At 57.7% G+C, this 56,524-nt stretch carries 56 protein-coding genes and 4 pseudogenes (1 of these 60 cut by a window edge); 41 read left to right on the plus strand and 19 right to left on the minus strand.

Going from position 1 to position 56,524, the window contains the following annotated elements; genetic code table 11:
• The 17 genes and pseudogenes from AS136_RS24180 to AS136_RS24250 all read left to right on the plus strand — a co-directional run.
• Positions 1-284, plus strand: a pseudogene (locus tag AS136_RS24180) (type VI secretion system contractile sheath large subunit); the annotation flags it as partial.
• Positions 285-293: 9 nt separating this feature from the next.
• Positions 294-1,637: a type VI secretion system baseplate subunit TssK gene (tssK, locus tag AS136_RS24185; RefSeq protein ID WP_162823413.1), complete on the plus strand. Its 1,344-nt coding sequence runs from the start codon at positions 294-296 to the stop codon at positions 1,635-1,637.
• Entirely contained in the window at positions 1,634-2,323 is a 690-nt protein-coding gene (gene tssL / locus AS136_RS24190; RefSeq protein ID WP_040968421.1) for a type VI secretion system protein TssL, short form, read from the plus strand. The genes tssK and tssL overlap by 4 nt, the downstream gene beginning before the upstream one ends.
• Entirely contained in the window at positions 2,320-4,023 is a 1,704-nt protein-coding gene (locus AS136_RS24195) for an OmpA family protein (RefSeq protein WP_063267051.1), read from the plus strand. The genes tssL and AS136_RS24195 overlap by 4 nt, the downstream gene beginning before the upstream one ends.
• Positions 4,024-4,027: 4 nt before the next feature.
• The gene (hcp, locus tag AS136_RS24200; protein ID WP_063267052.1) at positions 4,028-4,519 is read left to right on the plus strand and encodes a type VI secretion system effector Hcp; all 492 of its coding nucleotides are present in this window, start codon (positions 4,028-4,030) and stop codon (positions 4,517-4,519) included.
• A 265-nt stretch (positions 4,520-4,784) separates the two neighbouring features.
• Positions 4,785-7,439, plus strand: coding sequence for a type VI secretion system ATPase TssH (tssH, locus tag AS136_RS24205; RefSeq protein ID WP_063267053.1), 2,655 nt, complete (start codon positions 4,785-4,787; stop codon positions 7,437-7,439).
• Position 7,440: 1 nt separating this feature from the next.
• A complete protein-coding gene (locus AS136_RS24210; RefSeq protein ID WP_162823416.1) occupies positions 7,441-9,927 on the plus strand; it encodes a type VI secretion system Vgr family protein in 2,487 nt (828 codons plus the stop codon).
• A gap of 1 nt (position 9,928) precedes the next feature.
• Positions 9,929-10,978, plus strand: a complete 1,050-nt coding sequence (locus tag AS136_RS24215; protein WP_032735390.1) for a T6SS immunity protein Tli3 family protein — start codon at positions 9,929-9,931, stop codon at positions 10,976-10,978.
• A complete protein-coding gene (locus AS136_RS24220) occupies positions 10,968-12,902 on the plus strand; it encodes a T6SS effector phospholipase Tle3 domain-containing protein (RefSeq protein ID WP_032735391.1) in 1,935 nt (644 codons plus the stop codon). Before AS136_RS24215 ends, AS136_RS24220 begins: the two co-directional genes overlap by 11 nt.
• Positions 12,903-12,991: 89 nt before the next feature.
• Positions 12,992-13,255, plus strand: coding sequence for a PAAR domain-containing protein (locus AS136_RS27525; RefSeq protein WP_074158377.1), 264 nt, complete (start codon positions 12,992-12,994; stop codon positions 13,253-13,255).
• A complete protein-coding gene (locus AS136_RS27530; protein ID WP_071582734.1) occupies positions 13,255-14,694 on the plus strand; it encodes a hypothetical protein in 1,440 nt (479 codons plus the stop codon). The genes AS136_RS27525 and AS136_RS27530 overlap by 1 nt, the downstream gene beginning before the upstream one ends.
• Positions 14,691-18,086: an ImcF-related family protein gene (locus AS136_RS24225; protein ID WP_063267055.1), complete on the plus strand. Its 3,396-nt coding sequence runs from the start codon at positions 14,691-14,693 to the stop codon at positions 18,084-18,086. Before AS136_RS27530 ends, AS136_RS24225 begins: the two co-directional genes overlap by 4 nt.
• Complete coding sequence (tssA, locus tag AS136_RS24230; RefSeq protein WP_063267056.1) at positions 18,083-19,675, plus strand: type VI secretion system protein TssA; 1,593 nt, start codon at positions 18,083-18,085, stop codon at positions 19,673-19,675. The genes AS136_RS24225 and tssA overlap by 4 nt, the downstream gene beginning before the upstream one ends.
• 79 nt (positions 19,676-19,754) lie before the next feature.
• Positions 19,755-21,509, plus strand: coding sequence for a type VI secretion system baseplate subunit TssF (tssF, locus tag AS136_RS24235; protein ID WP_049165549.1), 1,755 nt, complete (start codon positions 19,755-19,757; stop codon positions 21,507-21,509).
• Complete coding sequence (tssG, locus tag AS136_RS24240) at positions 21,473-22,558, plus strand: type VI secretion system baseplate subunit TssG (protein ID WP_063267057.1); 1,086 nt, start codon at positions 21,473-21,475, stop codon at positions 22,556-22,558. Before tssF ends, tssG begins: the two co-directional genes overlap by 37 nt.
• A complete protein-coding gene (tssJ, locus tag AS136_RS24245) occupies positions 22,536-23,078 on the plus strand; it encodes a type VI secretion system lipoprotein TssJ (RefSeq protein WP_023322487.1) in 543 nt (180 codons plus the stop codon). The genes tssG and tssJ overlap by 23 nt, the downstream gene beginning before the upstream one ends.
• 125 nt (positions 23,079-23,203) lie before the next feature.
• Entirely contained in the window at positions 23,204-23,698 is a 495-nt protein-coding gene (locus tag AS136_RS24250; RefSeq protein ID WP_023322488.1) for a hypothetical protein, read from the plus strand.
• 66 nt (positions 23,699-23,764) lie between these two features.
• On the opposite strand, the gene bdcA is transcribed toward AS136_RS24250, so the two are convergent.
• Positions 23,765-24,478 (minus strand): SDR family oxidoreductase, encoded by a 714-nt coding sequence (bdcA, locus tag AS136_RS24255; RefSeq protein ID WP_008805173.1) that lies wholly within the window; start codon positions 24,476-24,478, stop codon positions 23,765-23,767.
• A 73-nt stretch (positions 24,479-24,551) separates the two neighbouring features.
• Between bdcA and AS136_RS24260 the strand changes: the two genes are divergently transcribed.
• Positions 24,552-25,145, plus strand: coding sequence for a TetR/AcrR family transcriptional regulator (locus tag AS136_RS24260; protein ID WP_023322489.1), 594 nt, complete (start codon positions 24,552-24,554; stop codon positions 25,143-25,145).
• A 4-nt stretch (positions 25,146-25,149) separates the two neighbouring features.
• Here the strand turns inward: AS136_RS24260 and AS136_RS24265 are convergent, their stop codons facing one another.
• Positions 25,150-25,905 (minus strand): SDR family NAD(P)-dependent oxidoreductase, encoded by a 756-nt coding sequence (locus AS136_RS24265; protein WP_023322490.1) that lies wholly within the window; start codon positions 25,903-25,905, stop codon positions 25,150-25,152.
• A 158-nt stretch (positions 25,906-26,063) separates the two neighbouring features.
• On the opposite strand from AS136_RS24265, the gene AS136_RS24270 reads away from it, so the two are divergent.
• Complete coding sequence (locus AS136_RS24270; protein ID WP_023322491.1) at positions 26,064-26,942, plus strand: AraC family transcriptional regulator; 879 nt, start codon at positions 26,064-26,066, stop codon at positions 26,940-26,942.
• Positions 26,943-26,992: 50 nt separating this feature from the next.
• Here the strand turns inward: AS136_RS24270 and AS136_RS24275 are convergent, their stop codons facing one another.
• A complete protein-coding gene (locus tag AS136_RS24275) occupies positions 26,993-27,199 on the minus strand; it encodes a YdgH/BhsA/McbA family protein (protein WP_004179576.1) in 207 nt (68 codons plus the stop codon).
• A 25-nt stretch (positions 27,200-27,224) separates the two neighbouring features.
• Positions 27,225-28,154, minus strand: a complete 930-nt coding sequence (locus tag AS136_RS24280; RefSeq protein WP_012541970.1) for an aromatic alcohol reductase — start codon at positions 28,152-28,154, stop codon at positions 27,225-27,227.
• 138 nt (positions 28,155-28,292) lie between these two features.
• Here AS136_RS24280 and AS136_RS24285 point away from each other — a divergent pair, with 138 nt between their 5' ends.
• Positions 28,293-29,198 carry a LysR family transcriptional regulator gene (locus AS136_RS24285; protein WP_023322492.1) on the plus strand — a complete coding sequence of 302 codons (906 nt, stop codon included), beginning with the start codon at positions 28,293-28,295 and terminating at the stop codon, positions 29,196-29,198.
• Positions 29,199-29,217: 19 nt separating this feature from the next.
• Here AS136_RS24285 and AS136_RS24290 read toward each other — a convergent pair whose 3' ends face one another.
• Positions 29,218-30,141 carry a LysR family transcriptional regulator gene (locus AS136_RS24290; RefSeq protein WP_023322493.1) on the minus strand — a complete coding sequence of 308 codons (924 nt, stop codon included), beginning with the start codon at positions 30,139-30,141 and terminating at the stop codon, positions 29,218-29,220.
• Between the two features lie 87 nt (positions 30,142-30,228).
• On the opposite strand from AS136_RS24290, the pseudogene AS136_RS24295 reads away from it, so the two are divergent.
• Positions 30,229-31,099 (plus strand): annotated as a pseudogene (locus AS136_RS24295) (MBL fold metallo-hydrolase).
• On the plus strand, positions 31,092-32,003 hold the full coding sequence (locus AS136_RS24300; protein WP_023322495.1) for an NmrA/HSCARG family protein: 912 nt from the start codon (positions 31,092-31,094) through the stop codon (positions 32,001-32,003). Before AS136_RS24295 ends, AS136_RS24300 begins: the two are co-directional and overlap by 8 nt.
• Positions 32,004-32,059: 56 nt before the next feature.
• On the opposite strand, the gene AS136_RS24305 is transcribed toward AS136_RS24300, so the two are convergent.
• Entirely contained in the window at positions 32,060-32,608 is a 549-nt protein-coding gene (locus AS136_RS24305) for a TetR/AcrR family transcriptional regulator (RefSeq protein ID WP_016160883.1), read from the minus strand.
• Between the two features lie 88 nt (positions 32,609-32,696).
• Between AS136_RS24305 and AS136_RS24310 the strand changes: the two genes are divergently transcribed.
• A complete protein-coding gene (locus AS136_RS24310) occupies positions 32,697-33,731 on the plus strand; it encodes an NADP-dependent oxidoreductase (RefSeq protein WP_023322496.1) in 1,035 nt (344 codons plus the stop codon).
• A 46-nt stretch (positions 33,732-33,777) separates the two neighbouring features.
• Here the strand turns inward: AS136_RS24310 and AS136_RS24315 are convergent, their stop codons facing one another.
• Complete coding sequence (locus tag AS136_RS24315; protein WP_012968383.1) at positions 33,778-34,953, minus strand: aminotransferase class I/II-fold pyridoxal phosphate-dependent enzyme; 1,176 nt, start codon at positions 34,951-34,953, stop codon at positions 33,778-33,780.
• Positions 34,954-35,173: 220 nt separating this feature from the next.
• On the opposite strand from AS136_RS24315, the gene AS136_RS24320 reads away from it, so the two are divergent.
• From AS136_RS24320 to AS136_RS24330, 3 genes are read left to right on the plus strand one after another with little or no spacing between them, the layout of a single operon-like run.
• A complete protein-coding gene (locus AS136_RS24320; protein ID WP_008805161.1) occupies positions 35,174-35,980 on the plus strand; it encodes a MetQ/NlpA family ABC transporter substrate-binding protein in 807 nt (268 codons plus the stop codon).
• A gap of 8 nt (positions 35,981-35,988) precedes the next feature.
• Entirely contained in the window at positions 35,989-37,002 is a 1,014-nt protein-coding gene (locus tag AS136_RS24325; protein WP_008805160.1) for a methionine ABC transporter ATP-binding protein, read from the plus strand.
• Positions 36,995-37,663, plus strand: coding sequence for a methionine ABC transporter permease (locus AS136_RS24330; protein WP_004892563.1), 669 nt, complete (start codon positions 36,995-36,997; stop codon positions 37,661-37,663). The genes AS136_RS24325 and AS136_RS24330 overlap by 8 nt, the downstream gene beginning before the upstream one ends.
• Positions 37,664-37,707: 44 nt before the next feature.
• On the opposite strand, the gene AS136_RS24335 is transcribed toward AS136_RS24330, so the two are convergent.
• The 3 genes from AS136_RS24335 to AS136_RS24345 form a co-directional block, all read right to left on the minus strand.
• A complete protein-coding gene (locus AS136_RS24335; protein WP_012968380.1) occupies positions 37,708-38,907 on the minus strand; it encodes an amino acid aminotransferase in 1,200 nt (399 codons plus the stop codon).
• A 38-nt stretch (positions 38,908-38,945) separates the two neighbouring features.
• Entirely contained in the window at positions 38,946-39,560 is a 615-nt protein-coding gene (locus AS136_RS24340; RefSeq protein WP_023322497.1) for a YitT family protein, read from the minus strand.
• Positions 39,561-39,810: 250 nt separating this feature from the next.
• Positions 39,811-40,290 (minus strand): Lrp/AsnC family transcriptional regulator, encoded by a 480-nt coding sequence (locus AS136_RS24345; protein WP_008805158.1) that lies wholly within the window; start codon positions 40,288-40,290, stop codon positions 39,811-39,813.
• Positions 40,291-40,623: 333 nt separating this feature from the next.
• Here AS136_RS24345 and AS136_RS24350 point away from each other — a divergent pair, with 333 nt between their 5' ends.
• Positions 40,624-42,000 carry an amino acid permease gene (locus AS136_RS24350; protein WP_023322499.1) on the plus strand — a complete coding sequence of 459 codons (1,377 nt, stop codon included), beginning with the start codon at positions 40,624-40,626 and terminating at the stop codon, positions 41,998-42,000.
• A 235-nt stretch (positions 42,001-42,235) separates the two neighbouring features.
• The gene (locus tag AS136_RS24355) at positions 42,236-42,985 is read left to right on the plus strand and encodes a hypothetical protein (protein ID WP_008805156.1); all 750 of its coding nucleotides are present in this window, start codon (positions 42,236-42,238) and stop codon (positions 42,983-42,985) included.
• 115 nt (positions 42,986-43,100) lie between these two features.
• On the opposite strand, the gene AS136_RS24360 is transcribed toward AS136_RS24355, so the two are convergent.
• The 3 genes from AS136_RS24360 to AS136_RS24370 form a co-directional block, all read right to left on the minus strand.
• Complete coding sequence (locus tag AS136_RS24360) at positions 43,101-43,295, minus strand: hypothetical protein (protein WP_008805155.1); 195 nt, start codon at positions 43,293-43,295, stop codon at positions 43,101-43,103.
• Positions 43,296-43,532: 237 nt separating this feature from the next.
• The gene (locus AS136_RS24365; RefSeq protein ID WP_023322500.1) at positions 43,533-44,651 is read right to left on the minus strand and encodes an oxidoreductase; all 1,119 of its coding nucleotides are present in this window, start codon (positions 44,649-44,651) and stop codon (positions 43,533-43,535) included.
• Complete coding sequence (locus tag AS136_RS24370) at positions 44,614-45,357, minus strand: DeoR/GlpR family DNA-binding transcription regulator (RefSeq protein WP_023322501.1); 744 nt, start codon at positions 45,355-45,357, stop codon at positions 44,614-44,616. The genes AS136_RS24365 and AS136_RS24370 overlap by 38 nt, the downstream gene beginning before the upstream one ends.
• A gap of 278 nt (positions 45,358-45,635) precedes the next feature.
• On the opposite strand from AS136_RS24370, the gene zntB reads away from it, so the two are divergent.
• The 3 genes from zntB (at position 45,636) to dbpA (ending at position 48,521) form a co-directional block, all read left to right on the plus strand.
• Positions 45,636-46,619: a zinc transporter ZntB gene (gene zntB / locus AS136_RS24375; RefSeq protein WP_008805152.1), complete on the plus strand. Its 984-nt coding sequence runs from the start codon at positions 45,636-45,638 to the stop codon at positions 46,617-46,619.
• Positions 46,620-46,935: 316 nt separating this feature from the next.
• Positions 46,936-47,130 (plus strand): proline-rich small protein YnaL, encoded by a 195-nt coding sequence (gene ynaL, locus AS136_RS29240; RefSeq protein WP_049245597.1) that lies wholly within the window; start codon positions 46,936-46,938, stop codon positions 47,128-47,130.
• A gap of 14 nt (positions 47,131-47,144) precedes the next feature.
• Positions 47,145-48,521 carry an ATP-dependent RNA helicase DbpA gene (gene dbpA / locus AS136_RS24380; RefSeq protein WP_032732890.1) on the plus strand — a complete coding sequence of 459 codons (1,377 nt, stop codon included), beginning with the start codon at positions 47,145-47,147 and terminating at the stop codon, positions 48,519-48,521.
• A gap of 45 nt (positions 48,522-48,566) precedes the next feature.
• Here dbpA and ttcA read toward each other — a convergent pair whose 3' ends face one another.
• The 5 genes from ttcA to AS136_RS24405 all read right to left on the minus strand — a co-directional run bounded on the left by ttcA (position 48,567) and on the right by AS136_RS24405 (position 51,622).
• Positions 48,567-49,502 (minus strand): tRNA 2-thiocytidine(32) synthetase TtcA, encoded by a 936-nt coding sequence (gene ttcA, locus AS136_RS24385; protein ID WP_004203988.1) that lies wholly within the window; start codon positions 49,500-49,502, stop codon positions 48,567-48,569.
• A gap of 48 nt (positions 49,503-49,550) precedes the next feature.
• Entirely contained in the window at positions 49,551-50,789 is a 1,239-nt protein-coding gene (locus AS136_RS24390) for a tyrosine-type recombinase/integrase (RefSeq protein ID WP_063267058.1), read from the minus strand.
• Positions 50,790-51,002, minus strand: a complete 213-nt coding sequence (gene xisR / locus AS136_RS24395) for an excisionase family protein (protein ID WP_004179593.1) — start codon at positions 51,000-51,002, stop codon at positions 50,790-50,792. It abuts the gene before it with no gap.
• 64 nt (positions 51,003-51,066) lie between these two features.
• Complete coding sequence (locus AS136_RS24400; protein WP_004179594.1) at positions 51,067-51,306, minus strand: DUF4060 family protein; 240 nt, start codon at positions 51,304-51,306, stop codon at positions 51,067-51,069.
• A 7-nt stretch (positions 51,307-51,313) separates the two neighbouring features.
• Positions 51,314-51,622, minus strand: coding sequence for a DUF7740 domain-containing protein (locus tag AS136_RS24405; protein WP_063267059.1), 309 nt, complete (start codon positions 51,620-51,622; stop codon positions 51,314-51,316).
• Between the two features lie 159 nt (positions 51,623-51,781).
• Here AS136_RS24405 and AS136_RS24410 point away from each other — a divergent pair.
• The 10 genes and pseudogenes from AS136_RS24410 to AS136_RS24455 form a co-directional block, all read left to right on the plus strand.
• A pseudogene (locus AS136_RS24410) lies at positions 51,782-52,258 on the plus strand (hypothetical protein); the annotation flags it as partial.
• 17 nt (positions 52,259-52,275) lie between these two features.
• Positions 52,276-53,163 carry a hypothetical protein gene (locus tag AS136_RS24415; RefSeq protein ID WP_179204757.1) on the plus strand — a complete coding sequence of 296 codons (888 nt, stop codon included), beginning with the start codon at positions 52,276-52,278 and terminating at the stop codon, positions 53,161-53,163.
• A gap of 2 nt (positions 53,164-53,165) precedes the next feature.
• Positions 53,166-53,915, plus strand: coding sequence for an ATP-binding protein (locus tag AS136_RS24420; protein ID WP_063267060.1), 750 nt, complete (start codon positions 53,166-53,168; stop codon positions 53,913-53,915).
• Between the two features lie 7 nt (positions 53,916-53,922).
• Positions 53,923-54,291: a DUF977 family protein gene (locus AS136_RS24425; protein WP_038807814.1), complete on the plus strand. Its 369-nt coding sequence runs from the start codon at positions 53,923-53,925 to the stop codon at positions 54,289-54,291.
• Complete coding sequence (locus tag AS136_RS24430; protein ID WP_038807812.1) at positions 54,288-54,491, plus strand: hypothetical protein; 204 nt, start codon at positions 54,288-54,290, stop codon at positions 54,489-54,491. The genes AS136_RS24425 and AS136_RS24430 overlap by 4 nt, the downstream gene beginning before the upstream one ends.
• On the plus strand, positions 54,484-54,720 hold the full coding sequence (locus AS136_RS24435) for a hypothetical protein (protein ID WP_063267061.1): 237 nt from the start codon (positions 54,484-54,486) through the stop codon (positions 54,718-54,720). Before AS136_RS24430 ends, AS136_RS24435 begins: the two co-directional genes overlap by 8 nt.
• Positions 54,717-54,953 (plus strand): hypothetical protein, encoded by a 237-nt coding sequence (locus AS136_RS24440; RefSeq protein WP_040206304.1) that lies wholly within the window; start codon positions 54,717-54,719, stop codon positions 54,951-54,953. Before AS136_RS24435 ends, AS136_RS24440 begins: the two co-directional genes overlap by 4 nt.
• A complete protein-coding gene (locus AS136_RS29135) occupies positions 54,946-55,545 on the plus strand; it encodes an ead/Ea22-like family protein (RefSeq protein ID WP_228140428.1) in 600 nt (199 codons plus the stop codon). The genes AS136_RS24440 and AS136_RS29135 overlap by 8 nt, the downstream gene beginning before the upstream one ends.
• The gene (locus AS136_RS24450) at positions 55,545-56,030 is read left to right on the plus strand and encodes an XF1762 family protein (RefSeq protein ID WP_063267062.1); all 486 of its coding nucleotides are present in this window, start codon (positions 55,545-55,547) and stop codon (positions 56,028-56,030) included. The genes AS136_RS29135 and AS136_RS24450 overlap by 1 nt, the downstream gene beginning before the upstream one ends.
• Positions 56,030-56,320, plus strand: a pseudogene (locus AS136_RS24455) (hypothetical protein). Before AS136_RS24450 ends, AS136_RS24455 begins: the two are co-directional and overlap by 1 nt.
• Before the next feature lie 19 nt (positions 56,321-56,339).
• Here the strand turns inward: AS136_RS24455 and AS136_RS24460 are convergent.
• Positions 56,340-56,524 carry the 3' end of a Kiwa anti-phage protein KwaB-like domain-containing protein gene (locus tag AS136_RS24460; RefSeq protein ID WP_063267063.1) on the minus strand. It continues 793 nt past the right edge of the window, so only the last 185 of its 978 coding nucleotides appear in the window; its start codon lies beyond the right edge, outside the window — the gene reads right to left on this strand; the stop codon is at positions 56,340-56,342.

Raw genomic sequence — 56,524 nt, forward strand, 5'->3', positions numbered from 1 at the left:
ACCTGAAGATGATCCAGCGCGAGAATATCGGCACCACCAAGGACCGGCGGCTGCTGGAGCTGGAGCTGAACACCTGGGTGCGGAGCCTGGTGACTGAAATGACCGACCCCGGCGACGAGCTGCAGGCCTCCCATCCGCTGCGCGATGCCAGCGTGGTGGTGGAAGATATTGAGGATAACCCGGGCTTCTTCCGCGTGAAGCTGTACGCGGTGCCGCACTTCCAGGTCGAGGGGATGGACGTCAATCTGTCGCTGGTTAGCCAGATGCCAAAGGCGAAGGCGTAGGTTCGGACGATGATGAAAACGGAACGTCCGTTGTGGGGCCGGGGCATTATGGTGTCGCCCCAGCATTTTCAACAGCAGGCTGCGTATGCAGCCTGGACTGCGGAAGTGATTGCCCGGATGGGGCTTAACCACCCCTGGGGAGTGATGGAGGCGACCTTCGAACCAGAGATGCTCAAACTGGGCCGCCTGCAGGCTCACAGGCTGCAGGTCCGGTTCCAGGATGGCACGATGATTGATACGGACAATGCCGATGCGCTGCCGTCCGCGCTGTCACTGGACGGCGCGTCCGGCGAGGCGGTGATCGTGCTGGCGCTGCCCCTGATGCAGGCGAATGGCGGCAACTGTCTGAAGCCGGAGGAGGTGGCCGAAAGGCCGGTGCGCTTCCGGCAGCGCTGGCGTGATGTCCGCAACCAGTTCGGGGATGATACCCGGCAGATTGCCGTCATGCAGCCGGAGCTGACCCTCCGCTTCGCCCACCAGGACAACAGCGATTACCTGACCTGTCCGCTTGTTCGCCTGCAGCGTGACTCGCAGGGGGTCTGGCTTATCGACGAGACGTTTCTCCCGCCGCTGCTGCAGATCCAGGGCAGCCGCTGGCTGGCGACGCAGCTTGAACAGCTGCTTACCCAGCTTCGGGCTCGTCTGACGCGCCTGATGGCCATGCGTCGCGAGAGTAATGAACGGATGGCTGATTTTGCCGTGGCCGATGTCTCTCTGTTCTGGTTGCTGAACGCGCTGAACAGCGCCGAGCCGGTGCTGGGGTACTTTCTGCGTGACCAACAGAGCCCGCCGGAACGCCTCTATCCGGAGCTGGCGCGCCTGGCTGGCAGCCTGTTGACCTTTTCGCTTACCCATCAGGCGAATGCCGTCCCGATCTATCAGCATGACCATCTGAACGCGGTTTTTCCGCCGCTGTTTGATTTACTGAGCGACCTGCTGGAGGCGAGCCTGCCGTCGCGGGTGGTGGCGATTGCGCTGGAGCATGATGCCCGGCTGCACTTCTGGCAGGCGCGCCTGCACGATGCCCGGCTGCGGGAAGGGGCTGATTACTATCTGTCGGTTCGTTCGTCGGTACCGGTCGCCCGACTGCAGGAGCAGTTTCCGCGACAGTGCAAAGTGGGCAGTCCGGATCATGTCAAAGCCATCGTCAACTCCTCGCGGACAGGGGTGCCCCTCACGCCATTGCGTCATGTGCCGGCGGCGATCCCGCTGCGTCTGGAAAATCAGTATTTCAGCCTCGATGTGTCCCACCCTCTGGCGACGGAAATGCTGCAGAGCGGCACCTGTATGTTTTACGTCCCGGGGATGCTCGGTGAGCCTGAACTTGAACTTTTTGCGGTACTACGAACGTGAATGAGCCTAAACGCGGTAACGCCGCGTCCATTGATATTGATGCGCTGCTGCAGAACACCTGGCTACAGGTTATCAGCCTGCGCCACGGCCCGCAGTTCCGCGATGAGGAAGGGTACACGCTATGGCAGCGCTGTATTGCTGATGTCGAGCGCGTGCAACATGAGCTGAAGGCGAGCGGGCTTGATGACGCCAGCTGTCAGCATATTCTCACCGCCCAGTGCGCGCTGCTCGATGAAGCCGTGAAAGGGCGCGGCGTGGAGGATGAGGCCTGCCTGCAGTGGTATGACATTCCGCTGCAGGGGCACTTCCTCGGCACCATGGATGCCGGTGATACGCTGTGCGATCGGATGCGTGATGTGCTGCGTGAACCGGCGCCCGACCTGGCCGTGGTCACCTGTTTTCAGCGGGTGATGCTGCTGGGTTTTGTTGGCAGCTTTCGCTCCCTCAACGATCCCGAGCGCCTGAAGCTGATCAACGCGCTCAGTGAGCATGTCCCACCTTTTCAATGCCCGTCAACCGCTCCCGTACTGGTAGAGAATCGCGCCGGACTGGGGATAAGCGGCTGGCTGGCCTCCTGGCCGGTACGTATTGGCCTGAGCGTGATGGTGGTACTCGTCCTGTGGTGGGGGCTGAACCACTGGCTCGATCACCTGCTGCTGACCCTGTTACCGGGGACGGTGAAATGAGCCCCGCGCAGCAGCGTGGGCTGGCGCTGTGGGCCAGTCTGCTGAGTGCGCTGGTGTGCCTGCTATTTTTGCCGGTTCCCCGCTGGGGGGCGTGGCTCATTCTGCTGGTCACGCTGGCCCTGATCATCGGGATCTGGCGCATCGCCAGTCGTCGTACCGGACGTAACGTCGCATCAACCCTGGCCCCTCTCCCGGAGGGCGCTTATCGCCAGCCGGTGGTCCTCGTTTGCGGCGATCTGCCGTTTGTCTGGTCGCAAAAGTCTCCGGTGCGGGTCGTCAAACAGGGCTGCTGGATCCGCGTGGAAAAGACGGAGGAGCTGCAACAGGTCGCGCGTCAGATATTGAGCCAGCGGCCGGAATGGGGGCCTCAGCTGTCGGTGCTGCTCTGCGTCTGCCCGCAGCGGCACGCACAAAGCGATGCGCTGACCAGCGCTCTGCTGGCCCTGCGCTGGCAACTCAGCCAGCTGCGCCAGCAGACGGGGTATGCCGTACCGCTGGCGCTGCAGGGGCAGGTGGGCAGCACGATGAGCCCCATCCTGCTCTGGCAGGCGGCGATGCCAGGTGAGGCGGTGAAAGTCTGGCAGCCCTCCTGCGCCCCCTGTTCCGTACCGGCCTGGGTAAGCGCCGGCGGGGCGGCTGCGCTGGAGCAGCAGGTGCTGATGAACAGCCTGATGGGCTGGTTTGAACAGCACGTCCATGCCGTGTTGACGGAAGAAAATACCGACCTGCCGCCTCTGACCCCAGCGGCCGTGCTGTGGGGGCTCGGGCCCTCGCTGCCTGGAAGTCTGGCGTCGTCGGCCTGGACGACGTGGTTATCCCGACATAGCGGCCTGTCGCGGGTAGCTGGCTGGCAGCCAGATGAGAGCGACACCGAGGACGCTTCAGCGTTGCCGGAATTCATCCTGCCGCAGTTACCGGCGGGACGGGGACTCACGCCACGAGGCAGGGCCTGGCGCGCGGCGCTTGCGATTTTCACCCTCGCCGCTGTCGCCGCGCTGCTCAGCAGTGGCTGGAACAATCGACAACTGCTGCAGCGCGTGGGCGTCGATATTGCCCGTTATGAGCGGATTGCGATGGATGATTATCGGCCAAAAGCCAGCGCTGTCAGGGTGCTGCGTGAAGATGCCGCGCTGCTGGATAGCTGGGCGCGTAACGGCGTCCCGCTGCGCCTGAGTCTGGGCTTGTATCGCGGGGAGCAGATTCGCCTGCCGTTGCTGGAGGCGATTCGCGGTTACGTGCCGCCTCCGCCACCCAGGCCGGTGCAGCGCGTCGCGCCGGACGTCATCCGCCTTGACAGCATGTCGCTATTCGATACCGGGAAATGGGTACTGAAGCCTGGTTCGACAAAGCGGCTGGTCAACTCGCTGATGGACATTAAGGCCAGGCACGGGTGGCTGATCGTGGTGGCGGGCCACACCGACAGCGTCGGTGAGGAAAAAGCCAACCAGCTATTGTCGCTGAAACGTGCGGAATCGGTCCGCGACTGGATGCGCGATACCGGCGACGTGCCGGACAGCTGCTTTGCCGTTCAGGGCTATGGCGAAAGCCGACCAATTGCAACAAACGATACGCCGGAGGGCCGTGCGCTGAACCGTCGTGTCGAAATCAGTCTGGTGCCGCAGGTAGACGCCTGCCGGCTACCGGACCAACCCTCTGCGTCATCCCAGGATGATGGCGCTTCACTACACAATGGAGAGTAATTCCATGGCAATTCCTGTTTATCTTTGGCTGAAAGACGATGGCGGCGCGGACATTAAAGGGTCTGTCGACGTTCAGGATCGTGAAGGCAGTATCGAAGTGGTGGCTCAGGAGCATAACCTGTACATCCCGACCGATAACAACACCGGCAAACTGACCGGCACTCGTATTCATACGCCGTTCCTGTTCACCAAGGAGATCGACTCCTCCAGCCCCTACCTGTACAAGGCGGTGACCACCGGCCAGACCCTGAAATCCGCTGAGTTCAAGTGGTACCGAATCAACGATGCCGGCCAGGAAGTGGAGTATTTCAATACCAAATTTGAGAACGTCAAGGTGGTGAAAGTGAATCCCCTGATGCACGACATCAAAAACCCCGCCTACGAGAAGCACAACCATCTGGAACAGATTGAGCTGCGCTACGAGAAGATCACCTGGACCTATAAAGACGGCAACATCATTCACTCCGATAGCTGGAACGAACGCGCCACCGCGTAATTGCCCGTCATATTTCGCGCCGCTGGCGCGCAGGCGACGTTCGCTCACTCCGGCCGCATCGTTATCGCTGCGACCGGGGTTTATTGCGGACTATCGCCTGATGCGGGCAGCGTTTCTCTGCCCGCCGTTTTTTGCTGAGTGCCTGAGATGCGGGTTCTCAGCAAAGAAAAACACAATCTGTCTGCCTGACCTTGTGCGCTTTGGGTTCCCTGTTCGGGAACAGCGACGGGCGGTAGCGTGTCCGGAACCAATAAGAGAGGATCTCATGGAAAATCCAGCCAGCCTGTTACGCCGTCTTAATCCCTGCTGTGCCCGCGCGATGGAGGGGGCGGCCTCCCTGTGTCAGACCCGGGCGCATGCCGAGATCCTGCCCGAGCACTGGCTGCTTAAGCTGCTGGAACAGGGGGAAGGCGATCTGACGGTGCTGGCGCGGCGCTATGAATGGGATATGGATGCGCTGTGGCAGGATCTGCTGAGCTGGCTGGATAAACAGCCGCGCTCGGTACGTCATCGTCCCCAGCTCTCTGATCCTATCCAGATGTTGATGCAGGAGGCCTGGCTGATTGCCTCGCTCAGCGGCGAAACGCAGATCCGCAGTGTTCACCTGCTGATGGCGCTGGTTGAAAAACAGAATCTGATCCAGTGCGATGGCCTGTGGCCGCTGTTAACGCTGGGCCAGCGTCAGCTGGAACGCCTGCGCCCCTTGCTTGATGCCCAGTCCGACGAACGTCCGCCAGCGCAGCAGGAAGCGGCCCTGGCGCAGCCCCATGGCGGGGACGTGGAATTTGTGGGGCGTCCTGCGAGCGGTGAACTGAATGCGGATGGGCTCAACCCGGCGCTGCAGAACGCGCTGGACAAATTCACTCTCGACGTCACCGCCAAAGCCAGAGATGGCCAGATTGACCCGGTGTTCGGACGCGACACGGAAATCCGCCAGATGGTGGATATTCTCTCCCGTCGGCGTAAAAACAACCCGATCCTCGTCGGTGAGCCGGGCGTGGGCAAGACCGCGCTGGTGGAAGGCCTGGCGCTGCGCATTGCCGAAGGCAACGTCCCCGACGCGCTGAAGCCGGTGTCGGTGCGCACCCTCGACCTCGGTCTGCTGCAGGCCGGCGCCGGGGTCAAAGGCGAGTTCGAGCAGCGGCTGAAAAATATCATTGAGGCGGTACAGCAGTCGCCTTCGCCGGTGCTGCTGTTTATCGACGAGGCGCACACGATCATCGGCGCGGGTAATCAGGCGGGCGGCGCGGATGCCGCCAACCTGCTGAAGCCGGCGCTGGCCCGGGGCGAGCTGCGGACCATCGCCGCCACCACCTGGTCTGAATACAAGCAGTACTTCGAGCGCGACGCCGCGCTGGAGCGCCGCTTTCAGATGGTCAAGGTGGATGAGCCGGACGACGACACCGCCTGCCTGATGCTGCGTGGCCTGAAGTCCCGCTATGCCGACCACCACGGCGTGCATATCACGGATGATGCGGTGCGCGCCGCCGTGACGCTGTCACGACGCTATCTCACCGGCCGCCAGCTGCCGGACAAGGCAGTGGATTTACTCGACACCGCTTCCGCCCGCCTGCGTATGAGTCTCGATACCGTGCCTGAGCCGCTGACCCGCATGAAGGCGCAGCTCACCGCGCTGGCGATGGAGAAGCAGGCGCTGCTGGAAGATATTGCGCTGGGCAACAGCGCCCACGGCGAACGGCTGGCGGCCATTGAGCAGGAGGAGATCCGCCTTATTCTGGCGCTGGATACCCTTGAAACTCAGTATGGTCAGGAGCTGCAGCTGACGGAGGCGCTGCTCGCCTGTCGCCGCGATATCTCCCGCCAGGCGGAAATTAGCGATCTACAAAACGCACTTATTGCTGTCCAGCAGGGCAATCCGCTGCTCGGGCTGGACGTCGACGTCCGCACCGTGGCGACGGTGATTGCCGACTGGACCGGCGTGCCGCTCTCCTCGCTAATGAAAGATGAGCAGACGGAGCTGCTGAGTCTGGAAGAGAGTCTCGGCAAACGGGTGGTTGGCCAGGAGGCGGCCCTGAGCGCTATTGCCCGGCGCCTGCGCGCCGCGAAAACCGGCCTGACGCCGGAGAACGGTCCGCAGGGGGTGTTCCTGCTGGTCGGGCCGAGCGGCACCGGCAAAACGGAAACGGCGCTCGCCCTGGCCGATGCGCTGTTCGGCGGCGAGAAAGCGCTGATCACCATCAATCTCTCTGAGTACCAGGAGCCGCACACCGTCAGCCAGCTGAAGGGTTCTCCGCCCGGCTACGTCGGCTACGGCCAGGGCGGGATCCTGACCGAGGCGGTGCGCAAACGCCCCTACAGCGTGGTGCTGCTCGATGAGGTGGAAAAGGCCCATCGCGATGTGATGAACCTGTTCTACCAGGTCTTCGACCGGGGGGTAATGCGCGACGGCGAGGGGCGTGAAATCGACTTTCGCAACACCGTGATCCTGATGACCGCCAACCTCGGAAGCGACCTCCTGATGCAGTTGCTGGATGAACAGCCGGAGGCCAGCGAATCAGACCTGCACGAGCTGCTGCGCCCGGTGCTGCGCGGCCACTTCCAGCCGGCGCTGCTGGCCCGCTTCCAGACGGTGATTTACCGTCCGCTGCCGGCGGCAGCGCTGCGCGCCATTGTCGGCATGAAGCTCGGGCAGGTAAGTCAGCGTCTGGCTTGCCATTACGGAATCACCACCACCCTCAGCGAGAGCCTGTTCGACGCGCTGACCGAGGCCTGCCTGCTGCCGGATACCGGCGCCCGCAACGTCGACAGTCTGCTGAATCAGCAGATCCTGCCGGCGCTGAGTCAGCAGCTATTGAGCCATATGGCGGCGGGGCAGAAACCGCGCCAGGTGACGCTGGGGTATCACGAAGAGGAAGGCGTCGTGATGGCGTTTGACGAGGGGACAATATCCGATGAGTAGCGTGAAATCGTTGTTGTTCAGCCATAACCACCACCTGCTTTCGGTGAAGGGATGTGAAGCCGGGCTTGATGTGCTGGCCTTCGAGGGCGATGAAGCCCTGAGCCAGCCGTTCCGCTACCGTATTGAATTCACCAGCGCAGACCATGCCATCAGCAAAGAGATGATGCTGATGAAGGCAGCCTCCCTGACGCTGCAGGCGCCGGTGGCTCAGGGCTTCGGCATCAATGTTCAGCAACCCGTGCGGGTTATCCAGGGCGTGGTGACGGGGTTTGAACGGCTCAGTACCTCCAGGGATGAAACGCACTACGCGCTGACGCTTCAGCCACGCCTGGCGCTGCTTAACCGCTCGCACCAGAACGCCATTTACCAGGACCAGTCCGTTCCACAGATTGTGGAAAAAATCCTCCGCGAGCGCCACGGCCTGCGCGGTCAGGATTTTCTGTTCTCGCTGACAAAAACGTATCCGCGCCGCGAGCAGGTGATGCAGTACGGCGAGGATGACCTGCGCTTTATCACCCGGCTGCTGGGTGAGGTGGGGATCTGGTTTCGCTTTACCGCCGACACGCGGCTGCACATCGACGTCGCTGAGTTCTGCGACAGTCAGCAGGGCTATGAGAAGGGGCTGACGTTGCCTTCGGTCCCGCCGTCAGGGCAGCAGTCGGCCGGGGTGGACGCGGTGTGGGAGATGGCATGCCGCCACCGCGTTGTGGAGCAGCAGGTCAGTACCCGCGACTACAACTACCGCGAGGCGACGGCGGACATGAACGCGCAGGTGGATGTCACCCGCGGGGAGACCACCACCTTCGGTGAGGCTTACCACTGGGGAGATAACTACCTGACGGCGGGGAATGCCCATGACCGGCATCCGGCGCCGGAGTCCGGGGCGTTTTACGCCCGCCTTCGCCATGAGCGTTATCTGAACGGCCAGACCCGGATGCAGGCCACCACCAGCTGCCCGACGCTCTGCCCGGGACAGGTGCTGAAGGTCACCGGCGGAGAGGAGGTGGCCGGGGAGTTTGCTGATGGCGTGCTCGTCACGGCGATGCACAGCCACGCCCGGCGCGATGCGGACTTTGCGGTGGAGTTTGCCGGCATACCGGACAGCCCGGACGTCGGCTACCGGCCTGAGCCCGGCGCGCGTCCGGTGATGGCCGGGACGCTGCCGGCCCGCGTGACCAGCACCCGGGAAAACGACACCTACGGGCATATCGACAAACACGGGCGCTACCGGGTGAATATGCTGTTTGACCGGGCGCGCTGGGAAACCGGGTTCGAGAGCCTGTGGGTCCGCCAGTCGCGGCCGTATGCCGGAGACACCTACGGTCTGCACCTGCCGCTGCTGGCGGGGACGGAGGTGGCGATTGGCTTTGAGGATGGTAACCCTGACCGGCCGTATATCGCGGGCGTGCTGCACGACTCGGCGCACGGCGACCATGTCACCATCCGCAATGACAAACGTAACGTCCTGCGCACCCCGGCCAACAACAAAATCCGCCTCGACGATGAGCGCGGGAAAGAACATATCAAGGTGTCGACGGAGTATGGCGGCAAGAGCCAGCTGAACCTCGGCCATCTCGTGGATGCTGAAAAGCAGCAGCGCGGGGACGGTTTTGAGCTAAGAACCGACAGCTGGGGAGCTATCCGGGCACAGAAAGGGATATTTATCAGCGCTGACGGGCAGGCGCAGGCTCAGGGGCAGGTGCTGGCGATGGAGCCGGCCCTTGCCCGGCTTTCAGCGGCATTACTGGAGATGGAATCCCTTGCCGCCAGCGCACTTCATGCTCAGGCCCTGGCTGCTGATGTCAGTCGTCAGCAAAAACTCCTGAAGCAGAAAATTGAACAACTGCATGGGGAGGTGATCCTTGGCAGTGCGCCGAAAGGAATTGCCCTGGTGAGCGGTGAAGATATGCAGTTTTCGGCCAGCGATAATCTGACTCTTACTGCAGGTAAACAACTCGATATTGGTGCACATAAGGACTTTACCATGGCGGTAGGTAAGCAACTGAGTCTGTATAGTCGTGGAGGTGTCAAACTATTCAGCTCGCAAAATGATATTGATATTCAGGCTCAGGGAGGGAATATCACTACTTGGTCGACGGAGGATACGCATATTTCAAGTGGCAGAAAAATGGTCATTACAGCACAGGATGAACTGACGCTGATATGCGGTGGCGGCTATATCAAAATCACTGGTGGGAGTGTTGAAATTGGCGGATCGGGCAAACTGCTGATTAAAAATTCGGGGATAAAGAAAGCAGGCGCTGGCAGTATGCAGGGTGTTATGAGGTCGTTTGAACCCTCAACATTTGATGAAAAATTTATAATCAGAAATGCGCTGACTAAAGAACCACTGCCAGGGAGAGCGTACAAAATTACCATGCCAGATGGTTCAGTTGTTTCTGGTGTAACAGATGATTCTGGAGCAACGTCACTCAATTCATCTGATGTTATCGACAATATGAACATAAGCTTGGTTAAGGCGAAATAAGATGAGATGGAGTCAATCAGACCGGAAAGTACTTACAATTATAGCTATTGTCGGTTTGCTACTGTATGTCATTTATAAAGGCTTACAGTTCCTGTCAGGGGTCAGTATGGGGGCCAGTTTTGGCGTAGGGCTGGGAGGTATGAGCGGTTCTCAGAAGGTGGAGGAATCACGAAAAGTTGAAACTGATGCTCCGCCTCAGGTTCTTTATCGCATAGATAAATATCGATACCTGACACTGGAGAACTACATATCTTGTGATAAGGGGGGGCAGGTTTATTACAATGATACTCAGAGGGAAATAAAAACTCAATTGGGATGGGAACACGAATTTTATGATTTCTCGTATCGCCGTGGTAATTATTTTGCGGCTTATAAAGGAACTGTTATTAATGGCGCGAATAATGGTTATCTGGCGTTCCCTGGTGCATCAACTAGACAGTATTGCGGTAGCGGAAGATCAGCGCAAGGGTGTCCAGTTTTTTTCTTTTTTTCAGCGGATTATGGTAGAACCTTTATATATAAAATTGTAGCGGCGGAATACAGCACACCTGAACGCTTTAGTAAGCTCAAAGTGGTAGTGGCTAATGATGGGGTTTATTTAAGAGATGAGTCTCAAAAAGAGAGTGTGTATTCTCACCCTATAGGTCTTCGCGATCTTTATTCAGTCAATAAATTAAGGTTTTCTGATGGGGCTTTAATAAGTATTTATGATGACTGGCAAAATGAAATTGCCGGGTTAGTGAAGGAGGAGTTGATAAGAAAAAAAATACCTTACGCAAATGAGTATGGGCCAGATTTTCGCATACTTGACTATATTAGAACCTTAACGCCACCGAAAACACGTCATGAAAGTAATTTAATGGTAGATAAATTATCAGAAATTCGAATGGAAATTGAAGATAAAATCTATGGTAGTAGAGTTAAATTCCCTGAAATTTCAACACAAAGTATTGATTCTAAATATACATGTAATAGAAATGTTGGGGCTAAAACCATCACGTATACGTTTGTCACAAGTGGAAAAAAGGAAGTGGTAAAAAATGAGCAATAAAACTGAGCCTATCCGTGAACTTGAATGTAAGTTTGATGATAATGGGAGTCCGTCCTGGGACTCCTTTCCTTCTCATAAAAACTGCCAGGTCAGAGGTGGGTGTGACTTACCACCTCATTTGCCTGGTATTATTATACTTGTACACGGTGTTAACTCGACAGGAGAGTGGTTTTCAGTTGCGGAGAAAAAACTTTGTGAAGGTCTGAATAAAAGACTTGGGTTAACCGGAACATCACATGAACTGGAAACCAATAAATATCTTTTTGACGATAAAATAGATGCTATGCCTCTAATGTCCAGGGATTTACCTGATGTTAATATAAATAAATCTCCCGTAATTCGTTTTTACTGGGGGTATGCTTCGTCTAAAGGTAATGAAGATAGATACATCATACCTTTAGCTAATGAGAAAGGTGTTGATTATCATCAACTAAAAAGGGAAAATATACCCTATGCCAATATTATGGCACAGGGTCCATTTTTCTGGGGCGGCGGGCCATTCCAGAACGGTACAAACAATTTGCATTCTTTATGGAGTGAAAAAGGGTTCAAAGAGAGAGTCGGTGGAGTCAAAGTTCAGTGGCTTAATGAGGATAAGGATCGCCTGTTAACCAATGCGCCACCGCGAAAATACTATGCCCATGCAGCCAAACGCCTTGCAGACATGGTTGACAGTATCCGTAATAAATATCCTAAAGATACAGTCACTATTATTTCTCACAGCCAGGGTACAATGATTGCAATGGCAGCGGTAGCGATAGCTAAGAACGCACCTGATGCATTATTTTTACTTAACTCACCCTACGCATTGGATCACAACGACCTTAATGGCGCGTCACTTCCGGTAGATGAGTGTATTTCGCCAGAAGGCCGGCAGAATACGCTATCTGCCATCATTGACAAGGTGGCCTGCAGAAGAAATCATTTGTCATCTCTTGGCTATGAAGGGCTTTGTGTCGGACAGACGGCAGATAAAAAGAACTGGCGACCTGATGTTGCACTTGTTGGGGAAAATGGAGATGGTCTTGCTGAGCGAGATAATCACGGGCGCACTTACATCTACTTCTGCCCTCATGATCGTGTTATGGGGTCACGCCCGCTACGCTCAATTGGCTGGCAGGGATTACCTAATGATTCACAGGGGCAGCCCCATCCACTGCTGAAAAAGCATCAGGGATATTTATTTCAGCGTATGCTGGCGCGCAGTACTCCATGTGGCGAAACTCCTAATCCCGTTACACCGTTTGCAAAATTGCCGGATGGAAAACCATTCTGGGACGACAAAGGCGATAAATATCAAAGCAGTAGTTTCACCTATCCCGACCCTCCGGAATGGCAAACAGTTTTTATTAATGCGGAAATGGTGCCTGAACCTATAGAGGCTGCAAAATTAGCTGATTTTGACGAATCACGCGTTGGAGCGGAGCATGACGATAGAGAGATAGATGGCTGGGGTGAAATTAACCCGGACAAAAAAAGTAAAAACGACAATACCTATGACAACTATATCAATCTTTACCCCAATCAGGATATTGTGACTGGTTTTAAAAATACGGGTACTGAATCCGAACCAAGAATGGTTCCCGTAACACGTAAGGAGACATTTGAAGAAAAGGATCTTCGCCTGAGGACCTATGTTTCTCAGCCCACGGATCACAGCACTCTGCCAATGCGTGCTGATTTTATGTCTAAGGTGGTCGCATATGACTTACCCATTGGATACTGTGATGCAACCTGGGATAAAGAATTTATGGCTGATTTACGGCGAAAAGCTGACTGGACGCAGGGGGAGGATCCGTATCTCTTCACTGGAATACCTGACAATGTGCCTGAGCCTGATATAATTAGTCGTGAAACTGTTACTGATAAATTTAATAAGGAGAAATATAAATTACCCATGTACAGGTCTGTCAATAAGGCATAAATAAGTGTTAATAAACCATTCGGTTTAATATACGTGATGAATATCAAAATATATATTCAAGGTCTTAATTTTAACCAAAGGAATGGCAAGTGGGTAAATATATCGTTGTAATAGGGGATGCTACTTCACATGATGGTAGAGTAACTTCAGCCTCGTCCAGTTTTGAAATATCGGGAAAAAATGTCGCCCTCCTGAACGATACTGTATCCTGCCCGTATCATGGTACAAATAACATCATTGAGTGTGATTTTTCTGCCTATGAAGAAAACGGCCGTGGAGTTGTTATCCATCATTGTAAAACACAGTGCGGAGCTGTGGTTATTGCCAGTTTACAGGATATGGAGATCGGATAATGGGATGGTCTCTACCGGTTATTCCAAAGAAAAACAGCGCCCAACAGTGGTCGCCTTGGTTATGCCTCTTGATTGTTTTATTAGGTTTTGTTCTGTCGCTAATTATTGCAGTGTTGGACTCTCCGGAAAATAGATTTCTTTCTTTTAGTAGCGGTTATTGGCTGCCAATGATACTACAAACTACTATCGGATGTTTTACTGTAGTCACCTTCTACACGTTCTGGTGGGAGGTTCAAGCTTTTGCTGTATGGCGTTGGAATTCCTGGAGACATAATACGAATCTTCTGTGGTTCAGAAGAGCACACAAGCACCACTTTGTAAGCTTCCATTGTATAATACCAGCCAACTCTCAATTGCTCCCTAAAATCGCTGGTGTATCGTCGGAAAGCATTGATGAAAAACCGCCGCTGACACTGCTTCCTGGCGAGCCACTAACGCCGGGTATTTCGCGTTTTGAACAACTATGTCGATTACTGTTTGTCAGTATGCCACAGAGGCTTCTTGATAAGCATTCGGGTAATTTAACGGTGATGTTACTTACCTCCTCTAGCGAAAAAGAAGCGGAACAGCGGGCATTTCGACGACTCTGGGATAGCGAAAAACTCTCTGGTTTACCTTATACATTGGTGCTCCCGAAAGAGTTCGCCTTTAAAGACTGGAACCAGTGTGTATCTACTACATGCGGCAACATTCTGGTGCTGGCGATGCATTATCGGCAGCCTAATGAGTCATTACCAGAGTTTGCAAGCGTTTTACTGCTTAAACCATCATCTTTAGTTAAGCAAGGTGAATATAATTTTATCCCCAAAATTTTCCATGCAATGCCCCTTCGTGGTGATGCCATGGAGAATGAATTAATTGAGTGGCGTGATATGGGGCAACAACCATCAGATCAAAGATATTTAGTCTGGCATAGTGGATTAAACATTACGGTCCGACAAGAATTGGGTAGAGTTTTAAATACACTACCATTACCACTGATTGATAATATCGGAGTTGGGGGAGTAATTGATTTTGACAAGGAATTTGGCGTTTATAAAAGGCTTGCTGGATGGTTGATGATTGCGTCAGCTTGCGAAATGACACGTTATGGCCCAGCAACACATTTACTTTTGTGCGAAAATGAAAATGAGGGTTGGGCTGTGACAATAGGAAAGAGTTGTCCGGTGATTTCTCCCCAATTAAGAGAATTTTATTTATCCCCATTTCCTGCTGGAACAGTTATGATGGCGTTGTTGTTTAGTGTTAGTATTTTCGGTTTGATAGCAAATTGCTCACCCTCGATTGCATTTTCCTGGTCTGGCATGGTGATATTTTCATTTCTTCTTGTAGTATCTTTTTCTTTTATAGTCATTCTTACGCGCAATGTAATTTCAAAACTGCTGTATCCTCGTTTTGTTAAGGCTGTCAGAGAGCCCAAAAAGGAAAGGTTGGAATGAGAAAAAATATACGATTGGTAGGTTTTGGTCTCCTGATTTTGGTTATCTTACTCCTGATTGTTTTATTAATTTCTCAGATAAATAAAATCCCTGCTATTATTGAGGGATATTCCACCTGGTTAAAGATAGGCGCGATTATAGGAATATCTTGCATTTCCTGCGTAACAGCTCAGTTCGTCTTATTTGAGAGGCATATTGAAACACCATTTACCCCTGATGATGAGAACTATGTCAACGAGATGTATTATGCGACGGCAGAGAACAACAATGAATTAAAAAAATATCTTCAGCACCGCTATAGTTTCTTTTGGCGCCGCAAAGTCCGCCTGATTTTAGTCACCGGGGACGATACAGCAATCGAACAACTGGCGCCTGGTCTATGTCAGCAGCGCTGGCTGGAGGGCCAGCGTACCGTTCTGATTTACGGCGGCAGTCTGCTCTCCGAACCCGATAACCAGCAATACGCCGCGCTGCGCAAGCTGCGCCGCGGTCGTCCTCTGGACGGGATTGTGCGGGTGATGCCGTCGTCTCTCACCCTGACGCCGCAGATAAGCGAGAGCGACCTGCGCGGGCTGGAAAAAATCAGCGAACTGCTGCGCTATGCCGCCCCGGTCTGGCTGTGGAAACTGTGCGACAGTGAGTGGCCGCAGGCTGACCGCGCGGTGCAGGCGGTAGGGGTTAGCTTCCCGTTACGCGCTACCGAGGACGATGTCGCCCGTCAGCTTGCGCAGATGCTGCCCACGCTGCGGGAGCAGGGGATGCGCCAGATCGCGGAGGAGACCCGCCACGACTTTCTGCTGCGTCTGGGGCAGCGGCTTATCGACGGGGGGATCGCGCAATGGCGCTGGCAGCTGGCGCCGTGGCTGACCGCCTCGCGGCAGCGGCTTGCGCTGCGTGGCCTGATGTTTAGCCTGCCAGAGCCTCGTACCGTAGATCCGTATCAGGAGGCGGATACCTCGCCTGCGGGCCAGCCTCATCTCCTGACGCTGCCCGCGACCTGGCAAGGGATCGTCGATGACTGCCGCCGTTTACGCGGGCATCACGTGGGAATGGCATGGGAGCGGGGCCTGGCGTGCGGTCTGCTGGCTATCCTCGGCCTGTGGGCGGCGGGACTGCTGCTCTCCTTTGCCCTTAATTACAGTCAGATTGCTACAGTCGCGGGAAAAGCCCGCGACCTGGTGGCCCACCCCTCCGTTTCTGACTATCAACTGACGGCCCTTCATGCCCTGCGCAACGAAGCCGGCCGTCTTGTGCACGATGGGCAGAAGGGCGCTCCCTGGTATCGGCGCTTTGGTCTGGACCATCATCAGCAACTATTAGACGCCGTCCTGCCCTGGTACGGTGTGGCAAATCATCGCCTGATACGTGACCCGGCCAATGCCGCGTTGCAGCAGGCGCTCAGCGCGCTGGTCAACTCCGCCCCCAATAGCGACCAACGAGCCCAGCTGGCGAAACCAGGCTATGACCAGCTGAAAGCCTGGCTGATGATGGCTCGTCCGGATAAAGCCGATGGCGCATTTTTCGCGCAGAACATGAAAGCGGTCCAGCCGACGCGAATGGGGATCTCGACCGGTCTGTGGCAAAGTCTGGCGCCGGATTTGTGGGCCTTTTATCTCTCCCTGCTGCCCGAGCGGCCAGAGTGGAAGATCATCCCGGATGCGCAACGGGTGAGTCAGAGCCGTCAGGTTCTGTTGCAGCAGCTAGGTCGCCGCAATGCCGAAAGCACCTTATATGAGAACATGCTCAAATCCGTGCGTCGTAATTTTGCCGATGTGTCGCTGGAAGACATGACCAGTGGCACCGACGCGCGCCGCCTGTTTACCACCGATGAAGTGGTCCCGGGGATGTTTACCCGCCAGGCATGGGAAGGCGGCATTCAGCAGGCCATTGATAAGGCAGCCAGCTCGCGCCGGGAGGAAATCGACTGGGTGCTGAGCGATTCGCGCAAAACGATGTCGACAGACCTGTCGCCGGAGGCGCTGAAAGCGCGTCTGACCCGACGCTACTTCACCGATTTCGCTGGCAGCTGGCTGAATTTTCTCAACAGTCTGCGACTCAACCCGACGACCAATATCGCCGATGTTACCGACCAGCTCACGCTGATAAGCGATGTCCGCCAGTCGCCGCTGATTGCCCTGATGAATACCCTTGCCTGGCAGGGGCAGGCGGGGCAACAAAGGGAGGGGCTGTCGGACAGCCTTATTAAATCGGCCAAAGACCTGGTGGGCGGGAAAGACAAGCCGGTCATCGACCAGTCGGCAACCGGCCCGCAGGGGCCTCTGGATGACACGTTCGGCCCACTGCTCCAGCTGATGGGGAAAAACACGGGCAGCAACGTCATGTCGGCCGATAGCACCCTGAGCCTGCAAACCTATCTGACCCGTATCACCCGCGTGCGCCTGCGCCTGCAGCAGGTTGCGAATGCCTCCGATCCGCAGGAGATGATGCAGACCCTGGCGCAGACCGTCTTCCAGGGGAAAAGCGTCGACCTGACCGACACGCAACAGTACGGTAGCCTGATTTCGGCGAGTCTTGGCGAAGAGTGGAGTGGCTTCGGTAATACTCTGTTTGTGCAGCCGCTGACGCAGGCCTGGGAAACCGTGCTTCTGCCGTCGGCGGCCAGTCTGAATGACAAATGGCGCCGATCGGTGGTCGCCAACTGGCACACCGCCTTTGACGGACGCTTTCCGTTTGCCGCCAGCAAAAGTGACGCCTCGCTGCCGATGCTGGCTGAGTTTGTGCGCAAGGACAGCGGGCGGATCGAACGTTTTCTCACGACGGAGCTGAACGGTGTCCTGCATAAAGAAGGCAGTCAGTGGGTGCCGGATAAGGTCAACAGTCACGGCCTGGTCTTTAATCCGGCCTTTCTGCGCGCCATCAACCAGCTAAGCCAGCTGTCCGACATTCTTTTTACCGACGGCAGCCAGGGGATCAGCTTTGAGTTACAGGCCAGGCCTGCCCCGGAGGTTGTCGAGACACAGTTGACGATAGACGGCCAAAAGCTGCGCTATTTCAATCAGATGGCCGACTGGCAGACTTTCCGCTGGCCGGGGGAGACGTATAAACCCGGCACTCTGCTGACCTGGACCACCGTCAATGCGGGCACGCGTCTGTTTGGTGACTACAGCGGTACCTGGGGCTTTATTCGCTGGCTGGAGCAGGGTAAACGCCAGCAACTCGAACGCAGCCAGTGGATGATGAGCTTCACCGCTCCGGATGGCCGCACCCTGCAGTGGGTATTGCGCTCCCAGCTTGGGAGCGGCCCGCTGGCGCTTCTGGCGCTGCGCGGATTGACCCTGCCGGATCAGATTTTTAGTGTCGATGCGGCTGAGAGCGCACAGGCCCTGACGACGGGGGTAGGGAATAGTGACATGGATGAGATGGAATTATGAGTATTTTACAAAATTTGGTTGCCGCCAGTCAGTTGGATGAAAGCGTACTGCGCCAGCAGGCCCGGTCACGCCAGGCGCAGTGGCAGTCCTGGCTTGCGCCAATCAGTGACACCCAGCCCACCGGGAGCGATCCGGGCTATGACGATGATTTTCAGCGTATCCGCGAGGAGGTCAATAAGATCTCCGGTGTCGATACCGAGCTGATTTGCCAGCTGGCAGAAAAACTGCTGACTCAGACCTGCAAGGATCTGCGCGTGATCACCTTTTACGTGTGGGCGCGTCTGCAGCGGGAAGGCGAGAGCGGTCTGGCGGAAGGCGTTACGCTGCTGGCGGCAATGCTTGAGCGGTTTGGGGCTATGCTCCATCCCCAGCGTGAACGTAGCTGTAAATCGGCGCTGGAATGGCTTGGCAGTCGCCGGATGTCGGACAGTCTGTCTCTTTATCCGGAAGTCGACATGACCACTATGCAGGTCATTATCGGGGCGTTATTGCTGGCGGAAGCCTCTTTTGCCGGCTTGGCTGAGGCATCCCGCCCCGATCTTTCCGGGCTATATCAGATACTGGAGAACCGCCTGGTGCAAAACGGCGGAGCCCGCAGTCTGGTGCCGCAGACCAGCCGCGAAGAACACGATCTGCTACCCCAACATGCGGACACCGCGCCGGTAATGCATACCGTCACGTCAGGTCGTGATTTGCTCGATCAGGCTAAGGTGCTGGCGAAATATCTGCGCGAGTGTCCCGGCGGATGGCTGGCAGGTCATCATCTGATGAAGAGTGTGCGTTGGGATACGTTAACGGAGTTACCGCCGCTGGATGCCTCCGGCCGGACCCGGCTATTGCCTCCCAAGCCTGAGAGTAAAGCCCATCTTAAGCGGTTGTATTTACAGAAAAGCTGGTCGGAACTGCTAGAGCATACGGACACGCTGTTGGCGCAAGGCGTCAACCACTTGTGGCTGGATGTGCAGTGGTACGCCTGGCAGGCGCTGCTGAAACTGGATGCTGACAGTGTACGGGCCGATATCCTGTGCCAGGATATGAAAGGGCTACTGGCTCGTCTGCCGGGGCTGGAAACCCTGGCGTTTAACGATGGTACGCCATTCGCCGATGAAGTAACGCTCAACTGGCTTAACGAGCGTGTTCTGGATGAGATGGCCGGATGGCAAGATGAGCCGGTAATGGCGGCGACCAGCGCTGATGAGGTGCTGTCGCTGGAGCCAGAAGTGCTCACCCGCGCGGACGATGAAGGTATTGAGTCGGCGCTGAACTGGTTACAGGCGCAGCCGGGCTATACCACCAGCCGCAATCGGTGGCTGATGCGCTTATTGATGGCGCGGGTCAGCGAGCAGTACGGAAAAAATGAAATGGCGCTGCATCTGCTGGCGGAACTCGACAGCCGCGCCCGGGAAATGACGCTCGAACAATGGAAGCCGGAGCTTATCTTTGAGGTCAAAGCCCGCCGACTCCGGCTGCTCAGAGGCAAGGCCGGGCGCAGTGAGGCAGAAAAAAATCGCTTGCTGCCAGAAATGGAGTCATTGCTTGCCGGGCTTATCGCTCTGGATCCCGCTCGCGCTGCGGTGCTGTGCGCATAATTCACGCATCATTCACATTGCACTCCCTGCACCTGCGGTTCTCTGCATATCTGAAAGATATTACTTCTTCTGGTGATTTATGGACGATTTAACCCTGCGTTATTACGACGCTGAAATGCGCTACCTGCTGGAAGCGGGTGAAGAGTTTGCCCGTGCTCATCCTGAGCAGGCGGCAATGCTCAATCTCGACAAAGCGGGCGCTCGCGACCCCTTTGTCGAGCGTCTGTTTGAAGGTTTTGCCTTCCTGATGGGCCGCATGCGCGAGAAACTCGATGACGATCTGCCTGAGCTGACCGAAGGCGTGGTCAGTCTGCTGTGGCCACATTATTTACGTACCATTCCCTCGATGTCGGTCGTGGAATTCACCCCCGACTGGCCGGAAATGAAAGAGCCGATGACGATGGTCAAAGGCTTTGAAGTGCTTTCCCGGCCGATCGGTGAAAAGGGCACGCGCTGCCGGTACACCACCACCAAAGCGATCGCTCTACAGCCGTTATCCCTTGAGCTAGCCCGGCTGGCCACCGATACGGATGGCCGGTCGGTGATCACGCTGCGCTTTAACTGCAGCCAGCTGACGGACTGGAGCCGGGTCGATCTCAGTCATATCCCGCTCTACTGTAACGCCGATGCGCCGCTGGCCTGCGCCATGCACGAGGCCTTTACCCTCAATGTGGCCCGGATGTGGCTGCGCATGTCCGATGAGGTGGACAGAAGGCCGCTGGACGGGTATTTCAGCGCGCTGGGATTTGGCGAGGAGGACAGCCTCTGGCCTGAAGATGGCCGCAGTTTTCGCGGTTACCAGCTGCTGCTGGAGTATTTTACCTTCCGCGAAAAGTTCATGTTCATCGATCTGCGCGGGCTGGAGACGGTGGCTTTTCCGGCCGGACTGGCGTGGTTTGAAATCGACGTCGTGCTGGCGGAACGCTGGGAACATGACTTCCGCTTCAGCGAAAAGCAGCTGCGCCTGCACTGCGTGCCAGTGATCAACCTGTTTCCGCTGGAGTCCGATCCGCTGACCATCAATTCCCTGCAGACCGAATACCCGCTGCGCCCGATGCGCGTGCAGGACGGCCACACCGAAATTTACACCGTCGATTCCGTGATCTCCTCGCACCAGCAGGTTTACGCGCCGTTCTCAAGTTTTCGCCACAAAGGCGGCATGATGCGTCATGACGCGGCGGACTATTACTATCATACCCGGGTGCGCCGTGGCCCCTCCGGGCTGTACAACACCTGGCTTATCGTCGGCGGGGAAGCCTTTGACAATCATACCGTACCGGAAGATGAAAGCCTGTCGCTGACCCTCACCGGAACTAACGGCCAGCTGCCGCGTCGTGCGCTGCAGAGCACCGTGCTCGATACGGTGATGAAAACCACTTCCGCCAGCGTCGCGGTGCGTAACCTCTGCGCACCAACGCTGCCGTGCTATCCCCCGGCCCAGGACCGCTTTCACTGGCGGGTGCTGAGCCATCTGGGCAGCAGTTTTCTTTCCCTGATGGACAACGCTGAAGTCCTGCGCGGCACCCTGGCGCTGTATGAATGGACCGACAGCGAGATGAATCGTCGGCGTCTGGAAGCCATCCTCGACGTGAATCACCGCGCGACAGAGCGCTTTGCTCAGGGCCATCTGGTGCGCGGCGTGCAGATTGAAGTCACCCTCGACAGTCACGGCTTTGCCGGACGAGGCGACATATGCCTGTTTGGCGAGATGCTTAGCCGCTTCTTCGCGCTCTACACCGACATCTATTTGTTCAACCGCCTGATTATCATTCTGCAACCAACCGGAGAACGACTGGAATGGGAAGAGAAGCACAGCCGACGCATTCCCGGCTGAACCCGCGGCTGGAGGCCGACCTGCCGCGGATCAATTTTTACCGCTTCTGCCAGCTTCTGGAAAAACGGCGTCCTGGCCAACCGCTGATGGGGGCGACCAGCCATCCGGCTGACGATCCGGTGCGTTTTTACCCGCATCCGGGGATGGGATTCCCGGCCAGCGAACTCAGAGCTGTGGAATACGATGAGGCCGATGACTGCGGGCCGCCGGTCATTCGCACCACCTTTATGGGGTTGTACGGTGTCGATTCGCCGCTCCCGACGGCATATCTCGATGATATCGCCCAGCGCAGGGAAGGGCATGAAGCGCTGCAGGGCTTACTGGATATCTTCAGCCACCGGATCATGACGCAGTTTTACCGCATCTGGCGGAAATACTCCTGGCCCGCCACCTTTGAGCCTGGCGGCACCGATCGTCTCTCGCAGTCGCTGCTGGGCCTGGCGGGGTTGGGCATCCCCGGCACGACGCAGCATATCGCTTCGCCGGCGTCGCGCTTTCTGGCGCTAACTGGCGTGCTGCGGCAGCCTGGCAAAACCCAGCAGGGGATCCAGGCGCTGGTCACCCTGCTGGCCCCGGAGACCACCGTCAGGGTGAGCCCGTACAGCCTGCGTCCGGTGGCGATCAGTCAGCCGCTGGGGTTTTACGGCGATGACGACTTCTTACTGGACGGCAACACGCCGCTGGGTGACGAAGCGATGGACGCCAGCAGCCAGCTCCTCGTCGCCCTTACCACCGACAATCCCGCGGAGGCGCAGGGCTGGAAGCCTGACGGCCCGCTGTTTCGGGACTTTCTGATCCTGCTGCGGGTATACCTCGGCTGGCGATTCCGGGCCAACATCACCCTGACCGCGCCGACCCGACTGCTGGCTGTCCCTCCGCTGGGGGACGAGCCGTTCTGGCTCGGTATGAACGGCGTGCTGGGCGTGGGTGAGGGCGAGAGTGAGGACGATATTCCTCAGACCTTTACCACCGAGCTGGGTACCTATACGGGCCTGCAGCCTGCCACCTCATCTCAAGGAAACCGACGTGTTACGTACAAGTTTGACTAAAATCGCCTGCCTGCTGCCCCTGCTTGCACTTTGTCTGAGCGGGTGCGGGCTCACCCAGCGCGTCTCGGAGGGGACCAAAAATGCCTTCAACGCCGTTTTTTATAAGAAAATTAATACGCTGCATCTGGACTTTACCGCGCGTGAAGCGCTCAACACCGATGCCAGAGAGAATCACTCGCTCTCTGAACCGGTGGTGGTGCGCATCTATCAGCTTAAAGATCGCCAGACCTTTGACCGGCTGGTTTACCAGCAGCTGCTGGAGGAGGGGGATATTCTGCTCGCCGCCGATCTCCTCGCCAGTCGCGATGTGGTGATCGGTCCCGGAGGGGATGCCAGTCTGAATATGCCGCTGGAAGCGGAGGCGACGTTCGTGGCGGTTGTCGGCCTGTTCCGCTATCCGGACACAGAAAGAAATACCTGGAAGCAGGTGCTGGGGCGTGAGGAATTGGATCCGGACAAGCCGCGCATTTTCACCGCCGAACGCAACCAGCTACGGCTCAGGCCTGAAGCGGCGAAGTAACGTCGAAAACAAACATTTGCGGCGGGGCCATCGCGCCAGTTCGCCCTCAATCTTCGTAACCAGCGAACGGGCGATAACCATCTTCATCCAGCCCAACCGGTTTCATCACAGCACAGGGAGATAACGTGACAGCGAGGGAACGTTTTTTTAAGAAACTGCAGCAACAGCAAAATCCGCAGCGGACAGCGGCCCTCGACGGGTCGGCCGCCGCGGATATCGCCAGGTTTCGCCAGCAAATGGCGGCGCTGGCTCAGCAGGTAAGTCAGTGGTTTGACGGAACGGGTATCGAGGTGGTGATTTCGACCCGCCACCTCCACGATCTGAGTACCCTTGGCTACAGCCTCAACAGCGGCATCTGCCGCTACGATATCCCGGCCATTCGTCTGCAAAACGGCGAGCGCAGCGTCAATATCGTGCCGCAGCAGCTGTTGGATGGCGTGGAAAAGGGGATCGTGACGCTGAGTCTCGAGACACCCGGCGGTACGGGCTCCCGGGAGGTGTTTTATCTTAGCCTGGCCCCGGAGGATGGCTGGATGATCCGCAAGGCGCACCAGTCCCCGCAAGCGCGGCTTATGCTTACCGAAGATCGCTTTTTTATGGCGGTCGACAGCCTGGCCTGAAGATCCCTGACAGGGGATGACGTTCCCGCGGCGGCGGTGCAAAGCGCGCATCGCCGCCCGGGGATATCAGGCGCCAAACGCTCCGTCGATGGTGTGCATGGCGCCCGTGACAAACGACGCCTCCGGACCGGCCAGCCACGCCACCATTCCCGCCACCTCTTCCGGGCGGCCGTGGCGCTTAATGGCCATAAAGCTGTGCATCAGCTCTTTCATCGGACCGTTCTCCGGGTTGGCGTCGGTATCAACAGGGCCGGGCTGGACGACGTTGACCGTGATGCCGCGCGGGCCAAAATCCCGCGCCAGGCCACGCGCCAGCCCCTGCAGGGCCGATTTGCTGACCGCATAGGCCGCCATTCCCGGCACCGGCATGCGATCGCCATTGACTGAACCGATGACAATAATGCGCCCGCCTTCCGGCATGCGGCGCGCCGCTTCCACGGAGGCATGGTAGGGGGCATGAATATTGATGCGGAACAGGCGATCGATGGCATCGCTGTCCTGCTCGAGGGCGTCGCCGAAAATGGCGATCCCGGCATTGACCACTAACACGTCCAGCGGGCCGCTGTCGCGGACCAGGCTTATCACCGCATCACGATCGGCGCTATCCGCCTGCACCGCCGTGCTGCCGGTCTCCGCCGCCAGCCGCTCGGCCGCTTCCGGCGAACCGGAATAGCTAAACACCACCGATGCGCCATCGGCGACAAAACGCCTGACAATCGCCGCGCCAATTCCCCGACTCCCGCCTAAAACCAGCACTGATTTGTTGTGAAATGCTGTCATATCCCGTACCTCATGATATTGTAGTGACGATTACAATATGCTGCGGCAAAACAGGCTGTCAAGGATTAATATAGTGACCACTACAAAACAAGGGCGTACTCCGGGACGTCCTCGCCAGTTTGATGCGGAACAGGCCATTGAAACGGCACAGCGCCTCTTTCACGCGCGAGGCTATGACGCGGTGAGCGTGGCCGATCTGACCCAGGCTTTCGGTATCAATCCCCCGAGTTTTTATGCCGCTTTCGGCAGCAAGCTCGGGCTGTATACCCGCGTCCTGCAGCGCTACAGCCAGACCGGGGCCATTCCCATCGACGCCCTGCTGCGAGACGACCAGCCGGTGGCGGCGTCGCTCATCGCCGTGCTGCAGGAGGCGGCTCGCCGCTATGTGGCCGATCCGGCCGCCGCCGGCTGTCTGGTGCTGGAGGGGGTACATTGCCAGGATGCCGACGCCCGAGGGGCGGCTGGCGAATGGCATGCCGCGGCAAGAGCCAAAATCCAGCAGTATATCGCCCGCCATCGCCCGCAGGACGCGCTGCGGGTGACTGACTATATGGATACACTGATGCTTGGCCTGTCGGCGAAAGCGCGGGAAGGGGATAGTCTGCCGCGTCTCCTGGAGACCGTGCGGCTGGCAGGCCTGGCGCTGGAGCACATCCTGCCAGCCTGAGTCGTCAGATGGTTTGTCCGCCCGACACCTCGATCCGCTGGGCGGTCACCCAGCGGTTATCGTCGCGCAGCAGGCTGGCGATCATTGGCCCAATATCCTCAGGAACGCCCACCCGTCCCAGCGCCGTCATGGCGGCAAACTGCGCGTTAACCCCTGCGTCGTCCCGCACCAGCCCGCCGCCAAAATCGGTGGCGATAGCCCCGGGGGCGATGGTATTGACGGTGATGCCGCGCCCGCCCAGCTCGCGGGCCATATACACGCTCAGCATCTCCACGGCCGCTTTGGCGGCGGCGTAGGCGGAGAAGCCAGGATAGGAGACGCGGGTCAGCCCGGAGGAGAAGTTAACGATCCGTCCGCCGTCTGCCAGCAGCGGCAGCAGGGTTTGTACGAGGAAAAATACCCCCTTAACGTGGACGTTAAACAGCCCGTCGAACTGCGCTTCGCGCGTTTCGGCCAGCGGGGCGAATTCGCCGTGCCCTGCGTTATTGATCAGGTGGTCGAAGGTGGTCCGCCCCCAGACGCTGGCCAGCGCGCTGCCGAGGCTATCGGCGAAGGCCGGGAAGCTGGCGGTTTGCGCCATATCCAGCGGCAGGGCGATGGCCTTGCGGCCCAGGGCGCGGATGTCGGCGACCACCGCTTCCGCCTGTTCGAGATTGCCGCGGCAGGTGACGATGACATCCCCACCCTGGCGGGCGATATCCAGTGCAGTCTGACGGCCAAGGCCGCGGTTGGCGCCGGTAATAAGTGCAATCTTAGTCATGTTCGGTCCTCTCTGGTATGTTGAGGCTCTACAATAGGGGCCGCGCGTCAGGCCGGGTTGCCCAATCCTTGTTATTTTTTGCCCATTTCTCTCCGTTCACTCCCTTTTCCCGGGAAATAGCGCATACTCAGGCTTTAAAACTTGCCTGAAAGGAACTTATGCGCGACGCCCTGTTCGATCTCTGCCGCCGGTTTGCTGATGCTCATGTCGATAGCAGCGGGGTGGCGGTTACCCCGGTTCCCGGCATCACCCTGGTGCGGGCCCTGCATCCTGGCGATCTACAGGCGGCTATCTCCAGGCCGCTGGTGGCCATGCTGCTCCAGGGGCGTAAGAGCGTGACCACCGGCCTGGCGAGCTTTGACTATGGCCCGGGGGAGGCGATGGTGATTGCCGCGGATGTCCCCACCACCAGCCAGATCACCGAGGCCAGTCAGCGTTTTCCCTATTACGCGCTGGTGCTGGAGCTGGACCTGGCTATCCTGCGCGAGCTGCAGGAGGCCGGGCCGTCAGGGCCGGATGAGGCGCCCCGCGTCGGTATCGAACCGATGAATGCCGATGTGACGGATGCCGCTTACCGGCTGGCAAGACTGTTTGATCAACCGGGGGCGCTGGCGGTGCTGGGGGAAGGTCTGCGGCGGGAGCTGCATTACTGGCTGTTGCAGAGTGTCCATGGGCCGGCCATTCGGGCGCTGGGCGCCGTAGACAGCCATTCGGCGCGGATCCGCCGGGCGGTGGCGATGCTGCGCCGGGATTTTATGCAGCCAGTCAGCGTCGACGCCCTGGCCGATGCCGCCGGGATGAGCGTCTCTGTCTTTCACCGTCATTTCCGCGCCGTGACCACGCTGTCGCCGCTGCAGTTTCAGAAGCAGTTACGCCTGATCCACGCCCGTCGCCTGATGTTGGCGGAAGGGATGAGCATTGCCCAGGCTGCCGGGGAGGTGGGCTATATCAGCGTGTCGCAGTTCACCCGGGAATACGCTCGCCTGTATGGCGCGCCGCCGGGCCGCGATCGTCGACGGGAAAAAATGAGCGCCTGACCTGGCGCGCGGGCAGGCGGCAGCTCATCCCTGAGCCTGACGCCGGTCGTTTAGTCCGCGATTTTCGCCGTGATATGCACTTTGTTGCCCATTCGCGCTTCAGTGATGCGATAGGTAGTCGCGCCCTCGCGGGCGGCCTGCTGGCGGATTTTGCTCTCCGCATGGTCCAGGGTATCGCCGGTGGCGGTGATGGTTCTGGCATTTGCCGCCAGAGGCAGCAGACAACTCAATACGATCAGTGGAATCAACTTGTTCATCGTCATTCTGTCCTGTGAGAGAAAATCAGCGCGCGGTCTGCAGCCAGCCGGCAATGTCCTGGGTCGGCAGCTGGTGGCGGGCATTCCAGGTGTCGCCCATCGGCCACCACACGCCATCCCCCCGGGCGAAGGCGGCGCGATAGCGCAGCATGGCGTCATCCGGGTCTGTCCGTAGCTGCTCCAGCAGGGCGGGCAGGGTGTGGACGGCTTTGCTGAACGTCTGCTGCGTTACGCGCTCCACGGTATCTGCCAGCTGCCGGTAAGAGGTTGTTTCGCCGGCAACAAACACCACCTCGTTGACGATCCGCGGCTGATGCAGATAAATCGCCGTGGTCAGGCGGCCAATATCCGCCGGTGAGGTGACGGTCACCTGGGTATCCCAGCTGCCAAGGGCGTGAAGGGTTCGGTTGGATAAATTCACTACATCGAAGTCTGGTTCGAAGAGAAAGCTGGTAAACATCCCGGTGGAGACAATGACCCACTCCGTGGCCCGCTGCGCGCGCAGCAGGGTCCGGACATCGTACTGCTCGTCCCAGACCGGCTGACCGCTGCCTTTGCCGACCACATCGTAATTGACGCCAAACTGCCAGGGAAAATAGCGGGGTACCCCGGCCGCCAGCACCGCGCGGGTAATTTTCAGCTGTGTCCCCGGACCGGCGACAAACCCCATGCAGTTAATCACGGTGGTGAATCCGCGAAACTGATCGGCCAGCGTCTCCATGGCGCTACCGGCGATGTCGACGGCGAGGAGGGTGGCTCCGGCGTCGGCCAGCGCCTGATGGTTTGCCGACCGCAGCTGGCCGGCTTCATCCCTGGCCGCCGGCGAGACGATAACCGAGACCGTGCCCTGGCGCTGGATCACCGCAGGCACCAGCGCATCGAGAACGGCGGCGCCCAGTTGTCCCGCTCCCAGCACCAATACCTTTTCCTCATGATTAAGATTATCAGTTTTCATTTTGACTCCTTGCTCAGTTAAGCCTTGTATTGACGGGCTACAGGCTCAGTGTAGGGGGGCGGGCATCATTCGATAAGAACAGGATTTCGGGTTAGACTGTTCGTGATAATGGGATAATAATTGCCGGGGGAGTACGAAATGGACAGACTGGATGCCATGCAGTTGTATGTTGCGGTTGTGGATGCCCACAGCTTCGCCCGTGCGGCGGAGGTGCTCGGGCAGCCGCGCTCCACGGTATCGCGGGTGGTGAAGGAGCTGGAAGCCTGGCTCGGGGCGCAGCTTCTCCAGCGCACCACCCGCAAGCTCAGCGTGACGGCGGAGGGTCGCCGGTATTATGAGGAGTGTAAAAGGCTGCTGGCCGAGATGGCGGCGATGGAAGCCTCTTTTCCCGGGCGCTCGGCTCAGCCCGCCGGGCGATTCAAGGTGGGGATGCCGCAATCCCTTGCCCGCCACTGCATTCTGCCGAGGATCGGCGAGTTTTTGCAGCAGTATCCCGACCTGGAGCTGATCCTCTGCTCAAGCGACAACGTGGAAGATATTATTCAGGAGGGATTCGACTGCGTGATCCGTACCGGGCGAATCGAAGATTCCACCACCCTGGTGGCGCGTCCTCTGGCTCGCTACCGCTGGATGGTCCTCGCCTCGCCGGCCTGGCTCGCGGCCCACGGCCGGCCGCAGGGCATCGACGATCTGCACCAGCACCGGGCGGTGGGCTACCTGAACCACCGTACCGGGCGGACCATCGACTGGCTTTTCTCTCTCAATGACGGCGACTCCGCGATCCGTATGCAGGAGACGCTGGTGGTCGACGATACCGATGCCTATATCCAGGCCGGCGTTCAGGGGCTGGGCCTGATCCGCGTCGCCAGCTATCTGGCGCAACCTTATCTGCAGAGCGGGGCGCTGGTCGCCTGTCTGGAGCAGGCCGCTTCTGATCTTCCCTTGTCGCTGGTCTATCCGCAAAACCGCTATCTGCCGCCGGCGGTGCGCGCGTTTTATGACTGGAGCAGGCGCGTTCTGCAACCCCCGCTCAGCGAGGCCTGATGCCGGGGCATCGGCCCGGTTATTGACCGCGCATGGCCTGTTTTAACTTCGTCACCAGCCAGTTCAGCGCCGGATCCTGCGCCCGGCGTTTGTGCCGCAAAATGCACAGCGTAAATTCCGGATACGCTACCGGCGGAGCGTCCGCGCGCAGCGCATACTGCGCCTGCCAGCGCCGCGCCAGCCCCTGCGGGACGGTGGCGAACAGCGGCAGGGTGGTCAGCAGCAGGGGAAAGGTGGAGAAATTCTGCGTGGCAAAGCGCACGCGCCGCGCGAGTCCCTGGCTGGCGAGCTGGCGGTCAATTTCACCGTGGCCGGTTTCGCGATAGGCCACCATCACATGTTCCCAGGCGACAAAGTCGCTCACCGACAGCGGCCCGCGACAGGGGATCTGCTGCGGCGACCACAGGGTGGTGACTCCCATGGTCATCACTGGCTCGCTGACCACCTCCCCGCGGCTCTGTTTGTTGACAGACACCGCGACATCAATGCGCTCCTCCTCCAGCAACTGGCGAACCTGGAAGGGGTCGGCGGCTATCGACTGCAGTGAGACCCCAGGCGCCTCCTGCATCAGCCCGGGTAACAGCTGGGGCATCAGCCAGTGTTCGCTCCAGTCGCTGAGGCCGATGCGAAAAAGCTGCTGCGCGCGCGCCGGGACGAACTCCCCGACGCCAAACATCGCCGAATGCAGGTTTTCCATCAGCGGCTGCAGGTCGGTCATCAGCGCTTGCGCCCGCGGCGTCGGCAGCATGCCTCTGGCGCTGCGCACGAACAGCGGGTCGTCAAACATCTCGCGCAGCCGCTTCAGCGCCCCGCTGATGGCCGGCTGGCCAAGATGCAGCACCTCTGCGGTGCGGGTGACGCTCGCTTCGCGGTACAGCACCATCAAGACCGTCAACAGATTCAGATCGATACGACTAAAATCATTTTCAATGATTTTCTTCATTATGATAATCAATTTGAATGTGGGTTATCCCGGCAGCATAGTGAATCTCACCCCGATAAATCAACCAGCGCAATGCGCGCGGAGGGTGTGATGCAAACTTACCAGACAGGCGATAGCCTGATTTTCAAAGTGCCGGAGCGCGAGATTACCCTGCAGCCGGCGGCGCTCTATCCAGAGGCGTTCCCGGTAGCGGAGGCGGAGGCCGTTATTCAGCCGATTGCGCTGTCAATCCACAGCTGGTTGGTGCAGACTCCCCACGATCTGATTGTTATCGATACCGCCACCGGCAACGGTCGGGAGCGCGGCGGCAATCCGCTCTATCATCAACTTAACACGCCGTATCTGGAGAATCTCCGCGCCGCGGGAGTGAATCCGGAGGACGTGACCCTGGTGCTACTGACCCACCTGCATACCGACCATGTCGGATGGAATACCGTCTGGCAGGACGATCGCTGGGTGCCGCTGTTTCCCAACGCCCGCTACCTGTGCTCGGCAAAAGAGCTGACGCGGGTGAAAAACAGTGAACGCTACCGGGCGCTGTGGCTCGACAGCCTGCTGCCGGTGATCGAAGCCGGCCTGCTGGAAACCGTCGATGTGGCGGCCCGACCGCGGGTCGGCGGGCGGATCGCCTTTGTGCCCACCCCCGGCCACAGTCCGGACCATGCCGCGCTGATCCTCGCCGCTGGAGATGACTACGCCTGTTTCTCCGGCGATCTCCTTCATTCCCCGCTCCAGTTTGCCCATCCGCAGTGGAACTCAGCGTTCTGCGGCGATCCCCGGCAGGCGGAAGCCTCCCGACGGGAGATGATGGCGTGGGGGGCAAGCCATCATGCTCAATGGTTCACCGGGCATTTTGCCGGGCCTTCCTGCGGCTGGCTGGAGGAGGATAAGCAAGGTGACTATCGCTGGCGAGAGGCCGGGCAACAGGCTGCAGATAAGGGGAAACAGTGATGAATAATGCGCAAAGCGTGTTGGTTTTTGGCGCCACCGGTCAGCAGGGCGGCTCGGTGGCGCGGGCGCTGCTGCACCGCGGCTGGCGGGTTCGGGCGCTAGTCAGGGATCCTTTCTCCGCCGGGGCTGTCGCGCTGGCGGCGCGGGGAGCCGAGCTGGTCGTGGGTACCTTTGAAGACCGGGCGGCAATGCGGTCGGCAATGGCCGGGGTCGACGGCGTCTTCAGCGTCCAGCCCAGTTCGCCGGGAGGGACGGTGACCGATGAGCAGGAGGTACGCTACGGGATAACCATCGCCGATCTCGCCGTCGAGTGCGGGGTGAAGCATCTGGTGTACAGCTCCGGCAGCGCGGCGGGGGAGACGCCGACCGGCGTAGCGCATTATGACACCAAAGCGGAAATTGAACGGCATATCCGCCGCCTGCCGCTGGCGGCGACCATCGTGCGGCCCGCCACCTTTATGGAGCTGCTGGTGATGCCCGGTTTTGGCCTTGATGAAGGTCATTTTCATTTTTTTATGCTGCCGGAGGGGAGGATGCAGGTGCTGGCGGTGGAGGATATCGGCCATCTTGTCGCGGCGGTTTTCGCCGCGCCAGCGCGGTTTGCCGGCAAGACGTTTGAGATCGCCAGCGACAGCGTGACCGGCCGTCAACTGGAGGCGTTATTCTCCGCGGCGGCGGGACGGCCGATCCCCTATTCTCGATTTTCCGATGAGGTGCTGGCTGCCAGTCCTTTTCTGCACAAGCTGACCGGGCTGGTGGACGACGGGCGGCTGGCCGGGCACGCCGACCTCAACGCCCTGCGCCAGCTGCACCCGCAGCTGCACACCTTCGCCGGCTGGCTGTCCGGCCCTGGCCGTCCCGCCTTCGAGCGGGCGCTGACCAGCGGGGCCAACTGGGCGTTTAATCGTTAAAGGCGGGCGTACCGGTCACTCTCGAGGCGTGCTGTCTCGTCGGTGGCTGGCCGCCGCTAGGCGGCAGTCAGGATCGCGTCGGCCAGCACCGCTAAAATCCGCTCTGCGCGCGGGGCATGGGACGGCTGCTCCCGCAGCCAGGCAAGCGCGGCAATCAGATCGAACAGTTCGTCTCCGCTGAGATCTGGCCGTGCCTGCCCGGCCTGCTGCGCGCGGGTCAGCAGCGACGTACCGGCGGCGCGCAGGGCAACGCAGGCGCTGTGCAGGGCGGATTCAGGATCGTCGATAGCGCTCATCAGCGGGGCGATGATCCCGCGATGCTGATGGGTAAACGCCACGCTCTCGGCCAGCCACTCCAGCAGCGCCGCGGCAGGATCGGCGGCGAGCAGAAGCGACTCAGCCCGGGCGGTTAGCGCCGCAAAGCGGCTGCGGAGCAGGGCTTCCAGCAGGCTGTCGCGGTTGGGAAAGTGGCGGTAGAGGGTTCCCATTCCGACGCCCGCCCGGCGGGCGATATCGCGCAGCGAGGCCTCGGCGCCTTGCTCCACAAACACTTCCCGGGCCACGTCGATCAACAGATCATAATTTTTTCTGGCATCAGCTCTCATTGGCGTTCCTTGACAATCGGAGCACTGCTCCATATATTCGGAACAGTGCTCCGTTAAATATAACGCATTTCCATATGAGGAGAAAGCGATGTCGACGCAGATGATGAAGGCTGTTCAACAGCACGCCTTTGGCGGGCCGGAAGTCCTGAGCTATGAGGATGCGCCACTGCCGGTGTTGCAGGCTGGCGAGGTGCTGGTGCAGGTGCACGCGGTGGGCGTGAACCCACCGGACAGCTATCTGCGCGATGGCTATCAACAGCTGCCCCCGGAATGGCGGCCCGAGGTCCGCTTTCCCTTGATCCTCGGGACCGATCTCTCCGGGGTGGTGGTGGCGCGGGCGGATGACGTCCGGGAGGTGGCGGTCGGCGACGACGTGTATGCCATGGCGCGTTTTCCTGAAGGGGCGGCAGGGGGCAGCCGCGCTTACGCCGAGTACGTTAGCGTACCGGTCAGCGACCTGGCCCGCAAACCCCTAACCCTGAGCCATCAGCAGGCCGCCGCGGTGCCGATGTCGCTCCTCACCGCCTGGCAGTTCATGATCGATCCCGGGCATGAGGTGGCGAATCCGCTGCAGCCGGGGCCGCATCGGCCGGTGCCGCTGGCGGGTAAACGCGTCCTGGTCAACGGTGCGGCGGGCGGCGTTGGTCATTTCGCCGTGCAGCTGGCGAAGTGGCAGGGCGCCGAGGTGATTGCCGTCGCCGCGGGCCGCCATGAAGCCTTTTTGCGTCAGCTCGGCGCCGATGCTTTTATCGACTATACGACCACTGCGGTTGAGGAGGCGGTGCGTGACCTGGATCTGGTCATCGATGCCCCGGGCGGGCCGGCCAGCGGCCGTTTTCTGCGTACCCTGCGGCGCGGCGGCGCGCTGTACCCGGTCTTTCCGCTCGGTTTTGCCGTGGCGGAAGAGGCGCGACAGCGCGGAGTGACGGTCTCGACCACCCAGGTACGCTCCAGCGGCGCGCAGCTCGCCCGGCTTGCCGACCTGCTGGACGCCGGGGTCATCCGGGTGGCGATTGACAGCGTTTTCCCCCTTGCGCAGGCGCAGATGGCGCACGAGCGAGCGGTGCAAGGTCGTCTGCAGGGCAAAATTGTGCTGTCGGTGATGGACTCCTCAGCGGAGTAACCCCCGGCGGCCTGGGTTACGTGTTTTCACTTCCCCCGGCGGCGGACTAAAACAGCGCCAGCCGGGCGAGACGGTCCAGCGCGTTGCTCAGCGCGTCGTCGCCTGCCGTGAGGCTGATGCGAATAAACCCTTCACCCCCTTCGCCAAAACCAGTGCCTGGCGCCACCAGAATATGCGCTTCCTGCAGCAGCAGGCGGGCAAACTCCTGCGAACGGTAGCCGGGCGGCACGCCGAGCCAGAGGAAGAAAGTGCCTTGTGCGGCACGCGCCGGCCAGCGCAGCGCAGCCAGTCGACGCAGAACCCACTCCCGACGTTGATGATAGACCGCCGTCAGCTGCGCAATCCGTTCGGCCGGCAGGTTGAGCGCGGCGATCGCCGCATCCTGAATCGCGCCAAACACCGTGCTGTAGCTATGGGTGTGCAGCTTTTTAAACGCCTGGATAATCGAGGCGTTGCCGACCGCGAAGCCGAAGCGCCAGCCGGCCATATTAAAGGTCTTGGAAAAAGTATAGGTTTCCACTCCCCATGCTTTCGCGTTGGGCTGGGAGAAGAGGCTCAGCGGCGCATCGCTGGCCGCGCTGCCGATGGCCGCATAGGCAAAATCATGGAGGATCGGCACCTGGTGACGACGGGCAAATTGCAGAGCGCTGGCGAACAGCGCCGGCGTGGCGAGGGCGCCGGTTGGATTATGCGGGTAGTTAAGCACCACCAGCCCGGCCTTGTCAGCCACCTCCCGGGGGAGGTCGTTAAAATCCGGCAGGAAATGGTTCTCCGCCCTGAGCGGCAGGCCATAAAACGTTGCCTGGGACTGCAGCGCCGCTGAGCGGTAAATCGGATAGCAGGGATCGGTGGAGATCAGATATTGACCGGGGCTGAGCAGCGCCCGCGGGATGCCGCCAATGCCGATATGCGAACCCTGAAACACGGCGACTTCGCTGTGCGGATCGAGTTCCACATCATACTGCCGGCGATAGAACTGGGCGATCGCCTCGCGGACCTGTGGTTTGCCCCAGAACGACGGGTAGCCATGGTTTTCACGACGATGAATGGCGCTCTGCAGCGAGTCAATCACTTCCGGCGGAGTGGGTTGATCCGGACTGCCGCTGGAAAGATCGATCAGCGGTAGCGCTTCGGTGTTGACCTCCGCGGCCAGTTTTTCCAGCAAGCTGAACAGATTCTCTTCCAGCGCGTCCACCAGCGGCGAAGCAGTAAAATCAGGCATAACATTCCCGGTGTAAGTCACGAATAATTAGCCATCTTTAAGGGATTTATTGCGCCTGGCTAAATAACAAAAAACGCAAAGGATTCTTGTTTTTAGGATATGTCGATATAGCAAAAGTTAATGAGGAATTAGCAAAAGGAAATCCGGCGTTCTGGCTTACAACCCACAGTCGGCTGTGATTTAATCGCTCAATATCGCCAACCTTCCAGGAAAATACCTTATGAACAAGTCAGTTGCGCTCGGGATGACTCTCGCCCTGTTGTCGGCCACCTCTTTTTATGCCGCCGCCGATGATCATCTTATTCGCGTCGGCTTTAACCCCGGGCCGTACAAAGAACAATTTGAGAAAGGCGTTGCGCCCTATTTATTGAGTAAAGGATATAAAATCGAATATAAGGATTTCAGCGACGGTATTCAGGTGAATGATGCAGTAGCCCGCGGGGATATCGAAGCGAATATTATGCAGCATCCGGTATATCTGAAAGCGATCAATGAGCGGCTGGGGATTGATAACGTGGGCATTGTGCAGGTCCCCACGCCGCCGATGGGGCTGTACGGCGGTAAACTGACCACCCTGGGGACGCCGGCGGCAGGGACCGTCGTGTCGGTACCGAACCAGCCGTCAAACGAATATCGCGCGGTGCTGGTGCTGCAGAGCCTGGGCTGGGTGAAGGTCAAACCGGACAGCGACCCCGCCACTTTTTCGCAGCGCAATATCGTTGACAATCCGTACAAAATTGTCCTTAAAGAGATGGATAATGCCCAGCAGGTTCGCGCTCTGCCGGATGTCGACTATGGCCTGATTCAGGGCAATTTCGCCGTCTCCAGCGGTATGTCCCTGACCTCGGCATTAAAGCTGGAGGCAGCCACCAGCCATTTTATTAATGTCGTGACCGTCGCCGGTAAAAATCAGAAGGCGCAGTTTGCCAAAGATATTATCGATGGCTACCACTCTGCCGATTTCAAAAAATATATTCTCAGCCATCCGCAGTATGATGGTTACCTGCTTCCTGATTATTTAAAATGAATAACGCGATGATAGAGTTTCGCCACGTCAGTAAAAGCTTTTCCAGGAAAGGACATCCGGTTCTGGCCCTGCAGGATATTAATCTCAGCATTGAACGAGGCGATATTTTCGGCATTATTGGCTACAGCGGGGCAGGAAAAAGCACCTTATTACGGCTGATTAATCGTCTGGAAACGCCTGGCGAGGGCGAGGTGCTGTTAAACGGCGAGCCGCTACAGGCCTGCAGCGGCCAGCGCCTGCAGGCCATCAAAAAAGATATCGGCATGATCTTTCAGAATTTTAATCTGCTGAATTCGAAAACCGTTTTCCATAACATCGCCATCCCGCTGATTTTACAAGGCCGCGACAAGGCCTTTATCCAGGCGCGGGTGGCGGAACTGCTGGCGTTCGTCGATCTGAGCGACAAAATCCACAGCTACCCTAATGAGCTGTCGGGTGGACAAAAGCAGCGGGTCGGTATTGCCCGGGCGCTGGCCACCAACCCGTCGGTACTGCTGTGCGATGAAGCCACCTCGGCGCTCGATCCCCACACCACGGTGCAGATCTTACTGCTCTTGCAGGAGATTAATCGCCGCTATGGCATCACCATCGTACTGATCACCCATGAGATGTCGGTGATCCAGAAAATCTGTCACAAGGTGGCGGTGATGCAGGCGGGCCGTATCGTTGAGCAGGGGACGGTTTTCGACCTCTTTGCCCAGCCGCAGCATCCGGTAACGGCCAGTTTCGTGCAGTCGGTGGTGCACGATCGTCTGCCGCAGCGGGTGGCGTCGCTCCTGCAGCGCGATAACGGCGCCCGGGCTATACGCCTCGAATTTATCGGCGCGACGGCGCAGCAGCCGATCATTAACCACCTGATCCGCGAGTATGCTGTCGAGGTGAATATCCTGTTTGCCAGCATGTCTGAAGTTCAGGGCCGGATTTTGGGATTTATGATTGTGCAACTCCTCGGCGAGCCTGACGAAACCGACCGCGCCATCACCCATCTGGCCGATGCAGGAGTGAAAATCACCCATGTTTGATCTTATTGATACCGCCATTACCGGCGATCAGTTTCTGCTGGCGCTGCATGACACGCTGATTATGGTCGCCGTCTCGCTGGGCTTTGGCGCGCTGATCGGCGTACCGTTAGGGATTGTGCTGGTGGTTTGCCGTCCCGGCGGCATCGTGGCCAACCCGGTGGTGCATCAGGCGTTGAATCCGCTGATTAACGTGCTGCGTTCGCTGCCGTTTATCATTTTGCTGATTGTGATCCTGCCCTTTACCCGACTGCTGGTGGGCACCACTATCGGCACCGCGGGGGCCATCGTGCCGCTGATCGTTTTTGTCGCCCCGTACATTGCCCGGCTGGTGGAGAGCTCACTGCTGGAGGTGGATGAGGGGATCCTCGAAGCCGCGGATGCGATGGGCGCGACCCCCCTGCAGACGGTCTGGCATTTTATGCTGCCGGAGGCGGCAGCGTCGCTGATTCTGGCCCTTACCACGGCGACCATCGGCCTGCTTGGTGCGACCGCCATGGCAGGAACGGTGGGCGGCGGCGGAATTGGCGACCTGGCGATCACCTATGGCTATCAGCGCTTCGACGCCTTTGCCACCCTCACCACCGCCCTGGTGCTGATTGTGATTGTCCAGCTCATTCAGACGCTGGGCACCCGCCTGGCTCGCCGACTGCGTCGCGAATAACCGTCGTCCCGCCCCGGGGTAACCGCGGTTCGCGGGACAGCGGCTTAGCGCGTGGAGACCGCGGCAAAGGCATGGGCGACTCGCGCAATATTACCGTGGTTGAGCCCGGCCACGCAGACCCGACCGCTGGCGATCAGGTAAATGCCGTACTCTTCACGCAGGATGTCCACCTGCCGGGTGCTAAAGCCGGTATAACTGAACATGCCGCGCTGGGTCAGCAGATAGGAAAAATCACCCTCCGGCTGGGCGGCCTGCAGGGCCGTCACCAGCGCGACGCGCATGGCGCTGATGCGGGTGCGCATGGCTTCCACTTCTTCCTGCCACAAGGCGTTCAGCGCGGGAGCGTTGAGCACCTGCGATACCACCTGGGCGCCAAACCCCGGCGGGCTGGAGTAGTTGCGCCGCACGGTGGCTTTCAGCTGGCCCAGCACGCGCCCGGCGATATCGGCATTGTCGCAGACCACTGACAGGCCGCCAACCCGCTCGCCATACAGCGAAAATATCTTGGAAAACGAGTTGCTGACCAGCGCCGTCAGCCCGGCGCTGGCGATGGCGCGAATGGCATAGGCATCCTCGTCCAGTCCGCGGCCGAAGCCCTGGTAGGCGATATCAAGGAATGGGATCAGCTCCCTGCCGATCAGCACCTCAATCACGCGATCCCACTGCTCGCGGGTGAGATCGGCCCCCGTCGGGTTATGGCAGCAAGGGTGAAGCAGCACAATGCTGCGCGGCGGCAGTTGCTGGAGGGCGGCGAGCATAGCGGGGAAATTCACCCCGCGGGTGGCGCTGTCGAACCAGGGATAGGTATGTACCTCAAAGCCGGCGCCGGCAAAGATGGCAACGTGGTTCTCCCAGGTTGGATCGCTGACCCAGACCGCGGAGTCGGGGAAGTAGCGCTTGAGGAAATCAGCGCCCACCTTTAGCGCGCCGGAGCCCCCCAGCGTCTGGATGGTGGCGATGCGTCCGGCACGCAACGCCGGATGATTGTCGCCAAACAGCAGGGTCTGGACCGCGCGGCGATAGGGCGCCAGCCCCTCCATCGGCAGATAAAGGCTGGCCTTTTGCTGCTGACTCTGCAGCCGGTCAGCGGCCTGACGGACCGCCTCCAGCTGGGGAATAATGGCCTGCTCGTTATAGTACAGCCCGATGCTGAGGTTAACTTTGTCTGCCCGGGGATCCTGTTGAAAGGCTTCCATCAGCGACAGGATAGGATCGCCCGCATAGGCGTCAACGTTCTGAAACACAGTGGTTACTCCTGGAATGACCGTCAAAGGTGAAGCCATTACACCGCGTAGCGTCCGGGACGGTGGTTCATGGCGATAATCGAATTCAAAACTACGGCGCCGAGGATAGAGACCAGCAGCATCGGCAGGCTTACTACCCATAGCGAGGCGGTGACGATGCAGGCGTCAACCACCATCTGGAATTTACCGGCGCGGATGCCACTTTTGTCCTGCAGATAGAGGGCCAGAATATTAACGCCGCCGAGGCTCGCTTTATGGCGAAACAGCACCACAAAGCCAATGCCGACCATGATGTTGCCGAAGAGGGTGGCGTAATAGGGGTTCAGGCGATCGACATGGATAAAGTAACCGTGCAGGTCAGAGAACAGGGACACCAGTCCGACCGCGCAGAAGGTTTTCAGCGTGAAGGCGGCGCCCATCCGCCGGACAGAGAGCCAATAGAAAGGCAGGTTAATGACGAAGAAGACCACGCCAAACGGCAGGTGGGTGGCATAGTGGATCAGAAAGGCCATACCTGCCGTTCCGCCGGTCAGGGCGCCGGCCTGGCGAAATAAAATAATGCCAAAGGAGATCATCAGCGTGCCGAACAGCAGCGCCAGGGTATCCTCCAGCCAGGTGTGGGTCAGTTTTTCAGGGGAAAGGATATTATCCATAAATAAGCACTATCTTTTCGTTAACAAGGATAAGTCCTTATTTGCAAAAATCGCACCAGAGGAGAGGGCCTGGCGATCGTTTGCGGAAAAAACAGACGCTATTCAGCCTAACGTATTGTTATGCCGAAAAGAGAAAATTGCACAAGTCATGCGATTTTCTGCAATCCATTGCGCAAATCGTGCAAATTATCACGCTGTGATGCATTAACTAACCCTGCGTTTGCACCAGCGCAGGGCATCATGCCCTGATTCAGCGCAGCGGATCCGGGCCCGGCATCAGTTGGCCATTCTCTTTAAGGCGGTTGAGTATCACCGCGGTTTTCAGGTGGGCGACCCCTTTGTTTTGCGCCAGAATATGGCTGATCAAATGGCTCAGACCGGGCAGGTCCGGGACCGTCACCCGCAGCAGATAATCGGCGTCGCCGGTGGTTTTCCAGGCGTCCAGGATGGCGTCCACTTCACTGAGCATCTGGTGAAAGCTCTCCACGCATTGCGGGGTGTGATTCAGCAAGCGCACTTCTATCAGACCCAGCATTTCCTGTCCGGCAGCATCCGGCGCCAGCCGCGCGTGATAGCCGAGGATAAGCTGCGCCTGTTCAAGGGCGATGCGGCGCCGTGAACACTGGGAGGCGGACAGGCCGATGAGATCGCTCAGTTCCTGATTGGTCAAACGGCCATTGGCCTGCAGCAGGGTGAGAATTTTCAAATCATAGTCGTCGATGTTGTACATGGTGGCCACTAATGGAACGTCAGAGTGGTTAACAGCCTAACAGCTTTTTGCCCGCCGTGAAGTCTGACGACAGGGCGACGACGCCGGCGCACCAAAACGGGTCAGCTTTATGCATGAGAAGGCTATTTTTCTCATGAACTGTGCGATTTCAGGCGGTTTATTGCGCGTTATGTTTGGCCTGGCGGCGCATCACTCACGCCCCAGAACAGACGGATAAATAATATTTTAATAAAATTCAATATCTTGCTCTTGCTCTTATGGCGGGATGCTGCGCCCTGGCCTGAAAGTTGCTATCGCCGAAGGTGACTTTTTACAGACAGGGGCAGGTCAGAGATGACAACGCAGCAAGAGCATCAGTTAAAACGTGGGTTAAAAAACCGCCACATCCAGTTGATCGCCCTCGGGGGCGCGGTCGGCACCGGACTGTTTTTAGGTATCGCGCAGACGATCCGTATGGCAGGCCCCTCGGTCCTGCTGGGCTACGCCATCGCCGGAGCGATCGCCTTCTTCATCATGCGACAACTTGGCGAGATGGTGGTAGAGGAGCCGGTGGCGGGGTCGTTCAGCCATTTCGCCAACCGCTACTGGGGGCCTTTCGCCGGGTTTATGTCCGGCTGGAATTACTGGGTGTTGTATGTGCTGGTGAGCATGGCGGAGCTGACGGCGGTGGGGATCTATATTCAGTACTGGTGGCCGGAAGTACCCGCCTGGCTGTCGGCGGCGATCTTCTTCGTGGCGATCAACGCCATCAACCTGACGAATGTCAAAGTGTATGGCGAGCTGGAGTTTTGGTTCTCGATTGTCAAAGTGGCCGCCATCATCAGCATGATCGCCTTTGGCAGCTATCTGTTATTTAGCGGCCACGGCGGCCCGGCGGCGACGGTGGCCAACCTGTGGCAGGACGGGGGATTTTTTCCTAACGGTATCACGGGCTTAGTAATGGCGATGGCGGTAATCATGTTCTCCTTCGGCGGGCTTGAGCTGGTGGGGATCACCGCGGCGGAAGCCGACGAACCGCATAAAACCATTCCCAAAGCCACCAACCAGGTGATCTACCGTATTCTGCTGTTTTATGTGGGTTCGCTGGCGGTCCTGCTGTCACTCTATCCCTGGCGTAACGTCGTGGAGGGGGGTAGCCCCTTTGTGCTGATCTTTCATGCCATTGACAGCAATATTGTGGCCAACGCTCTCAATCTGGTGGTGCTCACCGCCGCGCTGTCGGTCTACAACAGCTGTGTGTACTGCAACAGCCGGATGCTATTCGGCCTGGCTCAGCAGGGCAATGCTCCGCGGGCGCTGCTGCGTGTTAACCGCCGGGGGATCCCGTTGACCGCGCTGGCGATATCTGCCGTCGCCACGGCGCTTTGCGTGGTGATTAACTATGTGATGCCTGGTAAAGCGTTTGGCCTGCTGATGGCGCTGGTGGTGGCGGCCCTGGTGATTAACTGGGCGATGATCTGCATCACCCATCTCAAGTTTCGTCGCGCTATGCAGCGGGCCGGGAAGGTAACGGCCTTCCAAAGCCTCGGCTATCCCCTGACTAACTGGCTGTGCCTGCTGTTTCTCGCCGGGATCCTCGTGGTGATGTATCTGACTCCCGACATCCGCATCTCCGTCTGCCTGATCCCGGTATGGCTGCTGATCCTCGCCGCAGGCTATCTGCTGCGGAAGAAAAGCGCCCCGGCGCTGGTGGCGATGAAAGAAGGTTAATCGCCAACACCCTGCCGGGCGGCAGGGTGATATTCTCATCGTGAAAATAACGTCAATACTTCTAGTGGATTTTATAATTCCTATAAATGATAACCGGACATGTTAATCTGGGAATAGATGACATGAACATGCTTTTTATTGATATTGCGTGGCGCTTTGGTAATATCCCGACGGCATTCAGGTTTATTTTATAATGCCACCGAATGGAATAGTAAAATACATAATGGAGTATGGGATGAAGCATGTTCATAAACTGGTCTGGATAGGCCTGTTCGTCAATATTATTATCTGTTTTGTCGCGCGAAATTTATTACTCGATGAAGGACAGCTGAACTTTCATCATCGGGCGGACAGCATGTGGTCCTGGCTGGTGCTCGCTCTGTTTATCGCCGTGGTGGTTCAGGCCGTCAGTATTATGTTGTCGGGCCGCTATCCTTATCTGGCCATCGTGCTGGCATTTATTGGCGGTATCGTGATGGTGCCCGCCAGCATGATCTTTCTGGTTGGCTGTATGTTCAGCTTTCAAACGCGGATTAACGCCGGTTTTACCCCGTGGCGGTCAACAACCGGGGCGATGGGCCGCGACGATAATCACCAGCTATTAACCTTTAATGCATCCGGTTTTTATCCGCAGGGGGCGCTGGCGCTCATCGCCGGCATTATTATCTTAATGATTGGCATGGGTATTGGCGGGGTATTTATTGCCGCCGGCATTGTTGCGCTGTGCAATGGCTATCGTCTGCAGAATCGGGTGGTGATTGGCGTGAGCGGCGAGTCGATGATATTTACACCGGGGCTCTATGCCGATACCTACGTTATTCCGTTAGGTGACGTTGTGCTGGCTGAGCGCGGGAATAATGATGCGAAAGTTCGGCTACGGATCCGTTCCAGCGGCAGAAGCTTCACGTTGCGTAAAAAACTGCTCGCCGGCGATAACGTTAATGATGCCTTCGCCGCCATTCTGGCCAAACTGTCCACGGTTTAAGGCCGACGGGGAAGGGAAGCCGCCAGGAGAGAAACACCTGGCGGCGAAAGCGTGGGTTAGCATGCGCGTTCATCGCGCCAGCCTGCACCCACGCCCTACAACACCAGGTTGCATGTTAATCCACGTTGGTAAAATAATCGCGCGCGGCGGTCTCGACGCGTTTCGCATCCAGCCCGGTCTTCTCAGTGATCTGTTCGATAAACGGTTTAAATTTCTCGTCCATCACGTTACCCCCGTCCCAGTGGGCGACGTAAAATTTGCACTGATAGCGATAAAAATGGAGAGTGGTATCTCCTAACGTGTAGTACATGAGCTTCTCCTGTCCATAAATGCGGTCGCCGCGTCCACAGCGTCAGCAACCCTTTTCTCATCACGATCGATCTGCTCTCTATCCTCCTCCCAATTGGCTAAAATTTCCAGCGGTGCTTTGCGCTATAAAGCAGGATAAAAGAGGGTTAGATTGCGGACGAGTAGTGATTTTTTTCTGAAATGGAACGGAGGAACCGGTTACCTGCGGGATGCGCAGATAACCGGAGAGCAGGCAGGATTAGCGCAGCGCGTTGCGCTCGTCGTCGGTCAGGTCCAGGGTCTGCACCATGCCGCTTTCTGCAGCGCGCACCGCCGCTTCCAGAACGGCCATTACCGCCAGCGCTTCAACCGGCGGCACCGGATTGGCGATCTGACCGTTCAGCGCGTCGCGGATCTGCATATAGTACTGGCGCTGATCGCCCTGCGGAGTGGCCTGAGAGTGGGTCTGCAGCGAGGCGTCATAGATCACCAGCTTGTCATCATCCTGACCCCAGCCGGCACTTCCCGGCTCCACGCCCGCCAGCAACTGGCTCTCCTGCTGGTCGGCCCGCGCTTTGATCACGCTGCCTTTATCGCCGTGCACGGTGAAGCGCGAGGAGCCGCCCGCGACCAGCATGCTGCAGTGCAGGATCGCTTTATGCGCCGGGTAGTTTAATACCACATGCGCCCAGTCGTTGATCTCCGCGCCGTCGCGCAGGGTGGCGATATTGCCTTGTACCGACTGCGGCAAACCAAACAGCTGCAGCGCCTGGTCGATCAGGTGGGGCCCCAGATCGAACCATAAACCACTGCCCGGGACGTTCTGCTCACGCCAGCGGACGCGAACTTCCGGACGGAAGCGGTCAAAATGCGACTCGAAGTGTTTCACCGTGCCAATGGCGCCCTGCTCAATGACCTGACGGATCCCCAGGTAGTCGCTGTCCCAGCGGCGGTTATGGAAGACCGAGAGCAGGCGCTGTTTCTCCTCAGCCAGGGCGATCAGCTCCCGGGCTTCCTGCATATCGAGGGTAAAAGGTTTATCCACCACCACATGCTTGCCGGCGTTCAGCGCCAGGCGGGCCAGCGGCGCGTGGGTGGCGTTGGGGGAGGCGATGACCACCAGATCGACATCCGGATGCTGAACCGCTGCCTCCGGGGAAGCGATGACCGTGACATCCGGCAGGTCGCGTTTGACTTTCTCTTCATCGCGCGAGGCGACGAACGCCAGATTCAGACCCGGCACTGAACGGATAAGCGGCGCGTGGAAGGTCTTACCGACGAAGCCATAGCCAATCAGGGCGATATTTATTGTGTTGTTACTCATCAGGTTCTCCACGCGGTTAAGCGTCAGCAATGTGTACAGAGAGGGCGGGGTCATCCCCCAGCTCAGCCCAGGGACGATCAAGAAAAAGATGGTGAATATCGCTGAGCCCGGCCACCAGCCACGGCTCGCAATGGTTGACTTTGGTATGGTCTGCCACCAGCCAGTGCTCTGCGCTGGCGGCCAGCATGGCGCGCTTCACGTCAGCATCGGCCTCCTGGCTGGCGCTCAGCCCCAGCCCGGCATGAAGCGCGCAGGCGCCGAGAATGGCGATGTCGGCCCGGTAGCGGGCGACCAGCGACAGCGTAGCGCTGCCGGCGAACAGCCGCTGTTCACTGTCCCACTGGCCGCCAAGCAGGATCAGCTGGATATCGGTACGGTCGCTAAACAGCTGGGCGATATCCAGCGAAGGCGTGATCACGGTCATCGGCCCTTTAAGCTGAGCGGCGACCGCCAGCACCGTGCTTCCGGCGTCAAGAAACAGCGTCGAGCCGAGGGGGATGCGCGCGGCGACCTGCTGACCCAGGCGCTGCTTGGTCTGGGGGAGCAGGGCGTTTCGACCCTGGCGCGTCATCGCCGGGACGTTAAGAGCGATGGCGCCGCCGTGGTTTTTCTGCAGGACACCCTGTTTTTCCAGCTCGCTCAGATCCCGGCGAATGGTATCGGCCGAGACCTGTAGCCCTTCGACCAGTTCGCTGATGCTTAGCTGGCCGTTTTCACTCAGCCTGTCGAGGATGTGTTTTTGTCTGGCGAGCTTATGCATGGCAAGCGACTCCGCAAATTAACGCAATAAACAGCATAATACAGCAATGAGTGGCAAAATAAACCGCAAAAAGACGCATTGAGATCGGCAAAACGGGAAGAACTTGATTTCACTACGCTTTAACGTTAAATGAGGAGTGCAGCGCGACCCGGGGCGAAAGCGCTTTTTAATGAAGCTATTAGCCCTACTTACCGGGCAATAAAAAGCGAAAAAGCGCGCTTTCGCGTACCTTATAGAGAGTGCGCGCAATGTGACAGGTATGGATTAACGGAGGTTGAGTGGACGCGATTAAAGGCTCGGAGTTGCAAATACCGGACGCGATCTTCGCGTGGGTGCTCGACGGGCAGGGGGGCGTGAAGCCGCTCACCGATAACGATATTATCGACAAAGACAAGCCCTGCTGGCTGCATCTGAATTATACCCACAGCGACAGCGCCGACTGGCTGGCGGCCACCCCGTTGCTGCCCAACAACGTGCGTGACGCCCTGGCGGGGGAGAGCACCCGGCCACGGGTGACGCGGATCGGCGACGGGGCGCTGATCACCCTGCGCTGCATTAACGGCAGTACCGATGAGCGTCCCGACCAGCTGGTGGCGATGCGTCTGTATATGGACGAGCGGCTGATCGTCTCCACCCGTCAGCGCAAGGTGCTGGCGCTGGACGATGTGCTGGGTGACCTGAAGGAGGGCAATGGCCCGACGGACGGCGGCAGCTGGCTGGTGGAAGTCTGCGATGCGCTGACCGATCATGCCAGCGAGTTTATCGAACAGCTGCACGACCGCATTATCGACCTGGAAGATGACCTGCTTGACCAACAGGTGCCACCGCGGGGTTTTCTCGCGCTGCTGCGTAAGCAACTGATTGTGATGCGCCGCTATATGGCGCCGCAGCGCGACGTTTACGCCCGACTGGCCAGCGAGCGGCTGCCGTGGATGAGTGACGATCAGCGGCGGCGGATGCAGGATATCGCTGAGCGGCTGGGGCGCGGTCTGGATGAGATCGACAGCTGTATCGCCCGGACGGCGATCATGAGCGACGAGATCGCCCAGATTATGCAGGAGTCGCTGGCGCGGCGGACCTACACGATGTCGTTGATGGCGATGGTGTTTCTGCCCAGCACCTTTTTAACCGGCCTGTTCGGCGTCAACCTTGGCGGGATCCCGGGAAACAGCTGGCATCTGGGGTTTAGCCTCTTCTGCCTGATGTTAGTTGTTGTCATCGGTGGTGTTGCGTGGTGGTTACATCGCAGTAAATGGTTGTAAAGAATCGCCTTTTAGCGGCCGCATTGCCGGGAAAACCCGGCAATGTTTGAGCGAAATCAATAAACCACCTACCCATTCAGGGCAATATCTCTCTCGCAGGTGAATGCAACGTCAAGCGATGGGCGTTGCGCTCCATATTGTCTTACTTCCTTTTTTGAATTACTGCATAGCACAATTGATTCGTACGACGCCGACTTTGTTGAGTCGGCTTTTTTTTTGCGCTCTCCGGACCAGCTTCTACGCTTACTAAGACACCCGACGGTCTTCAGGCCGTTAAGCCTGCGGGTACGCCCGTATTACTCTCCGGGAGGCCTCTATGCATTACGCTTCAGGGCTGACAGCCCAGTCTATCCCCATCTCACCCGAGCCGAACGATCCGGCTCCTTTACCCGACCCACGACCGCGTCCGCAGCCGCAGCCCGATCCGCCGCCTGACGAAGAGCCGATTAAATTGTCGCATCAGGCGCGGAGATCTGCGAGGATACGCGCCTGCAGATTGTCCGTCCTTTAATACGAGAATACATTGTGACCGCTTTTTCTACCCTGACTGTTTTACCTGCCGCCCAATTAGCCAACCTTAATGAGCTGGGTTATCTGTCGATGACCCCGGTTCAGGCCGCCGCCCTGCCGGCGATCCTTGCGGGGAAAGATGTGCGCGTGCAGGCAAAAACCGGCAGCGGAAAAACGGCCGCATTTGGGCTGGGTCTGCTGCAGCATATCGATCCGGCGCGCTTTGAAACCCAGTCGCTGGTCCTGTGTCCGACCCGCGAGCTGGCCGATCAGGTTGCCGGTGAGCTGCGTCGCCTGGCGCGCTGCCTGCCGAACATCAAGATTCTGATGCTCTGCGGCGGGCAGCCCTTTGGCGCCCAGCGAGATTCACTCCAGCACGCCCCGCATATCATCGTCGCCACCCCGGGCCGTCTGCTCGATCATCTGCAGAAGGGGACGGTCTCCCTTGACGCGTTGCAGACCCTGGTGATGGATGAAGCGGACCGCATGCTCGATATGGGCTTCAGCGACGCCATCGACGAGGTGATCCGCTTCGCGCCGGCTGACCGGCAGACCCTGCTGTTTTCCGCCACCTGGCCCGCGGCAATCGCGGCGATCAGCGGCCGGGTACAGCGCAATCCGCAGACAATTGAGATCGACACTGTCGATGCGCTCCCGGCGATTGAGCAGCAGTTCTTTGAAGTTTCCCGCCACGGTAAGATTGCCCTGCTGCAGCGCCTGCTCAGCCAGCATCAACCCGCATCCTGTGTGGTGTTCTGCAACACCAAACGCGATTGCCAGGCGGTCTGCGATGCGCTCAACGCCGCCGGGCAGAGCGCCTTGTCGCTGCACGGTGATCTCGAGCAGCGCGACCGCGATCAGACGCTGGTGCGCTTCGCCAACGGCAGCGTCCGGGTTCTGGTGGCGACCGACGTCGCCGCCCGCGGCCTCGACATCAAATCCCTCGCGCTGGTGGTGAACTTCGAGCTGGCCTGGGATCCGGAGGTGCATGTTCACCGCATCGGCCGTACCGCCCGCGCCGGCGAACAAGGGCTGGCCATCAGCTTCTGCGCGCCGGAAGAGGCGCAACGCGCCACTATCCTGGCCGACATGCTGCAGCTTTCCCTGAACTGGCTGCCGGCGCCGACGGGCAACACCACCATCGCGCCGCTGACGGCGGAGATGGCCACGCTGTGTATCGACGGCGGTAAAAAGGCGAAAATGCGCCCGGGAGATGTGCTGGGAGCCCTGACCGGGGATATGGGTTTTGATGGCGCCGATATCGGTAAAATTACCGTCCATCCGGCTCATGTCTATGTGGCGATCCGCCAGAATATGGCGCAGAAGGCGTATAAGCAGTTACAAAATGGCAAGATTAAGGGCAAAGCCTGCCGCGTTCGACTGCTGAAGTAAGGGCAGGTTAGTGCGTCTCAGGCGGCTGCCTGAGACGCGTGAGGGTTACTTCACTTCCACCACGTTCAGACGCAGTTCATCGAGACGGGCGTCTTCTTCTTCGGGCTGCCAGCCGGCAGGCTGCAGGGGAATCTCTTCCCGGTCAAACGCCAGATCGCCACCGTCCACCACCTCGGAGCCGTGGGTGATACCTTTAAAGTCAAACAGATTGACATCGCTCAGATGCGAAGGCACCACGTTCTGCATCGCGCTGAACATGGTTTCAATGCGCCCAGGATAACGCTTATCCCAGTCGCGGAGCATATCGGCGATCACCTGACGCTGCAGATTTGGCTGCGAACCGCACAGGTTGCACGGAATAATCGGGAAGCCTTTGGCCTGGGAGAAGCGCTCGATGTCCTTTTCGCGGCAGTACGCCAGCGGGCGGATGACGATGTGTTTGCCGTCGTCGCTCATTAGCTTCGGCGGCATCCCTTTCATTTTGCCGCCGTAGAACATATTCAGGAACAGCGTCTGCAGGATGTCATCGCGATGATGGCCGAGGGCGATCTTGGTCGCCCCGAGCTCGGTGGCGGTACGGTAGAGGATGCCGCGACGCAGGCGAGAGCACAGCGAGCAGGTGGTTTTCCCTTCCGGGATCTTCTCTTTGACGATGCCGTAGGTATTCTCTTCGACAATCTTGTATTCCACGCCCAGCTGCTCAAGATACGCCGGCAGAATATGCTCCGGGAACCCAGGCTGTTTCTGATCGAGGTTCACCGCCACCAGCGAGAAGGAGATGGGCGCGCTTTTCTGCAGATTACGCAGGATCTCCAGCATGGTATAGCTGTCCTTGCCGCCAGAAAGACAAACCATAATGCGGTCGCCCTCTTCAATCATATTGAAGTCGGCAATCGCCTCACCGACGTTGCGGCGCAGACGTTTCTGCAGCTTATCGATGTTGTATTTCTCTTTCTTTGTAAGTTCTTGATTTTCTTGCATTGTTAACATTCTCAAAATCTAAAAGGGGCATATAGGGGGCAAAATGTGTTAAAGCCCAAGCCGGGAATTCAACATAGAAACCTGGTCGCCGTTCATTTCTTCTATCCATGTACTATAAACGTCGTACACCATTTGCGCGTTTTCATGCCCCATCTGATTGGCTATAAAAGACGGGTTTGCGCCAGCCGTCAGGAGCCAGCAGGCAAAAGTATGCCGCGTATGGTACGGATTCCTGCGGCGAATGCCAGCGCGTTTTACTGCAGCTTCCCATCTGCTGCCTATACTGCTGTGCGAGTAGCAGGGTTTTTGCTCGCCTTTCCGTCTCCGCGGCATGAAAACAAATCGCAAATTCTGTTCCTCGCTTGAGCCGTATTCCCTGTGGTGAAACGTGATAGTGGATACCGAATGTCCTGCTGTCAGTTCATGCTGCGCTTTCAGCGCGTCCAGGGCAGGGCCGAGCAATTGTATCGTCCGGTTTCCTGCCGCTGTTTTTGGTGGGCCGAACATGCCGTTTGCTGTCAGATTCCGGCAAACGTGTATCACGCCCTTATCCAGATCGACATCTTCCCATGCCAGAGCCGCCAGCTCACCATGCCGCACACCAGAATAGACGGCGAATTTCCACATGTTCTGGCTTTGGCCTCGTTCACTTGCCATGATGGCTGCAAATTCCTCTCTTGTAAGTGGATCAGGCTTAACCCTTGTTTTACGCAGGCTTTTTACGCTCTCAAATGGTTTATGTTGGATAAAATCCGACATGTACGCAAAATTCAGAATAGAGCACAGTAAAGAAACATAATTGTTGACAGTAGAAACTGTTCTGCCTTTTTTATTTTTACGCTTGTTTTTTGAATAGAAGGTTTCTCCTGTTAGCAATTCGTTTCTACAATTAAGAACGTCACTATATCCAATAGCAGTGAGCATAGTGTTTCCGTTCATGATTTTTATTATTGTATCAACCTGGGATTTTGTTTTCTTTAGAGTATTGGCGCTGATTTCAGTTTCTTTAATTTTAAGCCATAGTTCACACAGTTCGTGAAATGTGCTCACCTGTAACGTGGTGTTAATCGCCACTGCCTTTTTGGATGAGGGGAATCGACGCCCGTAATCAAATTCCCCCATGTTTATTTCGCTGGTAATTACCGCTCTTAAATTACCAGCTTTTTTTATGTTTGCGGGGCTTACAATCCACCCCTTTAACACTTCGCGGCAGCGCTTACCTTTATACATAAACCAGACGCATATTCTGTTACCACGAATCTCCACGCCTGTAGGTAGTGTTGCCATTTACGAATCCCGGATAAATTTATTAATTTCCGGATAGTTGTACCAGGTAGTCCCGCGCAAAGTTTTTTCGCCAGAAGGGGAAACTCTTTTGAAGTGAACGCCTTCTATCCAGGCTCCTTGTCGGTAACTTTCAATCTGCCGGGCTCCAAGGCCAGTTCGTGCCATAAGAGCCTTTTCAACCATCCACTCTTCATTAAAAATGATCTGCGCCATATAAACCTCTCTGGCGACATGCCGAGTATAAGCATGCGCGCCGTAGTGGATTGATAATTCGTTATCAGGCGACCTGGCCGGGGAGGGCTCTCAACCGGCGCATGCCGGTCATAGCCGTGGCCACGTAACTCGCTTTACGGTTCACCACCTCCACCCAGACCTTTACTCCTTCAATCTGCACCGTATACGTCTCTTTCATCTGGCTGCGTCCGTAATCGCCGTAACGTTCTACGTGCTTAGCCAGTGCCGCATCGCACGCCTGGCGGCCCAGCGGTGATTGTTTGCTTCGGTTAATCAGTCGCATATTCACCTCACACAAAAACATCGACCGGATCGCCAGCTGCGCGCGCGTTGTCGTTCGCTTCACGGCGGAGGCCGAGAACATAGCCAACGGGATCCCAATTGGACAGAATTGCATTGAGCTCTTTATGGCTGTGCCAGGTTGTCAGGCGCTTTTTAAGCTCGGTGGCGCAGGCGCGCACGTTCGCCCGGGTGGGGCCGGCCGTCTTCATGCACAAGCACAAAGTCATAAGCAGATCCGAATATTCGTCGGCGGCTGCGCGCAATGCTGCCGGGTCGATGCTGGCTTCCAGCTCGGGCAGGCGGTGTTTCAGGCTCATTTGGCACCTCCCTTACGACGAAGAGCCATTCTCAATCTGTTTTTCTCCAGTCTGGCTTTGCGTTGTGCGGGCGTTTCACGTTCGCGAGCGCGCGCATTTGATTCACGATTACGGCGGCGCCTGGCGTTGAGTGATTCGTCTTCGCTTCGTAAATGCATCCGAGGTTCAGCAATTCAAATGGCCAAGTATATGGTCAGCGAAAACGAGATAACGCAACCAGATACCCCACTGGGCCGGGCCAAAAAAATGGTGCAGCAGATGGAATACGGTCATGACGAAAATGACATTGCCCTCCTTTTTGGCTGCAGCGTAAAAACGGTTCAGGCTACCGTGGCGCTACTGGATGCTACGCAGGCCGTCCAGGCGGCGGTTGAGGCTGGAAAAGTCACTGTCACTCAAGCGCGTCAGCTGGTCGATATGCCACCGGAAAAGCAACGGGAAACGGTCAAACAGTTAGAGGCAGCGGCAGAGGGTGTAACTGGCCACGAGAAAGCTCGCCGCCAGCGCGCTGTCCTCGGCGACACAAAGCCTCGTCTCAAATCCCGTAAGGAAATCACCCAGCAACTTCAAACCGCCAGCGGCGAATACGCAGCGGCTTTGCGGTGGGTGCTTGGTGATGAAAACACACCAGTTTAAGCAACAACGGGGTCTCTATGCGTGATTACGGCAAGGTGCATACATCATTTTGGATAAGCGATGGAATGCGCCGGGTATCGGATGATGCCAGGTTGCTGGCGCTGTACCTGCTCACCGGGCAACACACAAACATGATCGGATGCTTCAGGCTGCCTGATGGATACGTTTCGGAAGACCTTGCCTGGACTCCTGAAAGGGTTTCGAAAGGGTTTGATGAGCTATCGGCTAACGGTTTCGCAACGCGTGATTCGTCATCGAAATGGGTGCTAATTCGTAACTTTCTGACCTGGAATTCAGTTGAAAACCCAAACCAGGGAATTGCAGCACTTCGTTTGTTTGATCAGGTCCCGGACAAATCTACGGTGAAGCCAGAGCTGGCGCGGGTTTTAGCCTCGGCAATATCCCACATTGGTATCGCAAAACTAAAGGGTTCCGAAAGGGTTCTCGAACCGTTCCTTAACCAGGAACAGGAGCAGGAACAGGATCAGGATCAGGAAGAAGATAGTTCGGGGCATGGCTCCGCCATACCCCCTGACGATCAGAACCAGGACGAAGGCGATAAACCTGAACCTCAAAAAATATACCCGAATGAGTTCGAGCAGGTCTGGTCGGTTTATCCCAAGCGGGCAGGGGGTAACAGCAAATCCGATGCCTTCAAAGCCTGGAATGCCCGAATCAGGGAGGGAACCACTACGGCGGAAATCTTCGCAGGAGTGGTGCGTTACGTGGCTTTCGTTAAAGCCGAGGGAATCCTCAACACGCAGTACGTGAAACAGGCGAAAACGTTTTTTGGCCCTGGTATGCATTTCAGCGAGCCGTGGGCGATTCAGCAGACGCCAGGCGCACGAGATCCCAATCAGATTTCGGAACCTGACAAAACCATCCCATCGGGATTCAGGGGGTAGCGATGAAAAACATGATTGGCACCGGGAATGCACTGGAACGACTGAAAAAACTCATTCCCCTTGGTGTTCAGCCAAAATTCGGCAGCGTTGATGAATGGCGTGCCTGGCAAGCCGAAGAAGGCCGTAAGCGCTGTGAGGAACTGGAAAAACAAAACCAGCGCGCACGTGCAGAGAAAATCTTTGGACGTGCAGGAATTCAGGATCTGCACCGCGGCTGCACATTCGCGAACTATCAGGTTGAGTCGGATGGCCAGCGTCGGGCGCTCTCGTTGGCGAAAAGTTACGCGCAGCAATTCGGCTCAGGGTTTGCGAGCTTCGTATTCAGCGGAGCGCCAGGCACCGGGAAAAATCATCTGGCGGCGGCAATCGGAAATCACCTGTTGGCGGGTGGCCGCTCTGTACTGGTGGTAACCATTCCTGATCTCATGCTGCGTGTTCGGGAATGTTATGACGGCGGGCAGTCAGAGGCGTCATTGCTGGATGATTTGTGCCATGTGGACCTGCTTATTCTGGATGAAGTGGGTATTCAGCGCGGAAGCAGCGGTGAAAAAGTCATCCTGAATCAGGTTATCGATCGCCGGCTGTCCTCCATGCGACCTGTCGGCATCCTAACCAACCTGAACTATGAATCGCTGAGGGAAACACTGGGCATACGGATCCTTGACCGACTCCAGATGGATGGCGGCATGTGGGTGAATTTTGAATGGGACAGCTATCGCAAAAACGTACGCCATTTGCGCGTCGTTAAGTGAGGTATGTATGGCTAGAGCATTGTCAGCAGTTGAGCGCAGAGAGTACGTCCGCGCAGTGATTCGGATCACCAGACATCAGGGGCGACTCACGACCGCCGAGGCAATGAAAAAACTGGGGCTGAGCCGCGCTACTGTCCAGCGGTATTTTTCCGAAGCAGAAGCGACTGGCGAGGTTGTCCGGCATGGTCGTTTGGGGCTTTTCCGCGATCAGCGGGCCGTCATCGACTTTGACATGAAGCGCTTTGGCCTGGTGCCGAAAGTTGCTGTTGGGATGAATTACAGCCTGCTTGGTTGCCCCGTATTCCAGCGTTTCCTCGATATTCAGGAAGTCATTTTTACCTGTACGCCTGCATCGTCATCCCGGGAGGCCGTATGACAATCGTAAAAACCCATACCGGCACCGTGCTCACCAAAGACGGTCCGCAGGTAAAAAAACTGCACCAGACAGAGCGGATGTGGGTCGTTGGCAAAAACGAGTTTTACCGCAAAGAAACCGGGCGCCGTCACTTTGCAGAAAATACGCGCCGCCGGCTGCTGCTGGACACCATCAAGCCTATCGGGGTGAAGCATGTTTAAACAGAACGAAAAATGTATCGCTCAAATTGCTGAGTATATCCCGCGCGCCTGCCGGAGTATGCAGCTGCAGGAGGCCAAAGCGCGCCTGGAGAAAAAAATTGCGCTCTATATCGATGACGGCTGTGATGCTGCCGTTCTTAATGCGGCCTTTGCGCCAGCTCTTAACCGCCATACGAGGGAGTCTTTTTTTTCGTGCATCGCAGCGCAGCTGTATGAGGGGGCCAAATGAGCAACTCACTGCAAATTTTCTGCATTAAGGATACCGAAGGATACTGGACTGAAGGTGAAATGTATCCGGCCCGTGTAGTTGCTGGTGGATTTGTCCAGGTAGGCGACGATGACGATCCCAGTGGCGAAGGCTGGAGCGCTGCACCAATGGAATATCGGGAAGATGGCTCGATCGTTTATCAGGTCGGCGGTATTGAGGGGGATGTGTTATTCGAGGAGGCCAGCCATGACTGATATCACCGAGCTGGCGCAACTGCGTGGCCGTACTGTCGACTATCCGTATTACCTGGTTGAGTGCGACTGTGGAAAAATTTATCCCAGCAGTGAATTGAGTGGTGGCGAACCTATGGGCGACTCTGGTGATTATTCAGATTGCTATTGTCCGCACTGTGGTGAAGGCGAAGAGCATTTTGCGGAATGCGCAGACCCAGAAACTGCGTGGAAAGCGCAGCAAGACAAGATTGATGCGCTGGTAGAGGCGCTGGAGAAGGCGCAGCAGCGCAACGCAGAACTTGAAGCGCAAAACGAATATATCCGTAAGCGCTATCAGCAGCTCGATCTGCTGATCGGGAAAAATATCCTGGTTATGCAGGCTGCAATCATCGAATGGCAGGTCACTGGCGATGCTAAAAACGGGCTGGCGTGGATTTATAACACGCTCTTCGGGCCAGGCGAATTGCCTGATGAAGCGGAGAAAGACGCACAGGCATATTTCGACCGCAAATATGCTCCGCTCGATGAAGAGCTTATGGCGCTTCACAAGTGGTTTTGGGAACAAAGCGAGGCTGAACGTGCCGCCGCTGGCATCAAGGTGGAGGCTGAGTGATGGTCATCTCACCAATAACGCTGAAAGCGGCGCAGGCATTTATCGCACAACATCATCGGCACAATAAACCGCCACGCGGCCACAAATTCAGTATCGGGCTGAAAAATGCCGAGGGCGAACTAATTGGCGTTGCGACGGCCGGTCGCCCGGTAGCACGTCACTTTGACGACGGTCTGACAATTGAGGTCAATCGCACCTGCACCACTGGCGAGCGTAACGCTAATAGCGTCCTGTACGGCGCGGTATGGCGCGCTGCCCGCGCAATGGGGTATCACCGCTGCATCACATATACCCAGGCTGATGAGTCCGGCGCGTCACTGCGCGCCGCTGGTTTTGTGCGCGTCAAAGAGTTACCGGCTCGGCCTGGCTGGTCTGCCTCAAGCGTGGCATTGAAAGACAAGCGCGACCCGGTTGGAAATGGTGGCGTTCACCGCGTGCTCTGGGAAATTCGTAGCGCCGCTGGCATCAAGGTGGAGGTGAAATAGTGGACTCTTCACTGGAATACGCATGCAAACGCCTGCAGGAACTGGAAAGCCTACTGCTGGTGGATGTGCCTGAAACAGTATAGCCAGCGGAAGTCAGGATGGTATTCGCTCAGATTGAAAAAGCCGGGACACTCCCGGCGCACCACCAGCGCCGACTGCAGCACCATATCAACCGTATGTGGCTGGAAAAAATGCCGGAAAGCGAGACGTTTCTCGCGGCGAGCGAACCCAACCCGATTGCTTCTGAACAGCTGGGGATAGTATTCACGTCTATAAAACCTAAGGTTTGAAACACTATTGTGATATAAATTATGCCGCTGAGTCTTTTCCAACCGCAAGAAAAGGTTCTTGGTTTAATGCTGTGAAAGATGCCTCATTATTTAGCAGACGAATGAAATATAGTTTCTGCTTTTGAGATGATAATTCTATCAATCCAGCTTGGTTAATTATTATATTCCTTCCAAGAATCGGGAAGTTTTGAATTAATGTCTGAA

Origin of the sequence: Klebsiella sp. D5A (genome assembly GCF_001620885.1) — a bacterium.
Classification (GTDB): Bacteria; Pseudomonadota; Gammaproteobacteria; order Enterobacterales; family Enterobacteriaceae; genus Klebsiella; species Klebsiella variicola.

What these genes read in the sequence shown, in the direction of transcription:
- tssK (WP_162823413.1), top strand. Translation starts at nt 294, where the DNA reads ATGATGAAAACGGAACGTCCGTTGTGGGGCCGGGGCATTATGGTGTCG.
- AS136_RS24195 (WP_063267051.1), top strand. Translation starts at nt 2,320, where the DNA reads ATGAGCCCCGCGCAGCAGCGTGGGCTGGCGCTGTGGGCCAGTCTGCTG.
- hcp (WP_063267052.1), top strand. Translation starts at nt 4,028, where the DNA reads ATGGCAATTCCTGTTTATCTTTGGCTGAAAGACGATGGCGGCGCGGAC.
- tssH (WP_063267053.1), top strand. Translation starts at nt 4,785, where the DNA reads ATGGAAAATCCAGCCAGCCTGTTACGCCGTCTTAATCCCTGCTGTGCC.
- AS136_RS24215 (WP_032735390.1), top strand. Translation starts at nt 9,929, where the DNA reads ATGAGATGGAGTCAATCAGACCGGAAAGTACTTACAATTATAGCTATT.
- AS136_RS24220 (WP_032735391.1), top strand. Translation starts at nt 10,968, where the DNA reads ATGAGCAATAAAACTGAGCCTATCCGTGAACTTGAATGTAAGTTTGAT.
- AS136_RS27530 (WP_071582734.1), top strand. Translation starts at nt 13,255, where the DNA reads ATGGGATGGTCTCTACCGGTTATTCCAAAGAAAAACAGCGCCCAACAG.
- AS136_RS24225 (WP_063267055.1), top strand. Translation starts at nt 14,691, where the DNA reads ATGAGAAAAAATATACGATTGGTAGGTTTTGGTCTCCTGATTTTGGTT.
- tssA (WP_063267056.1), top strand. Translation starts at nt 18,083, where the DNA reads ATGAGTATTTTACAAAATTTGGTTGCCGCCAGTCAGTTGGATGAAAGC.
- tssF (WP_049165549.1), top strand. Translation starts at nt 19,755, where the DNA reads ATGGACGATTTAACCCTGCGTTATTACGACGCTGAAATGCGCTACCTG.
- tssG (WP_063267057.1), top strand. Translation starts at nt 21,473, where the DNA reads ATGGGAAGAGAAGCACAGCCGACGCATTCCCGGCTGAACCCGCGGCTG.
- bdcA (WP_008805173.1), bottom strand. Translation starts at nt 24,478, where the DNA reads ATGACAGCATTTCACAACAAATCAGTGCTGGTTTTAGGCGGGAGTCGG.
- AS136_RS24265 (WP_023322490.1), bottom strand. Translation starts at nt 25,905, where the DNA reads ATGACTAAGATTGCACTTATTACCGGCGCCAACCGCGGCCTTGGCCGT.
- AS136_RS24270 (WP_023322491.1), top strand. Translation starts at nt 26,064, where the DNA reads ATGCGCGACGCCCTGTTCGATCTCTGCCGCCGGTTTGCTGATGCTCAT.
- AS136_RS24275 (WP_004179576.1), bottom strand. Translation starts at nt 27,199, where the DNA reads ATGAACAAGTTGATTCCACTGATCGTATTGAGTTGTCTGCTGCCTCTG.
- AS136_RS24280 (WP_012541970.1), bottom strand. Translation starts at nt 28,154, where the DNA reads ATGAAAACTGATAATCTTAATCATGAGGAAAAGGTATTGGTGCTGGGA.
- AS136_RS24285 (WP_023322492.1), top strand. Translation starts at nt 28,293, where the DNA reads ATGGACAGACTGGATGCCATGCAGTTGTATGTTGCGGTTGTGGATGCC.
- AS136_RS24290 (WP_023322493.1), bottom strand. Translation starts at nt 30,141, where the DNA reads ATGAAGAAAATCATTGAAAATGATTTTAGTCGTATCGATCTGAATCTG.
- AS136_RS24300 (WP_023322495.1), top strand. Translation starts at nt 31,092, where the DNA reads ATGAATAATGCGCAAAGCGTGTTGGTTTTTGGCGCCACCGGTCAGCAG.
- AS136_RS24305 (WP_016160883.1), bottom strand. Translation starts at nt 32,608, where the DNA reads ATGAGAGCTGATGCCAGAAAAAATTATGATCTGTTGATCGACGTGGCC.
- AS136_RS24310 (WP_023322496.1), top strand. Translation starts at nt 32,697, where the DNA reads ATGTCGACGCAGATGATGAAGGCTGTTCAACAGCACGCCTTTGGCGGG.
- AS136_RS24315 (WP_012968383.1), bottom strand. Translation starts at nt 34,953, where the DNA reads ATGCCTGATTTTACTGCTTCGCCGCTGGTGGACGCGCTGGAAGAGAAT.
- AS136_RS24320 (WP_008805161.1), top strand. Translation starts at nt 35,174, where the DNA reads ATGAACAAGTCAGTTGCGCTCGGGATGACTCTCGCCCTGTTGTCGGCC.
- AS136_RS24325 (WP_008805160.1), top strand. Translation starts at nt 35,989, where the DNA reads ATGATAGAGTTTCGCCACGTCAGTAAAAGCTTTTCCAGGAAAGGACAT.
- AS136_RS24330 (WP_004892563.1), top strand. Translation starts at nt 36,995, where the DNA reads ATGTTTGATCTTATTGATACCGCCATTACCGGCGATCAGTTTCTGCTG.
- AS136_RS24340 (WP_023322497.1), bottom strand. Translation starts at nt 39,560, where the DNA reads ATGGATAATATCCTTTCCCCTGAAAAACTGACCCACACCTGGCTGGAG.
- AS136_RS24345 (WP_008805158.1), bottom strand. Translation starts at nt 40,290, where the DNA reads ATGTACAACATCGACGACTATGATTTGAAAATTCTCACCCTGCTGCAG.
- AS136_RS24350 (WP_023322499.1), top strand. Translation starts at nt 40,624, where the DNA reads ATGACAACGCAGCAAGAGCATCAGTTAAAACGTGGGTTAAAAAACCGC.
- AS136_RS24355 (WP_008805156.1), top strand. Translation starts at nt 42,236, where the DNA reads ATGAAGCATGTTCATAAACTGGTCTGGATAGGCCTGTTCGTCAATATT.
- AS136_RS24360 (WP_008805155.1), bottom strand. Translation starts at nt 43,295, where the DNA reads ATGTACTACACGTTAGGAGATACCACTCTCCATTTTTATCGCTATCAG.
- AS136_RS24365 (WP_023322500.1), bottom strand. Translation starts at nt 44,651, where the DNA reads ATGACCCCGCCCTCTCTGTACACATTGCTGACGCTTAACCGCGTGGAG.
- AS136_RS24370 (WP_023322501.1), bottom strand. Translation starts at nt 45,357, where the DNA reads ATGCATAAGCTCGCCAGACAAAAACACATCCTCGACAGGCTGAGTGAA.
- ynaL (WP_049245597.1), top strand. Translation starts at nt 46,936, where the DNA reads ATGCATTACGCTTCAGGGCTGACAGCCCAGTCTATCCCCATCTCACCC.
- ttcA (WP_004203988.1), bottom strand. Translation starts at nt 49,502, where the DNA reads ATGCAAGAAAATCAAGAACTTACAAAGAAAGAGAAATACAACATCGAT.
- AS136_RS24390 (WP_063267058.1), bottom strand. Translation starts at nt 50,789, where the DNA reads ATGGCAACACTACCTACAGGCGTGGAGATTCGTGGTAACAGAATATGC.
- xisR (WP_004179593.1), bottom strand. Translation starts at nt 51,002, where the DNA reads ATGGCGCAGATCATTTTTAATGAAGAGTGGATGGTTGAAAAGGCTCTT.
- AS136_RS24400 (WP_004179594.1), bottom strand. Translation starts at nt 51,306, where the DNA reads ATGCGACTGATTAACCGAAGCAAACAATCACCGCTGGGCCGCCAGGCG.
- AS136_RS24405 (WP_063267059.1), bottom strand. Translation starts at nt 51,622, where the DNA reads ATGAGCCTGAAACACCGCCTGCCCGAGCTGGAAGCCAGCATCGACCCG.
- AS136_RS24415 (WP_179204757.1), top strand. Translation starts at nt 52,276, where the DNA reads ATGCGTGATTACGGCAAGGTGCATACATCATTTTGGATAAGCGATGGA.
- AS136_RS24420 (WP_063267060.1), top strand. Translation starts at nt 53,166, where the DNA reads ATGAAAAACATGATTGGCACCGGGAATGCACTGGAACGACTGAAAAAA.
- AS136_RS24425 (WP_038807814.1), top strand. Translation starts at nt 53,923, where the DNA reads ATGGCTAGAGCATTGTCAGCAGTTGAGCGCAGAGAGTACGTCCGCGCA.
- AS136_RS24430 (WP_038807812.1), top strand. Translation starts at nt 54,288, where the DNA reads ATGACAATCGTAAAAACCCATACCGGCACCGTGCTCACCAAAGACGGT.
- AS136_RS24435 (WP_063267061.1), top strand. Translation starts at nt 54,484, where the DNA reads ATGTTTAAACAGAACGAAAAATGTATCGCTCAAATTGCTGAGTATATC.
- AS136_RS24440 (WP_040206304.1), top strand. Translation starts at nt 54,717, where the DNA reads ATGAGCAACTCACTGCAAATTTTCTGCATTAAGGATACCGAAGGATAC.
- AS136_RS29135 (WP_228140428.1), top strand. Translation starts at nt 54,946, where the DNA reads ATGACTGATATCACCGAGCTGGCGCAACTGCGTGGCCGTACTGTCGAC.
- AS136_RS24450 (WP_063267062.1), top strand. Translation starts at nt 55,545, where the DNA reads ATGGTCATCTCACCAATAACGCTGAAAGCGGCGCAGGCATTTATCGCA.